The organism is Pseudomonas sp. JV245A, from assembly GCF_032424515.1.
Classification (GTDB): domain Bacteria; phylum Pseudomonadota; class Gammaproteobacteria; order Pseudomonadales; family Pseudomonadaceae; genus Aquipseudomonas; species Aquipseudomonas protegens.
On the sequence record NZ_VYKE01000037.1, the window covers coordinates 1 to 46187 of the forward strand.

43 protein-coding genes and 1 pseudogene are annotated in these 46187 nt (G+C 64.4%); 21 read left to right on the plus strand and 23 right to left on the minus strand.

From position 1 onward, the window contains the following. A pseudogene (locus F6S12_RS13090) lies at positions 1 to 166 on the plus strand (oxidoreductase); the annotation flags it as partial. A gap of 60 nt (positions 167 to 226) precedes the next feature. Here the strand turns inward: F6S12_RS13090 and F6S12_RS13095 are convergent. From F6S12_RS13095 to F6S12_RS13110, 4 genes are all read right to left on the minus strand, one after another. After that, complete coding sequence (locus F6S12_RS13095; RefSeq protein WP_011063683.1) at positions 227 to 514, minus strand: YceK/YidQ family lipoprotein; 288 nt, start codon at positions 512 to 514, stop codon at positions 227 to 229. Beyond that, on the minus strand, positions 507 to 1139 hold the full coding sequence (gene ubiX, locus F6S12_RS13100; protein ID WP_041120005.1) for a flavin prenyltransferase UbiX: 633 nt from the start codon (positions 1137 to 1139) through the stop codon (positions 507 to 509). The genes F6S12_RS13095 and ubiX overlap by 8 nt, the downstream gene beginning before the upstream one ends. Continuing rightward, positions 1136 to 2485: a UDP-N-acetylmuramate:L-alanyl-gamma-D-glutamyl-meso-diaminopimelate ligase gene (gene mpl / locus F6S12_RS13105; protein WP_011063685.1), complete on the minus strand. Its 1350-nt coding sequence runs from the start codon at positions 2483 to 2485 to the stop codon at positions 1136 to 1138. The genes ubiX and mpl overlap by 4 nt, the downstream gene beginning before the upstream one ends. Before the next feature lie 131 nt (positions 2486 to 2616). Further along, on the minus strand, positions 2617 to 4539 hold the full coding sequence (locus tag F6S12_RS13110; RefSeq protein WP_123431460.1) for a sigma-54-dependent Fis family transcriptional regulator: 1923 nt from the start codon (positions 4537 to 4539) through the stop codon (positions 2617 to 2619). Positions 4540 to 4914: 375 nt separating this feature from the next. On the opposite strand from F6S12_RS13110, the gene F6S12_RS13115 reads away from it, so the two are divergent. The 16 genes from F6S12_RS13115 (at position 4915) to F6S12_RS13190 (ending at position 20406) form a co-directional block, all read left to right on the plus strand. Then, on the plus strand, positions 4915 to 6435 hold the full coding sequence (locus F6S12_RS13115) for an aldehyde dehydrogenase family protein (protein WP_011063687.1): 1521 nt from the start codon (positions 4915 to 4917) through the stop codon (positions 6433 to 6435). 177 nt (positions 6436 to 6612) lie between these two features. Next, positions 6613 to 7893 carry an ethanolamine utilization protein EutH gene (eutH, locus tag F6S12_RS13120; RefSeq protein WP_011063688.1) on the plus strand — a complete coding sequence of 427 codons (1281 nt, stop codon included), beginning with the start codon at positions 6613 to 6615 and terminating at the stop codon, positions 7891 to 7893. Positions 7894 to 7918: 25 nt separating this feature from the next. Then, positions 7919 to 9355, plus strand: coding sequence for an ethanolamine ammonia-lyase reactivating factor EutA (locus tag F6S12_RS13125; protein ID WP_315868964.1), 1437 nt, complete (start codon positions 7919 to 7921; stop codon positions 9353 to 9355). Positions 9356 to 9384: 29 nt separating this feature from the next. Next, positions 9385 to 11580 carry an ethanolamine ammonia-lyase gene (locus tag F6S12_RS13130; RefSeq protein ID WP_315868965.1) on the plus strand — a complete coding sequence of 732 codons (2196 nt, stop codon included), beginning with the start codon at positions 9385 to 9387 and terminating at the stop codon, positions 11578 to 11580. A gap of 51 nt (positions 11581 to 11631) precedes the next feature. Continuing rightward, a complete protein-coding gene (locus F6S12_RS13135) occupies positions 11632 to 13026 on the plus strand; it encodes an ethanolamine ammonia-lyase subunit EutB (protein WP_011063691.1) in 1395 nt (464 codons plus the stop codon). Positions 13027 to 13037: 11 nt separating this feature from the next. Further along, complete coding sequence (eutC, locus tag F6S12_RS13140) at positions 13038 to 13862, plus strand: ethanolamine ammonia-lyase subunit EutC (RefSeq protein ID WP_041120010.1); 825 nt, start codon at positions 13038 to 13040, stop codon at positions 13860 to 13862. Between the two features lie 106 nt (positions 13863 to 13968). Then, positions 13969 to 14427, plus strand: coding sequence for a GNAT family N-acetyltransferase (locus tag F6S12_RS13145; RefSeq protein WP_011063693.1), 459 nt, complete (start codon positions 13969 to 13971; stop codon positions 14425 to 14427). 242 nt (positions 14428 to 14669) lie between these two features. Beyond that, complete coding sequence (locus F6S12_RS13150) at positions 14670 to 15326, plus strand: DedA family protein (RefSeq protein ID WP_011063694.1); 657 nt, start codon at positions 14670 to 14672, stop codon at positions 15324 to 15326. A gap of 5 nt (positions 15327 to 15331) precedes the next feature. Further along, the gene (locus tag F6S12_RS13155; RefSeq protein ID WP_053160168.1) at positions 15332 to 16144 is read left to right on the plus strand and encodes a zinc-dependent peptidase; all 813 of its coding nucleotides are present in this window, start codon (positions 15332 to 15334) and stop codon (positions 16142 to 16144) included. 217 nt (positions 16145 to 16361) lie between these two features. Further along, positions 16362 to 16889 (plus strand): inorganic diphosphatase, encoded by a 528-nt coding sequence (gene ppa, locus F6S12_RS13160; RefSeq protein WP_011063696.1) that lies wholly within the window; start codon positions 16362 to 16364, stop codon positions 16887 to 16889. A 15-nt stretch (positions 16890 to 16904) separates the two neighbouring features. Next, a complete protein-coding gene (locus F6S12_RS13165; RefSeq protein ID WP_169893382.1) occupies positions 16905 to 17294 on the plus strand; it encodes a hypothetical protein in 390 nt (129 codons plus the stop codon). A gap of 97 nt (positions 17295 to 17391) precedes the next feature. After that, positions 17392 to 17823: a hypothetical protein gene (locus F6S12_RS13170; RefSeq protein WP_019092768.1), complete on the plus strand. Its 432-nt coding sequence runs from the start codon at positions 17392 to 17394 to the stop codon at positions 17821 to 17823. A gap of 157 nt (positions 17824 to 17980) precedes the next feature. Further along, the gene (locus F6S12_RS13175; protein ID WP_315868966.1) at positions 17981 to 18289 is read left to right on the plus strand and encodes a GGDEF domain-containing protein; all 309 of its coding nucleotides are present in this window, start codon (positions 17981 to 17983) and stop codon (positions 18287 to 18289) included. Positions 18290 to 18365: 76 nt separating this feature from the next. Beyond that, complete coding sequence (locus tag F6S12_RS13180; protein ID WP_011063715.1) at positions 18366 to 18737, plus strand: hypothetical protein; 372 nt, start codon at positions 18366 to 18368, stop codon at positions 18735 to 18737. 10 nt (positions 18738 to 18747) lie between these two features. Beyond that, on the plus strand, positions 18748 to 19197 hold the full coding sequence (locus F6S12_RS13185) for a DUF3828 domain-containing protein (RefSeq protein WP_011063716.1): 450 nt from the start codon (positions 18748 to 18750) through the stop codon (positions 19195 to 19197). Positions 19198 to 19323: 126 nt separating this feature from the next. Continuing rightward, complete coding sequence (locus F6S12_RS13190) at positions 19324 to 20406, plus strand: dienelactone hydrolase family protein (protein WP_019092772.1); 1083 nt, start codon at positions 19324 to 19326, stop codon at positions 20404 to 20406. Positions 20407 to 20439: 33 nt separating this feature from the next. Here F6S12_RS13190 and nirK read toward each other — a convergent pair whose 3' ends face one another. The 7 genes from nirK to F6S12_RS13225 form a co-directional block, all read right to left on the minus strand. Next, positions 20440 to 21528 carry a copper-containing nitrite reductase gene (gene nirK, locus F6S12_RS13195; RefSeq protein ID WP_169893400.1) on the minus strand — a complete coding sequence of 363 codons (1089 nt, stop codon included), beginning with the start codon at positions 21526 to 21528 and terminating at the stop codon, positions 20440 to 20442. 113 nt (positions 21529 to 21641) lie between these two features. Further along, on the minus strand, positions 21642 to 22460 hold the full coding sequence (locus F6S12_RS13200; RefSeq protein ID WP_015637188.1) for a YfaP family protein: 819 nt from the start codon (positions 22458 to 22460) through the stop codon (positions 21642 to 21644). Between the two features lie 3 nt (positions 22461 to 22463). Continuing rightward, complete coding sequence (locus tag F6S12_RS13205; RefSeq protein ID WP_210693284.1) at positions 22464 to 24107, minus strand: DUF2300 domain-containing protein; 1644 nt, start codon at positions 24105 to 24107, stop codon at positions 22464 to 22466. A gap of 1 nt (position 24108) precedes the next feature. Further along, positions 24109 to 28686 carry an alpha-2-macroglobulin gene (locus F6S12_RS13210; RefSeq protein WP_315868967.1) on the minus strand — a complete coding sequence of 1526 codons (4578 nt, stop codon included), beginning with the start codon at positions 28684 to 28686 and terminating at the stop codon, positions 24109 to 24111. Then, positions 28683 to 29342: a DUF1175 domain-containing protein gene (locus F6S12_RS13215; RefSeq protein WP_015637191.1), complete on the minus strand. Its 660-nt coding sequence runs from the start codon at positions 29340 to 29342 to the stop codon at positions 28683 to 28685. Before F6S12_RS13215 ends, F6S12_RS13210 begins: the two co-directional genes overlap by 4 nt. Next, the gene (locus F6S12_RS13220) at positions 29327 to 31039 is read right to left on the minus strand and encodes a DUF2138 domain-containing protein (RefSeq protein WP_015637192.1); all 1713 of its coding nucleotides are present in this window, start codon (positions 31037 to 31039) and stop codon (positions 29327 to 29329) included. Before F6S12_RS13220 ends, F6S12_RS13215 begins: the two co-directional genes overlap by 16 nt. Positions 31040 to 31076: 37 nt before the next feature. After that, complete coding sequence (locus tag F6S12_RS13225; protein ID WP_019092777.1) at positions 31077 to 31868, minus strand: YfaP family protein; 792 nt, start codon at positions 31866 to 31868, stop codon at positions 31077 to 31079. A gap of 367 nt (positions 31869 to 32235) precedes the next feature. On the opposite strand from F6S12_RS13225, the gene F6S12_RS13230 reads away from it, so the two are divergent. From F6S12_RS13230 to F6S12_RS13245, 4 genes are all read left to right on the plus strand, one after another. Beyond that, on the plus strand, positions 32236 to 32478 hold the full coding sequence (locus F6S12_RS13230; protein ID WP_011063724.1) for an exodeoxyribonuclease VII small subunit: 243 nt from the start codon (positions 32236 to 32238) through the stop codon (positions 32476 to 32478). Beyond that, positions 32475 to 33362, plus strand: a complete 888-nt coding sequence (gene ispA, locus F6S12_RS13235) for a (2E,6E)-farnesyl diphosphate synthase (RefSeq protein ID WP_019092778.1) — start codon at positions 32475 to 32477, stop codon at positions 33360 to 33362. Before F6S12_RS13230 ends, ispA begins: the two co-directional genes overlap by 4 nt. Positions 33363 to 33474: 112 nt before the next feature. Beyond that, positions 33475 to 35376: a 1-deoxy-D-xylulose-5-phosphate synthase gene (gene dxs / locus F6S12_RS13240; RefSeq protein ID WP_315868968.1), complete on the plus strand. Its 1902-nt coding sequence runs from the start codon at positions 33475 to 33477 to the stop codon at positions 35374 to 35376. A gap of 120 nt (positions 35377 to 35496) precedes the next feature. Continuing rightward, a complete protein-coding gene (locus tag F6S12_RS13245; protein ID WP_315868969.1) occupies positions 35497 to 37389 on the plus strand; it encodes a TonB-dependent receptor plug domain-containing protein in 1893 nt (630 codons plus the stop codon). Between the two features lie 68 nt (positions 37390 to 37457). Here the strand turns inward: F6S12_RS13245 and F6S12_RS13250 are convergent, their stop codons facing one another. The 12 genes from F6S12_RS13250 to nrdR form a co-directional block, all read right to left on the minus strand. Further along, positions 37458 to 38255 (minus strand): cobalamin-binding protein, encoded by a 798-nt coding sequence (locus F6S12_RS13250; protein WP_011063728.1) that lies wholly within the window; start codon positions 38253 to 38255, stop codon positions 37458 to 37460. Continuing rightward, positions 38255 to 38674 (minus strand): hypothetical protein, encoded by a 420-nt coding sequence (locus F6S12_RS13255; RefSeq protein ID WP_011063729.1) that lies wholly within the window; start codon positions 38672 to 38674, stop codon positions 38255 to 38257. The genes F6S12_RS13250 and F6S12_RS13255 overlap by 1 nt, the downstream gene beginning before the upstream one ends. Continuing rightward, positions 38671 to 39288, minus strand: coding sequence for a GTP cyclohydrolase II (gene ribA, locus F6S12_RS13260; protein WP_011063730.1), 618 nt, complete (start codon positions 39286 to 39288; stop codon positions 38671 to 38673). The genes F6S12_RS13255 and ribA overlap by 4 nt, the downstream gene beginning before the upstream one ends. Before the next feature lie 128 nt (positions 39289 to 39416). Further along, positions 39417 to 40160 (minus strand): substrate-binding periplasmic protein, encoded by a 744-nt coding sequence (locus F6S12_RS13265; protein ID WP_015637198.1) that lies wholly within the window; start codon positions 40158 to 40160, stop codon positions 39417 to 39419. 10 nt (positions 40161 to 40170) lie between these two features. After that, positions 40171 to 40674, minus strand: coding sequence for a phosphatidylglycerophosphatase A (locus tag F6S12_RS13270; protein ID WP_011063732.1), 504 nt, complete (start codon positions 40672 to 40674; stop codon positions 40171 to 40173). Continuing rightward, entirely contained in the window at positions 40671 to 41636 is a 966-nt protein-coding gene (thiL, locus tag F6S12_RS13275) for a thiamine-phosphate kinase (RefSeq protein ID WP_015637199.1), read from the minus strand. The genes F6S12_RS13270 and thiL overlap by 4 nt, the downstream gene beginning before the upstream one ends. Positions 41637 to 41654: 18 nt before the next feature. After that, positions 41655 to 42155: a transcription antitermination factor NusB gene (gene nusB, locus F6S12_RS13280; RefSeq protein ID WP_315868970.1), complete on the minus strand. Its 501-nt coding sequence runs from the start codon at positions 42153 to 42155 to the stop codon at positions 41655 to 41657. Further along, entirely contained in the window at positions 42152 to 42628 is a 477-nt protein-coding gene (ribE, locus tag F6S12_RS13285) for a 6,7-dimethyl-8-ribityllumazine synthase (RefSeq protein WP_011063735.1), read from the minus strand. The genes nusB and ribE overlap by 4 nt, the downstream gene beginning before the upstream one ends. 91 nt (positions 42629 to 42719) lie before the next feature. Then, positions 42720 to 43811 carry a bifunctional 3,4-dihydroxy-2-butanone-4-phosphate synthase/GTP cyclohydrolase II gene (gene ribBA / locus F6S12_RS13290; RefSeq protein ID WP_011063736.1) on the minus strand — a complete coding sequence of 364 codons (1092 nt, stop codon included), beginning with the start codon at positions 43809 to 43811 and terminating at the stop codon, positions 42720 to 42722. A gap of 16 nt (positions 43812 to 43827) precedes the next feature. Beyond that, positions 43828 to 44490 carry a riboflavin synthase gene (locus F6S12_RS13295; protein ID WP_011063737.1) on the minus strand — a complete coding sequence of 221 codons (663 nt, stop codon included), beginning with the start codon at positions 44488 to 44490 and terminating at the stop codon, positions 43828 to 43830. A gap of 47 nt (positions 44491 to 44537) precedes the next feature. Then, positions 44538 to 45671 (minus strand): bifunctional diaminohydroxyphosphoribosylaminopyrimidine deaminase/5-amino-6-(5-phosphoribosylamino)uracil reductase RibD, encoded by a 1134-nt coding sequence (ribD, locus tag F6S12_RS13300; RefSeq protein ID WP_123431455.1) that lies wholly within the window; start codon positions 45669 to 45671, stop codon positions 44538 to 44540. Continuing rightward, positions 45668 to 46132, minus strand: a complete 465-nt coding sequence (gene nrdR / locus F6S12_RS13305) for a transcriptional regulator NrdR (protein ID WP_019095943.1) — start codon at positions 46130 to 46132, stop codon at positions 45668 to 45670. Before nrdR ends, ribD begins: the two co-directional genes overlap by 4 nt. Positions 46133 to 46187 lie beyond the last annotated feature (55 nt).

Genomic DNA, 46187 nt, shown 5'->3' on the forward strand with positions numbered 1-46187 from the left:
GCGCCTGGGCGAACAGCTGGCCGGACCACTGTCGCGGCTGATACCGGGCAAGTACCGCGGGATCGAAGCCTGCCAACTGGCCCGGGCCATGTGGCGCCTGGCCCTGGAAGAGCAGACCGGCACGCGCATCGTCGAGTCCGACGAACTACGCAAGCTGGGCAAATGAATCGCTCGCCCGCGAGCCACTCCTGCACACACCTGTAGGAGCCGGCTTGCCGGCGAAGCACTACAACCCGCCCGTTGCCTGAAACCCCACCCCCAATACCGTCAGCACCGATAGCGGCAGCAACAGGGTATCGAGCAGGGCACTGGCTGGCAGATCCACGCCAGGATAGCTCGGTGCCTCGGCGCCAAAGCGGTCCATGGCGCAGCACCCACCCTGCATCGCATACAAGTCCAGGCGCGTCCCCGAATACACCACCGGCGCCCCGGGCTGGGCGGCATTCAAGGTCCGGGCCGTGGCACAGCCGCCCAGTTGCAGGGCGGCCAACAGCACCAGTAGGGACTTACTCATCGCTGCTCAGATGATGCTCGCCCCAGCGCGGCAACATGTCCTGCGGGATGCTCAACAGATTGAGAATCCGCGCGACGACAAAATCCACCAGGTCATCGATGGTCTGCGGCTGGTGATAGAAGCCCGGCGAGGCCGGCAGAATGGTCACGCCCATGTTCGACAACTTGAGCATGTGCTCCAGGTGAATGCTGGAGTACGGCGCCTCGCGAGGCACCAGAATCAACTGCCGGCGCTCCTTGAGGGTCACGTCCGCGGCGCGCTCGATCAGGTTGTTGCAGGCACCGGTGGCAATCGCCGACAAGGTGCCGGTGGAGCACGGCACCACTACCATCGCCGCCGGCGAGCCGGAGCCCGAGGCCACCGGCGACATCCAGTCCTCCTTGCCATAAACGCGGATCTGCCCCGCCGACGCACCGGTGTATTCGGTGAGGAAGGCCTGCATGGTCTGCGGCTTGGGCGGCAGGGTCACATCGGTTTCCGTGGCCATGACCAATTGCGCAGCCTTGGAGATCAGAAAATGCACCTCTCGGTCCTCACGCACCAGGCAGTCCAGCAGGCGCAGGCCGTACTGGGCGCCCGAGGCACCGGTCATGGCCAGGGTGATGCGTTCCGGGCCGTTGTTCATCGCAGCGCCTCGGCCAGTTTGCCGTGCAGGCCGCCAAAGCCGCCGTTGCTCATGATCACCACCTGGGTGCCCGGCTTGGCCTGGCTCTTCACCCGCTCGATGATGCCTTCCAGAGAGTCGCTGACAATCGACGGCACCGTGCACAAGGCCGCCGTGGCGGCCAGATCCCAGCCCAGGTTGGCCGGGGCATACCAGATCACCTGATCGGCCTGGTTGACGCTTTCCGGCAGGCCATCACGGTGCGCGCCGAGCTTCATGGAGTTGGAGCGCGGCTCGATGATGGCGATCACCGGGGCATCGCCAACCCGCTTGCGCAAGCCATCCAGCGTAGTGGCGATGGCCGTCGGGTGATGGGCGAAATCATCGTAGATGGTCACGCCATGCACTTCGGCGACTTTCTCCATGCGCCGCTTCACGCTCTTGAACGCGCTCAGGCCGGCAATGCCCATCGACGGCACCACGCCCACATGGCGTGCCGCAGCCAGGGTGGCCAGGGCATTGGCAACGTTGTGCTGGCCGGTCAGCTCCCACTCCACCACGCCCTGGCTCACGCCTTCGAACATCACCTCGAAGGCCGAACCGTCGGCGCTCAGCAACTTGACCTGCCACTGGCCACCGGCGCCGGTAGTCTGCACCGGGGTCCAGCAGCCCATCTCGATCACCCGCTGCAAGGCAGGCTCGGTGGTGGGATGGATCACCAGGCCTTCGCTGGGAATGGTCCGTACCAGATGGTGGAACTGCCGCTCGATAGCCGGAAGATCAGGGAAGATGTCCGCATGATCGAATTCCAGGTTATTGAGGATCGCGGTCCGTGGGCGGTAGTGGACGAACTTCGAGCGCTTGTCGAAGAAGGCGCTGTCGTACTCATCAGCCTCGATCACGAAGAACGGCGTACCGCCCAAGCGCGCGGAGACGGCGAAATTCTGTGGCACGCCGCCGATCAGGAAGCCCGGGCTCATGCCCGCATGCTCCAGGACCCAGGCCAGCATGCTGCTGGTGGTGGTCTTGCCGTGGGTCCCGGCCACCGCCAGTACCCAACGCCCCTGCAGCACATGGTCGGCCAGCCATTGCGGGCCGGACACATAGGGCAGGCCCTTGTTCAGCACGTACTCCACCGCCGGGTTGCCGCGGGACATGGCATTGCCGATCACCACCAGGTCCGGCGCCGGGTCCAGCTGGGCAGGATCGTAGCCCTGGGTCAGCTCGATGCCCTGGGCCTGCAACTGGGTGCTCATCGGTGGATACACGTTAGCGTCGGAACCGGTGACGTGATGGCCCAGCTCTTTGGCCAGAACCGCCATCGACCCCATGAAAGTGCCGCAGATACCGAGAATATGGATGTGCATAGTCGACCTCGAAAAACATCGGCGCAGGTTAGCGTAGAGGGCTGCAAATCGCACCCATTAGCTGACCGGGAGGTTGCTGCTGGCCTGCGCCGGCGCAAGCCCGACGGGCCAGCAGCGGCCGGCAGCTCGGACTATCGCGCGATGCCGTGCTTGCGCAGCTTTCTATAGAGGGTGTTGCGGCTCACGCCCAACTGCTCGGCGGTATGGGTCATGTGCCAGCGCTGCTGCTCCAGGGCCGCCAGCAACGCCACCCGCTCGGCATCCTCCAGTGGCCGCTCCGGCACCTCTGCTTCCGCTTCGCCCAGCGGCGCCGGGCGGCTGTGGCGGATCAGCGGCGGCAGATCATCCAGGCCAATGCGGCCGTTTTCACACAAGGCCGCCAGGGTACGCAGCACGTTGCGCAATTGCCGCACGTTACCCGGCCAGGAATAACTCAACAGGCTCTGGCGCACCGCTTCCTCCAGCATCACCGGCTGGCCGCCCGCCTCTTCGGCCAGGAGGAAATCCAGCAACTGGGATTTGTCGCTGCGATCGCGCAAGGCCGGCAAGGCGATCTCCAGGCCATTGAGCCGGTAATACAGGTCCTCACGGAAGCTACCGTCGCGCACCCGCTCCAGCAGGTCACGGTGGGTCGCGCTGATGATGCGCACGTTGACCGGTTGCGGCTCGCCGCCGATCGGCACCACCAGCCGATCCTCCAGTACCCGCAGCAAACGGGTCTGCAGGGCCAGGGGCATATCGCCGATTTCATCGAGGAACAAGGTACCGCCATCAGCCTGCTGCAACTTGCCGCGCATGCCCTCCTTGCGCGCCCCGGTAAAGCTGCCGCCGCGATAACCGAACAGCTCGCTCTCGATCAGGCTTTCCGGGATAGCCGCGCAGTTGAGCGCGACAAAGGCCTTGCCCGCCCGCGCGCTGCCCTGGTGCACCGCCTTGGCGAAGGCCTCCTTGCCGGAGCCGGTCTCGCCATTGATCAGCAACGGCACATCGCGCTCGAACACTCGCGAGGCGCGGCGAAAATCGTTCTGCAGGCCGTCATCCCCCAGGCAGATCCCCGAGGGCCGCGCCGGCGCAATGGCCTGCGGTGCCCGCAGCACCGCTGGTTGTGCGGCCGGCTGTGGCTGGCCGCGCAACAAGGCGAACAGGCGTCGCCCGTCCCGGGTGCGCAATGGCCAACTGGCGCTGGCATTGATACTGGCGCGGCCGAGCAGTTCATCCAGGGAGCAGTCGAAAAAGCTTTCCACCGGCTTGCCCAGCAACCCGCCGCGAATATGCCCCAGCAGGTTCAGGGCGCTCTGGTTCACCGCACAGATCCGGCCATCGCCATCGAACGCCAGCAGGCCCTCGCTGAACAGCCCCACCGACTCCGCCTGCAGATGAAAGCGCAGCAGCCACTGGTTCTCGAAATAACGCAGGAAATAGCAGCTCTCGATCATCTTCGCCGACAGATTGACCAGGGCCATGGTGTGGAACTGGCTCTGCCGGGACACGTCCTGGCGCGCCGACGACACATCCAGCACCGCCAGCAACTCGCCATGGGGGTCGAACACCGGGCTCGCAGAGCAGGTCAGGCCGGTGTGCCGGCCGCGGAAATGCTCGCCCTGGTGAATGGTCAGCGGCTGGCGCTCCACCAGGCAGGTGCCGATGCCGTTGGTGCCCTCCCGGGCCTCGCTCCAATCGGCGCCCAGCCACAGTCCGGCATGCTCGAAGATCTTGCGTTCGCTGGGGGCGGTAATGCAGTTGAGGATCACGCCCCGGGCATCGGTCAGCAGCACCGCATGCCCGGCGCCGGACAGTTGTTGGTGCAGGTTGGCCATCTCGGTGCCGGCAATCTGCAAGACATCTTGCAGGCGCTCGCGGCTCTCCAACAGGCGGCCATGTTCAAGCACCGTAGGGGCCATGACCTGGGCCGGGTCGAGATGATAGTCCTCGAGGCAGCGCAGCCAGGAGCGGGCAATGGAAGGATCGCTGCCCGGGCCCTGCAAATGAGCCTTGCCCTGGGCCACGGTGAGCACCTGCTGGGCATGCCGGCTCAAGTAATTGCTAGTGTGCATTTCTTATTATTCTCCTGCTGCGCTGTCACGCTCAGACGAAATACTGTCGCCACTGCCGGGCTGCAATCGACTACGAAGGAGGAATGCTCATCAGACTTGTCCGACAAGATTCGACACGCGAACCAGCATCCTCCAGGCGCTGCTGCATTGCAATGCCGGCTTGACTCCCGAGTCACAGGTTGTGCCACTTAGGTTACAAACTGTCACTCAAGCCTGTACCGGATCCGTCACAGCGCCCCGTAGCGGTCCCCTCGAAACATCCGCAAACCCTTGATGCATATGGCCTGTAGCACGCTGGCCCGACCTTTGCTCTACGCTTGATATGCGCTACGGCGCGTCCTCCCCCATAAGCATAAAAGCCAGGAGATACCCACCATGCGTTACGCACACCCCGGTACTGAAGGCGCTATCGTTTCGTTCAAGAGCAAGTACGGTAACTACATCGGCGGCGAATTCGTCGCGCCTGTCAAAGGCCAGTACTTCACCAACACCTCGCCGGTCAACGGCCAGCCAATTGCCGAATTCCCCCGCTCCACCGCCGAAGACATCGACAAGGCGCTGGACGCTGCCCACGCCGCCGCCGACGCCTGGGGCGCCACCTCGGTGCAGGCGCGCTCGCTGATCCTGCTGAAGATTGCCGACCGCATCGAACAGAACCTCGAACTGCTGGCCATCACCGAAACCTGGGACAACGGCAAGGCCGTGCGCGAAACCCTGAACGCCGACATTCCCCTGGCCGCCGACCACTTCCGCTACTTCGCCGGTTGCCTGCGGGCCCAGGAAGGCAGCGCTGCGGAAATCGACGGCAACACCGTGGCCTATCACATCCATGAACCCCTGGGCGTGGTCGGGCAGATCATCCCGTGGAACTTCCCGATCCTGATGGCCGCCTGGAAACTCGCCCCGGCCCTGGCAGCGGGCAACTGCGTGGTACTCAAGCCCGCCGAGCAGACCCCGCTGGGCATCACCGTGCTCATGGAAGTGATCGGCGACCTGCTGCCACCCGGCGTACTCAACGTGGTGCAAGGTTTTGGCCGCGAAGCCGGCGAAGCCCTGGCCACCAGCAAGCGCATCGCCAAGATCGCCTTCACCGGCTCGACTCCGGTGGGCTCGCACATCATGAAGTGCGCCGCCGAGAACATCATTCCGTCCACCGTGGAACTGGGCGGCAAGTCGCCGAACATCTTCTTCGAAGACATCATGCAGGCCGAGCCCAAGTTCATCGAAAAGGCCGCCGAAGGCCTGGTGCTGGCATTCTTCAACCAGGGTGAAGTCTGCACCTGCCCATCCCGCGCCCTGGTGCAGGAATCGATCTACGACGAATTCATGCAAGTGGTGATGAAGAAGATCGAGCAGATCAAGCGTGGCGACCCACTGGACACCGACACCATGGTCGGCGCCCAGGCTTCCGAGCAGCAGTTCGACAAGATCCTCTCCTACCTCGACATCGCCAAGAACGAAGGTGCGCAGCTGCTCACCGGCGGCAAGGTGGAAAAACTCGAGGGCGACCTGTCCAGCGGCTACTACATCCAGCCGACCCTGCTCAAGGGCACCAACAAGATGCGCGTGTTCCAGGAGGAAATCTTCGGCCCGGTGGTCAGCGTCACCACCTTCAAGGACGAAGCCGAAGCCCTGGCGATCGCCAACGACACCGAGTTCGGCCTGGGTGCCGGGGTCTGGACCCGCGACATCAACCGCGCCTACCGCATGGGCCGCGGGATCAAGGCCGGCCGCGTCTGGACCAACTGCTACCACCTGTACCCGGCCCACGCCGCGTTCGGTGGCTACAAGAAATCCGGCGTGGGCCGCGAGACCCACAAGATGATGCTCGACCACTACCAGCAGACCAAGAACCTGCTGGTGAGCTACGACATCAACCCGCTGGGCTTCTTCTGATCGATCCTCCCGGCGGCACAGGCCGCCGGGAGGCCTTTTCGCGGCCCTGCCGCACAGGTTCACCTGCTCTGATCCGGTGCCGACGGCTTGCCGGACGGGACACTGCTGTCGGAAGTTCTGCGCCAAACCAGTCGTGCACAGACCCTGCTTGAAAAACAATAACAAGGGACAAACGCAATGGATCAGATCGGCAACTACGTGCTCTACCTCATCATGCTCTGCGCCGTACTTGGCGCCTTCGCCGCCATTTATGACAGCGAGCGAGGCCTGGGCAAGGAATTCATGGAAGGCATTCACGCCACCGGCTACATCTTCGTGCCGGCCGCGGGCATCATGGCCTCCATCCCCTATCTCACCGTGGTCATCGAAACCGTATTCGGACCGTTCTTCAATTCCCTGGGAGCCGATCCGGCCCTGGCGGCGACCATGATCATCGCCTCGGACATGGGCGGCTATCAGCTGGCCTCGGCCCTGGCCGCCAGCAAGGAAGCGCTGGTAATGGCGCTGATCACCGGCTTCATGGGTGGCGCCACCATCGTCTTCTCGATCCCCATGGGCCTGGCGATGCTCGACAAGCGCGACCACAAGTACATGGCCCTGGGGATCATGTCCGGGATCCTCACCATTCCCGTGGGCGTAATGATCGCCAGCCTGATCCTGGCCTTCAGCAACCCGCAGGTACGCGAACTGGTCAGCACCAGCGGCGAAGCCAGCTACCAACTGGCCCTGGGCCTGGGCAGCATCTTCGCCAACCTGCTGCCGATCCTGATCTTCGTCGTGGCCCTGGCCCTGGGCCTGCGCTTTTTGCCGGACATGATGATCAAGGGTTTCATCATCTTCGGCCGGGCCATGGACGCGGCGATCAAGCTGGTACTGGTGTTCTCCATCGTCGAGTACTTCACCGGGGCCTTCTCCGCGGTGTTTGGCGGCTGGGGCTTCCACCCGATCATCGCCGACGCCGAGGACCAGACCCGCGCCCTGGAAACCGCCGGCTACATCGGCATCATGCTGGCCGGCGCCTTCCCCATGGTCTACCTGCTGCGCAAGTACCTGGGCAAGCCCCTGGAAAACCTCGGCGGCAAGATCGGCCTCAGCGCGGTAGGCAGTGCCGGCATGCTGGCCACCATCGCCAACATCCTGGCCATGTTCCGCCTGGTGCGCTTCATGCCGCCCAAGGACAAGGTGGTGAACATCGCCTTCGGTGTCTGCGCCGCCTTCCTGCTGGGGGACCACCTGTCCTTCACCGCCAACTTCCAGCCGACCATCATCCTCCCGGTATTGATCGGCAAGATCAGCGCCGGCTTCGTCGCGGTGGGACTGGCCTATTGGCTGTCGGTGCCCAAGGCCCTGCAACTGGAAGCCCAGGACCGGGCTGCCGGAATCATCGGCGAAGGCGAGTACCTGGGCGGCACGGCCCTGGAAACCCCGGAACCGGCAGGCCAGAAGGCCACGGCCTGACTCCGGCGCGGCGAGGAACGCCTGCATGCAAGCCTTCACCGGCGGCGCCCAGGTCTTGCTGCTGGGGCTGGACTTCGGGTCCACCACCAGCAGCGTGCTGATTGCCCAGGCCAGCCTCAGCAGCCACTGCATCACCGGGCGCATGGCCCTCAACGAACCCCGGGTGCTGTTTCGCGGCGACCCGGTGTTCACGCCCTTCAAGGATGAGGTCATCGATGAAGCCGCGATCCGCGGCCTGATCGAAACCTGGCTTGAACAGGCGGACGTGCGCCCGCAGCAGTTGTTTTCCGGCGGGGTGATCATCACCGGGCTGGCGGCCCGGCGGCACAACGCCCAGGCCCTGGCGCAACTGGTGGGGCAACTGATCGGTAACGCACTGATCACCCGTGCCGACGATGGCGGCCTGGAGTCCTGGCTGGCGTTCATGGGCAGTTGCTCGGCCCTGAGCCGCTTTCACGCGCAGCAGCCCATGCTCAACCTGGATATCGGCGGTGGCACCACCAATGCCGCCTGGGGCCTGGAGGGCAATGTGCTGGCCAGCGGTTGCCATTTCATCGGTGCCCGGCACCTGCAATTCGAGCCGGGCAGCTATCGGCTCAGCGGAATGTCGGAGTTCGGCCGGGCCCTGCTCGATCACCTGGCGATTGGCAAAACATCCGGACAACTCCTCGACAGCTCACAACTGCAGGCCGTGCTGGATTGGTACATCGACGCCCTGCTGGCGCTCGTGTCGGGGGACCGAGCGTTCTTTGCCAGCCCGCTGGGCCGGTTGACGGAGCAACTGCCGCTGAACCTGCCGGCTCACGAACCTGATGTGGCGCTGACCTTTTCCGGTGGCGTTGGCGAGTTGCTGTATCAGCACTTGCAGGGTGAAACCCTGCCCGGCACCACCCACTACGGCGACCTGGGCATCGACCTGGCCCTGGCCATTGCCCGCCAGCCGCGGCTGGTGCGTGACGCCCGCCGCCTGGTCCCGGAAAACCGTGGCCGGGCCACGGTCTACGGGCTGACCCTGCACAACACCGAAATCTCCGGCAGCACCTTGTTCCTGCCCCGGCCCGAAGCACTGCCGCTCAAGGACCTGCCCATCGTTGCCCGTCTATCGGTGCGCGCCTCCCGGCAGCAACTGGAGGCGGCCCTGGAACTGGCCCTGAGCAGCCGCGACGGTGCCTGCCTGCAATTGCTCGATGGCGGCCAGGCGCCAGGCCTGGAAGAAATACGCCACCTCGGCGCCCTGCTGTGCCGGGCCCTGGGCACTGCCCGCCCGGCTGCCCAATGGCCGCTGGTGCTGCTGTTGGAGAGCAACGTCGGCAAGGTCCTGGGCAACTACACCACGGATTGGGGGCGCAGTTCTTGCAACCTGATCGTCATCGACGAAGTACGTGAACGCTCGGCGCACTTCATCAATCTGGGAACACCCCATCAGCACATAGTGCCCGTCGCCTTTTACGGTGTGCACTGATGCCGATGCCGGCCAAGGAGAGTCTTGCCATGTCACTCACCGAACTGCAGCACATCCGCCTTCCCGTCGTCCCGGCCGAACGTGGCTACAGCACCCGGGTGCTGGATCGCCAGATCGCCTTCGACAGCCTCAAGGCGGTGCTCGGCGCCGCCGACATCAGCAAGGCCGGGGACCGTGTGGCGGGGCTGGCCGCCGTGGATGAAATCACTCGCGAAGCAGCGCGCAAGGTGCTCTCGGAACTGACCCTGGATCACTATTTCCAGCACCCGCTGACCGACCGTCACGGCCATATCGACAGTGTCATGCAGGTCAACTACGACATCGACCACGAAGTGTTCGGGGAAATCGCCCCTCTTACCCTGGGCGCCCTGAAAGATCGCCTGCTGCGCAGCCACGGCACCGAAATACGCCGCATCGGCCGCGCCCTGACCGGGGTGATGGTGGCCGCCCTGGCCAAGCTGCTGGATGTGCATGAACTGATCCTGCTGTCGAAAAAGCTCAAGAGTGGCGCGGCCGCCAAGGCCCGAACCCTGGTGGGCCTGCCCGGCACCCTGTCGTCGCGCCTGCAGCCCAACCATCCCACCGACAACCTCAGCGGCATCACCCTGCTGGTCTACACCGGCCTGAGCATGGGCTCGGGGGACGCGTTGATCGGCCTCAACCCGGCCATCGACACCGTGGACAACATCAGCGCCACGCTCCACCACCTGGACAAGCTGCGCCGGGAAACCGGAGCACCCACCCAAATCTGCGTGCTGTCCCATATCAAGACCCAACTGGCCTGCCTCGACCAGGGCGCTCCAGTGGAGATCATGTTCCAGAGCCTGGCGGGCACCGAACGTACCCTGACCGACGAGTTCGACGTTACTGTGCAACTGCTGGACCAGGCCTGGCAGACCATGGCCGAGCGCGGCCCGCTGCGGGACGTGGCGGAAAACTTCATGTACTTCGAGACTGGCCAGGGCAGCGAGCTGACCTACGGCAAGCACGAAGGCATCGACATGACCACCTGCGAAGCCCTGTGCTACGGGCTTGCCCGGCGCTACCGGCCGTACATGGTGAACAACGTCACCGGCTTCATCGGCCCGGAAACCCACCTCGACAACTTCGAGATGACCTACTCCTGCCTGCAGGACCAGTTCATGGGCAAGTTGCTGGGCCTGCCCATGGGCATGGCCCCCTGCTACACCCTGCACTCGCAAGTAACCCTGGAAGGCCAGCAGATGGCCACCGAATTGCTGACTGCCGCAGGCGCCAACTTCTTCATGGACGTGTACCTGAGCACCGACCGCATGCTCGCCTACTTCGACACCAGCGCCCACGACAACCAGACCCTGCGCGAGGTGCACGACCTGGCACCGGCCCCGGAATACCTGCGCTGGGCCCTGGGCAAGGGGATTTTCCAGGAAGACGCCCACGGCAACGTGGAACGCGGGCCGAACTGGGGCAACCCGAGGATTTTCTGCCAGTCAGACATCGACTTCCAGCGCCTGCTGGAATCCACCCCGGCCACCTACGGCTTCGACAACGCCGGGCCGCGCCCGGCCAACAGCGTGTCGCGTACTGTACGCGCCAACCTGGCAGTGGCCCGCGAGGCAATCTACGTCGACTTGCGCCCCACCGAAATCGGCGCCATTGCCCTGCGTGAGTTGCGCACCGCCGCCCCGGACAAGCTGGCCCATCTGCAAGACCCGGAGCTGGGCGCGCGGCTGACCGAGGAAGTGCTGCGGCGCCTTAAACCGGAATACAACGACGTGCAGATCGTGATTTCCGACGGCCTCAGTGCCGAGGCCATCCACCACAACATTCCCGAGCTGCTGCCGGTGCTGCTGGACGGCTTGCACAGCCGCGAGCTGCGCATCGGCCAGCCGATCCTCGCGCCCTATGGCCGGGTCAAGCTGGCGGAGTCGGTGGGCGAGGCCCTGCAACCCCAGCTGATCATCGTGCTGATCGGCGAGCGGCCCGGCGGCGATGCCCTGGCCTCACGGAGCATGTCCGCCTACCTGGGCTACCGCCTGCCGGACGAGCAGGCGCGCCGCGCCGCCGCCCAGTTCAGCGGCAATGCCGACATTCGCTATGAATACACCGTGATCTCGAACATCTACAGCGGTGGCCTGCCGCCGCTGGAAGGCGGCAGCCTGGTGGCGGAAAAGGCCTTTGCCATCCTCCATCACCGGGCTGCCGGCAACCGTCTGGAAAACCTGCTGAAGAAGGTGGCATCCTGATGATCCGCCAGCACTCGGCAACGCCCCTACATCGTTGAAACGGAGACTGAGATGGCCCAATTTTCCCACAGCGTAGGTTCTCAGACCTATCGCTTCGACAGCCTCAAGGACGTCATGGCCAAGGCCAGCCCGGCCCGTTCCGGCGACTTTCTGGCCGGGGTTGCCGCCCTCAACGACGGCGAGCGGGTTGCCGCCCAGATGACCCTGGCGGATATCCCCCTCAAGCACTTTCTCGAAGAGGTGCTGATTCCCTATGAGTCCGACGAAGTCACCCGGCTGATCATCGACACCCATGACCGCGAGGCCTTCGCCACGGTCAGCCACCTGACCGTGGGCGGCTTTCGCGACTGGCTGCTCAGCGACGCCGCCGACGAACAGAGCCTGCGGGCCCTGGCGCCGGGCCTGACCCCGGAAATGGCCGCCGCGGTGTCGAAGATCATGCGCGTGCAGGACCTGATCCTGGTGGCGCAGAAGATCCGCGTGGTGACCAAGTTTCGCGGCACCCTGGGGCTGCGTGGACGCCTGTCCACCCGCCTGCAGCCCAACCACCCCACCGACGAGCCGGCGGGCATCGCCGCAAGCATTCTCGACGGCCTGCTGTACGGCAACGGCGACGCGATGATCGGCATCAACCCGGCCACCGACAGCATCGCCTCGATCTGCGCCATGCTGGAAATGCTCGATGCCATCATCCAGCGCTACGAGATCCCCACCCAGGCCTGCGTGCTGACCCACGTCACCACCTCCATCGAGGCGATCAATCGCGGCGTGCCCCTGGACCTGGTCTTTCAATCGATTGCCGGCACCGAAGCGGCCAATGCCAGCTTCGGCATCAACCTCAACGTGCTCCAGGAAGGCTACGAGGCGGGCCTGAGCCTGAACCGCGGCACCCTGGGGCAGAACCTGATGTACTTCGAGACCGGCCAGGGCAGCGCCCTGTCGGCCAACGCCCACTTCGGCATCGACCAGCAGACCTGCGAAACCCGCGCCTACGCCGTGGCCCGGCACTTCAAGCCGTTCCTGGTCAATACCGTGGTCGGCTTCATCGGCCCCGAGTACCTGTACAACGGCAAGCAGATCATCCGTGCCGGCCTGGAAGACCACTTCTGCGGCAAGCTGCTGGGCGTGCCCATGGGCTGTGACATCTGCTACACCAACCACGCCGAAGCCGATCAGGACGACATGGACAACCTGCTGACCCTGCTGGGCGTGGCCGGAATCAACTTCATCATGGGCATCCCCGGCTCCGACGACATCATGCTCAACTACCAGACCACGTCCTTCCACGACGCGCTCTATGCTCGCCAGACCCTGGGCCTGAAACCTGCCCCTGAGTTCGAGCAATGGCTGGCCAGGACCGGCATCTTCACCCAGGCCGACGGCAAGGTGCATTTCGGCAACAACCTGCCGCCGGCTTTCCGCCAGGCGCTGGCCCAGTTGGGATAAGGAACAGGCTCATGCAAAAACACCCGACCGATTCGCAGAACCCCTGGCTGGAACTGCGCCGTCTGACTCCGGCACGCATTGCCCTGGGCCGTACCGGCACCAGCCTGCCCACCGATGCTCAACTGGACTTCCAATACGCCCACGCCCAGGCCCGGGACGCCGTGCACCTGCCCTTCGACCACGCCGGCCTGAGCGCTCAATTGGCCGAGCGCGGACGTGACAGCCTGCTGCTGCACAGCGCCGCCACCGACCGCCACAGCTACCTGCAACGCCCCGACCTGGGACGCCGGCTCAGTGACGACTCGGCCCAGGCCCTGCGCGACTACGCCAGCGCCCATCCCGGCGGGTTCGATCTGGCAGTGGTGGTAGCCGACGGCCTGTCGGCCCTGGCGGTGCATCGCCATACCCTGCCATTTCTGGCACGCATGGAGGAACAGACCGCCGCCGAAGGCTGGTCGCTGTCGCCCGTGGTGCTGGTGGAACAGGGCCGGGTGGCGGTGGCCGACGAGGTCGGGCAACTGCTGGGGGCGAAGATGACGGTGATCCTGATCGGCGAACGCCCGGGGCTCAGTTCCCCCGACAGCCTGGGGCTTTACTTCACCTACCAGCCGAAAATCGGCCTCACCGACGCCTATCGCAACTGCATCTCCAATGTGCGCCTGGAGGGCCTGAGCTACGGCATGGCCGCTCACCGCCTGCTCTACCTGATGCGTGAAGCCTGCCGCCGCCAACTGTCGGGGGTGAACCTCAAAGACGAGGCGCAAGTGCAGACCCTGGACAGCGACGAGCCGGCAGATATGAAGGGCAACTTCCTCCTGGGCCCGCCCCAAGCGTGATTTTGCAAGACGATTGCGCTTTTTCGCCGCTTTGGGCAGCATCGCAACACGGCTGCCCGAGTCATCCAACCTGTGCCGTCACATCCACTTGAAGTTGAGAGCCACCATGCGGATTACTCAAGCAACCCTCGAGCACCTGGATCTGTTGACCCCCTTATTCGTCAAATACCGCGAATTCTATGGCGCACTGCCCTACCCGGATTCGTCCAGGGCCTTCCTGGAAAAACGCCTGCGGCGCAAGGAATCGGTGATCTACCTGGCCCTGGCCGACGACGACAGCAACAAATTGCTGGGCTTCTGCCAGCTGTACCCGAGCTTTTCCTCCCTCTCCCTCAAGCGTGTGTGGATTCTCAACGATATCTACGTTGCCGAAGACGCCCGACGCCAGCTGGTAGCGGACAACCTGATGCGCACCGCGAAGAAGATGGCCAAGGAAACCAACGCCGTGCGCCTACGGGTGTCCACCAGCAGCAACAACGAAGTGGCACGCAAAACCTACGAGTCCATGGGTTTTCGCGAAGATACCGAGTTCAAGAACTACGTCCTGCCCCTCAGCGACGACTGACTCTGCAGACAGCGGCCCCAGGGCCGCTTTGGCATTTCCGCCCCTGACGCGCGCCCTCCCGGCAACCTACCAAGCACCGGCCAAGCCGAAACGCCCCGCTACAATCTGAACACGCATTTCACTTGTCAGCCCTTATAATGCCGACCTTTTCGGATCGTAAGAAAAGCTACACACCCCTGTAGTCCCTTTCTCCGAGTCATCGCACAGGCCTGCCGAGCCAGGCTGTCATCACAGGTGCCCCAATGGATTTCAACCCGATCGACCTAATCCTTCATCTCGACGTTTATCTCGACATGCTGGTGACCAACTACGGGCCCTGGATCTACGCCATCCTGTTCCTGGTGATTTTCTGTGAGACGGGCCTGGTGGTAACCCCCTTCCTGCCCGGCGACTCCTTGCTGTTCATCGCCGGCGCGGTGGCCGCAGGCGGCGGCATGGACCCGGTGCTGCTGGGCGGCCTGCTGATGCTGGCGGCGATCCTTGGCGACAGCACCAACTATGTGATTGGACGAACGGCAGGGGAACGGCTGTTCAGCAACCCCAACTCGAAGATCTTCCGTCGCGACTACCTGCAGAAAACCCACGACTTCTATGAAAAGCACGGCGGCAAGACCGTGACCCTGGCGCGCTTCCTGCCGATCATCCGCACATTCGCGCCCTTCGTCGCCGGCGTGGCGCGCATGCCTTACCCACGGTTCTTCGCTTTCAGCGTGGCCGGCACCATCCTCTGGGTCGGCGGCCTGGTGACCCTGGGCTACTTCTTCGGCAACGTGCCCTTCATCAAGAAAAACCTCTCGCTGCTGGTGGTGGCCATCATCCTCCTGTCCCTGGTGCCGATGATCATTGGCGTACTGCGCAGCCGTTTTGGCCGCAGTACCGAAAAAGCCGAAACCCGCTAAGCACCATGTGGTCCCTCAGCGCCTGGCGCCGCAAGCGCCGGCTGGCCAGGCACCCGGTCAGCGATGAAACCTGGCAGCGGGTACGCCAGCACCTGCCCTTCCTCGACGGCATCAGTGCCGCCGAGGACCAGTGGCTGCGCGAGGCCAGCGTGCTGTTTCTCGACGACAAGCACCTCACCGCCCTGCCCGGGGTCGAGCTGCACCAGGAACAGCGCCTGCTACTGGCGGCCCAGGCACAGCTGCCGCTGCTGCACCTGGGGGACCTGAACTGGTATCAGGGCTTCCACGAAATCATCCTTTACCCCGACGACTTCCTCAGCCCGCAACGCCATCGCGACGCCAGCGGTATCGAGCACGAATGGGATGGCGAGCACAGTGGCGAAGCCTGGCAGCAGGGGCCGATCATCCTCGCCTGGCCCGGAGTCCTGGCCAGCGGTGGCTGGGAAGCCTACAACCTGGTGATCCACGAACTGGCCCACAAGCTGGACATGCTCAACGGCGACGCCAACGGCCTGCCGCCGCTGCACAGCGACATGCGGGTCAGCGAGTGGGCGCAAGTGATGCAAAGCGCCTACGACGACCTCAACCACCAGTTGGACCGCAATCCGGACGCAGAAACCGCCATCGACCCCTACGCCGCGGAAAACCCGGCGGAATTCTTCGCCGTCACCAGCGAATACTTCTTCAGCGCCCCGGACTTGCTGGTGGCGGCCTATCCGAAAGTCTATGCACAACTACAGCTGTTTTATCGGCAGAATCCACTGGCCCGGTTACAGCAACTTCAAGCAGAAGATCCGGTCTATCAAACGCACCACTAATGTCCTGTCGCGCTATTTAAGCTGTTCATCTGAAGACCGGTTACCTGACAACCAGGCCGCCGGTCGCTCGGCAAACCCGAACACGCCCGCAACACAGTACAACCAAGGTTCTACGACCCTTGGCACGTGGCATCGGTAGCGGAGTGTGTCTATAATCGCCGCCACTTTTTGGTCAATCCGGCCAAGTCATTTGGTCAACTAACGGGGGCAACGCCCAATGAGCTACAGCAAGATTCCGGCGGGCAAAGACCTGCCGAACGACATCTACGTCGCTATCGAAATCCCGGCCAACCACGCGCCGATCAAGTACGAAATCGACAAAGACAGCGACTGCCTGTTCGTTGACCGCTTCATGGCCACCCCGATGTTCTACCCGGCCAACTACGGCTTCATCCCCAACACCCTGGCTGACGACGGCGACCCCCTCGACGTACTGGTCGTGACCCCTTACCCAGTAGCGCCAGGCTCGGTGATCCGTGCCCGTCCAGTGGGCATCCTGAACATGACCGACGACGGCGGCGGCGATGCCAAAGTGATCGCGGTACCACACGACAAGCTGTCCCAGCTGTATGTCGACGTGAAGGAATACACCGACCTGCCAGCCCTGCTGCTGGAACAGATCAAGCACTTCTTCGAGAACTACAAAGATCTCGAAAAAGGCAAGTGGGTGAAGATCGACGGTTGGGGCAATGCCGATGCAGCCCGCGCCGAGATCCTGAAGTCGGTTGCTGCCTACAAAGGCTAAGAAGTAACTGCACGCTTGGAGCAACAAGCTTCAAGAAAGAGCCCCGGTCATCCGGGGCTTTTTTATGCCCGCACGCAGCACCAGTTGCCTGCTGGCGCCGGCTTGCCGGTGAACCGCTTCCTCGGCCGACCACGCATCCAGCAACATATTCTTCGCACTTTTTACTGCTTCAAGGCCTCTGGAACGCGCTTCGCACTGGGAATTCCCGGCGAATATGCGTATGCTGCGCCCCACATTTGCGCATCGACCCTTCAAGCGGTCAGAGCGCCTGACGAAGCGGATGACTTTCTCGCCCAGTCCCACAGCCAGCCGCAAGAGCTGGGTGTACGTTTTGAAGGCTGGTGCGGTTTACCAAAAATGAACCAAGCCAGTCCCCGAGAAGCCGGCCACAAGCCGGCTTTTTAATGCCTGGAACCCGGGCACGGGAAGGACCGGCCACTCCTACAGCAGGTGCAGGATGCACGACCTACGCAGCTTTGCAGCTCCTACAAGATCCCCTGCGGTGAATTTTCAGCCCCTGCGGCGAGCCATCAACGGTGCATTGCTGGCGGCGCTGACAGCCCTTGGCCTTTGCGGGTGCGTGGGTGCCTGGATGGATATGCCCGAAAGGCAAGTCACCAAGACCGACGCTCACCAAACGCTGGTGGGCCACTCCATGACCCCGGTCATCACCCGCACGCAGAAGAGCCCCGCCGAACGCCAGTGGTGCGGCACCACCGTTTTGCTCGTGATCCTGCCAATCCCGCTGAAACTGCCGGTTTGCGAGTCCTACAGCGCCACCTCGTACGGCAACGATATAAACGGCGCCGAAGCTGCGTTGCTGTATGTGAACCAGAAAGTCAGTTCGGACTTCTACGCCTGTGGCCCATTCATGTTCCTCGGGCCAATCGCGCACGGTTACCAGGGCAACGCGCTTTGCGGGAGGTTCCGCTAGGCCCTTCCCTCCTTGGCCCCCACACCAAGGCCCTCACGTTCTCGCTACAATCCCGCCCATTGATGGCAATTCGCCCGGTCTGCAGCGGCCGGCTTCGACTCCTGCCCCTTGAGCGCGACGTTAACGAGAAATCCGGACATGCAAACGCCGGGCGTTCATGGTCAATGGCGAGCGGATGCTGATCGAATGCCAGCGCCGGTGCTCACCAATGACCTTGCTGCTGTGCGACCTGGACCATTTCAAGCGCCTGAGCGACGCCTACGGTCATCAGACCGGCGACCAAGTGCTGGTCGCATTCAGCCAGGTGCTTGCAGAAACCCTGGGTACAAAAGACGTATTTGCCCGCATTGGCGGTGAACAGTTCACCTGCCTCCTGGCCGCGACCGATGAGCAGGCCGCCTGGCTCCTGCGTGATTTTGCCAATCAGCGGGATAACTGTGATACGCCCCCCAAAGGCGGCAAATAAGGCACTTAGCCAGTATTTCCGGCGCCCTTGGGCAAGAATAAACTCGCCGCTCTCCAGGACTCTCGGATGACAAGGAATGTGGAATAAAGAAGCCGCTATCAGTCACTTGAACGCTCACGCTCACGCCGGTAGTACGGGGCGCTGTGCGGCCTATACTCGCCAGGCGATCGAAGCCGGTGGCGGTGGGGTGATTCTGCACAGGAAGCACTCGGCCAAGGACTTCGGCTCATCATTGACTTCTGCCGGTTTCATCGAACAACCGGCCGGCCAGACGCCCGCAGCGGGCGATGTGGTGATCATCCAGCCCATTCCAGGGCACCCCCACGGTCACATGGCGATGTTCAACGGCACACTCTGGGTGTCAGACTTCAAGCAACTGCACGGTTTCTACCCGGGGCATTCCTACCGGGTGCAGAAACCTGCCTACAAAATCTATCGCCATCCGTAAGGGGTCCCCCATGAGAATGCTGTTCTGCTCGCTGCTGGCAGCGGTCGCGATGCATCAGTCGGTAGCCCTGGCCGACTGCGCCAGTTCGCCAAAGCCCGCAACCCAGGCGTTTTATAGCTGGTACCTGCAAACCTTCAGCGAAGACAAGGATCCGTTGACCGACAACGTGGCGGAAATGAAGAAGTACGTCTCCGACTCGCTGATCACCAAGATCAAGAAACAGATGGCCAGCCCCGACGGCCTGGAAGAGGACTACTTCCTCAAGGCCCAGGACTACATGGATGAGTGGCTGACCCAGATCAAGGTCAGCGAACCACAAGTCCAGGGCTCCAGCGCCAAGGAGCAAGTGACGTTGGGCAACACCCCGGACACCACCCAGATCGTCGATGTGCGGATGATCAAGGACAAGGGCTGCTGGAAGATCGATGAAGTGATTTCCACCGCCGACCAGAGCGATTGACCTACCGCTTCGGCGCTGACTCCGGCCACAGCGCGGGTCGTCCATCCGGGCGATCCGCCATGCTAAGCTGCGCGCCGTTTCGGGCAACGGCCCGGGACCTCCTTCACTGAAAAAGGACTCTCAGTCATGTCGTTGCCGGCCGCAGTACGCCTGCCCCTGTCATTTCTCTCGCTGTTCAGCGTTCTCAGCCTCAGCAGTTCCTGGGCCCATGCCGATGCGCAACAGGACGTCGCCAAGGGGCGTTGGCAAGGCCTGGCCGGCATGGCCAATCTGTACCTGGACGAAGCCACGCCAGCGGATTTCATCGAGGCCGGGGACAATGAGAAGAGCCAGCACGACAACTACGCCGGCGCCCTCGCCTATTACCTGACCGCTGCCCGCCTCGATCCGAAGAATGCCTACGCCTCCTACCAGGCCGCCGGCAGCCTGGCGGCCATGGACAAGAACAAGCGCGCCGCCGAATACCTCGACCAGGCCCGCGAGCGTGGCTTCTGGCAGCTGGTGCTGCTCAAGGAAGACGACGAACTGGAATCGTTGCAGCAGGACCCGGCCTACAAGAAGCTGTTGCAGGCCGCCGAGAAGAACTACCCGGCCAAGGCCAGGGATGCGGGCCTTGCGGCCTTCAGCATTCCCCAGGGCAAGGCCCCGAGCGAGGGCTGGCCGGTAGTGGTCTGGCTGTCGGGGTTCGGTACCGAAGGCAGCGACGGCATCGACATGCGCACGGACCTGGTGGGGGAAAAAGCCGTGCTGGTGGGCATCAACGGCACTCTCAAGCGCGATGAGCACCAGTTCATGTGGCAGCAGCATTCGGTAGCGCCGACCGAAGAGGCGGTCAGCGCAGCGCTGAAGAAACTGGAAAAGCAGACCCGTATCGATCGCTCGCGCATCGTCCTGATGGGTTTCTCCCAAGGTGCCGAGCACGCCTCGCACCTGATCGCCGAGTACCCGCAGCACTACAGCGGCGCGCTGCTGCTGTCACCCGGCGGCTACCGGATTCCCTTCGGCGAAACCAAGGCCCGGGACAAGCGCATCGTCATCGTCCATGGCGCCAAGGAGCACGAGAGCAACCAGAAGCTCACCGCCGCCACGCAACAGGCCCTAGAACCCGGCAACCAGGTCCAGAGCCATGAGCATGAGCAAGGCCATACCTTCCAGGACGACTGGCGCCAGGTGTATCCGGGCTACCTGAAGTTCGCCCTGAACCTCTGATGCCAGGTGCCGGGGCTTGAGCCCCGGCTGCTATCACTTGGCCGGAGTCATGGGCCCGGGGGCCTTTACCTGAGTCATCAGGTCATCGTCCCACTGCCCCTCGACCTTGACCTGAGCCAGGGCCCCCAACTCCATGGCCTCGATCAGGTTGTGGTTGAGGTACACGTAGGTGCCCGGCTGCTTGAAGGTGTAGAGCGCCGCCAGGGCCGAACCGCCGGGGATGAACCAGGTCTCCAGGTTGCGTTGCGGGGCGTTGGCGAACTTGCCGGTGGTCCAGACCCAGTCGCCATGGCCGCCGATCAGGTGCGGACGGCTGTCGCGGTTGGCCTGGGAGTGGATGAACAGCACGCTTTCGCCGACCTTGGCGGTCAGGGCGTTGGCTCCGGTCAAGGCGCCGACACGGCCGTTGAACACCACGTGGCTCGGGGTCAGGGTACGCATCACTTCACGGGTGTCCTGGTAGCTGGAGGCCAGGTCCGGGTAGCTCTTGTAATGCCCGTCCTTGTCCTTGGGGATGTACAGGTCGAACTCGCCGATGGTGTAGGCCCGGTCATAGTGCAAGGGCCTGCCGGCAGGGTCCTGCAAGCCTTCGCGCGGCAGCACCATCAAGGTCCCGCTCATGCCCGAAACCACGTGCCAGGGCACCATGCCCGGCGGCGCGCAGTGATAGACGAAGGTCCCGCTGCGGTCAGCCTTGAAACGCAGCACCACTTCCTGCCCCGGCAGCACCTGGGTCAGCGCCGCACCGCCCAGGGCACCGGTGGCCGCATGGAAGTCGATGTTGTGGGGCATGCTGTTGCTGGCCGGATTGCTCAGGGTCAGCTCGACGTAGTCGCCCTCGTGCACCACCAGGGTCGGCCCCGGCATGGAGCCGTTGAAGGTCATGGCCTGCAGGGTGGTGCCCTGATCGTCCACCACCATCTTTTTCTCTTCCACGTTCATGCGGAACTGCACGACCTTCGGCGGCCCGCTGACAGCCTGCTCATGAACATGCACCTGGGGCGGCGCCACCAGGTCCACCTTGACCCGCTGCAAACCGTCGGCGCCCGCAGCCAACACCAGGCTGGAGGCACAACTTCCGGCCACTACACAGCACTTCAACCACGATTGAAAAGCACCCATGTTCTGCATTTCCCTGCCAATGAATGGTGATTCATTGCAAGGCAAACACCGGGGGCCCGTATTGTCTCAGGGCAATGAACGGATGGCCGGGAAAGCGCATCCGTTGAGCCCGGTCATGGATAACTGAAACTGCGCACCAGGGTCAGTTCCCCGGGGGCGCGCATCGGCACCACAAAGGTCTCGCTCTTTTCATCCGGCGTGCCTTCCTCGGTAATCACTGTGACCTGGGCGGTGGTCAGGGGCTGCACGGCATTTTCCTGGCCGCCGTCTTCATCGTCGTCACTGCGATAACCGCCACCGTAGTAGTTCACATAGACCAGGTACTGGCCCTTGAGCGGCGCCGGCATGGAGAAGATCTCCGGGCCGTAGCCCGTGGTCACGTCCACATCCAGGGTCGCGCCGTTGGGAGCCACGCGGTCGCCGTACCAGATGTGCGCGCCGTCCGGGGTTACCAGGTGCAGGTCGAGGTCGGTGTTGTCGCTGTCCCAGGACAGCAGCACGCGCAACTTGGGCGGGGTCACGCCACCGCCGGTGTTGAGAAACTGCACGCGCTTGCGCTGCTGGCCATCCGGGCTGCGCACTTCGACGCTGTTGCTGCCGTTGGGGAAGGCGTACGGCCGGTCGAAGCTGCCTTGCTCATCGAACTTGAGCGGCATGCTGACGCCATTGACGATCAGCTTGCCGGGCTCTTTGTTCGCTTTGGGCGCACCCTTGATCTGCCCGCGAATACGCGCGGTATCGGCCTGGCCTTGGGGGGTATTCACCGAGGAGGCCGGGTAGTTGACCTCCTGAATGTACTGTTCACCATCCATGGCTCGAGTGCGCCAGCCGCCCTTGGGGGTGTCGAGCTGGATGCCGCTGTCGGCCAGGGCCATGGGCAGGCTGAACATTCCACAAAGGAACAGGAGGACCGGGGGAGCAGGAAGTTTCATGGCCTATTCCAATAAAAGATGACGGGCGAGCCCTTCGATGTAGGTTTCATCCTGGCCGTTGGGATGAGCTTCAAAGGCCAGGTGCAGGTATTCGTGAGTCAGGTCGAGGCGGTCTTGCAGCGAGAGCACGCCCCGCACATAAATGCGTTGCCGTTCACGGTCGACGTAGGGCCGGCCGAAACTCAGGCGGCACACGGCGAACTGGCTGATTTCGTTGTAGCCGATCTCTTGCTCCAGCGGTTGGCGCCAGCGCCGGCGCTGCTGCAGCAGCCACTCCTGGGCCGCCGGCAAGGGTTCGCAGGAGGCCACGGGGTTGTCCCAGCGGCTGAGGCTGGCCCGGGGATAGGCGTGCAGCAGGATGGCGTCGTAGCGTTGCCCGGCCCGGGCCTGCTCCACGGCCTGTTGCCAGGACAGTTTGTCCGGCGCCTTCAGGTCCGAGTGATAGGTGACTTGAGTGCCGGCCAGCACCAGGTCGCTGGTCCAGGCGGCAATGGCCCGGGCCTGGGCAGTGGCCGGGCGCGGCGCGACCCGCTGGCGGTTGCTGCTGTCGTCGATGCTCAGGCATTCGCCGCTGCGCCCGGCGTTCTGCAACAGGTAGGTACGGATGGCCACGGCCAGCGCCTTGGCGGCCTCCACTGGCTCACTGGTGGCTTCGCGCTGCAGTACCCGAGCGACATATTCCTCACGGTCCAGGCGCGCCACCAGTCGCTGGGCCGCAGGGTCTTGCTGCAGGAACAGCTCGCCGGCGCTGTGGATATCCAGCTGGTTGCCGTTGGCAAACTCCACCCGGTAATCCCCTTGCAAGGCACCCGGTTTAGCCGGCTGGCCGCCCTGGCTGACGCTTTTGAGCGGGTAGCGGGAAAACAGGCTGACCTCCACACAGCGGCCTTTATCCACAGGCGGGTTGTCCGGCAGTTCCTGGTTCAGGGCCTGGGCGTAGTCCTTCAACACCCGTTGGCTGGTGCCACGCCCGCCCACCCACAGCGGTGTGCCATCCACCAGCCAGCCGGCAAAACCACCCTGGCGCGACTGCGGGTCCTGATCCGCCAGCCAGCTCCAGGTCTTGACCCGCAAGCGCCCGCCCAAGGCGCCCACTACAGCGCCGTCGGCGGCATTGAGCACCACATCCAGCAGCACGCGCCGGGCCGTGTCCCGGGCCGGCAACAGCGCCAGCACCTGCAGCAGTTCCGCCACCGGGACCCGGGTCTGGGGCTGCAGCTGGTTGAGGTCCTGCAACCAGTCGGGAGCGTTGCGGGCCCGCCAGTAATGGCGCCAGTCAGCGGCGGACAGTTGCAAGCGCTGGGGCTCGAAATACAAACCGCAGGAACGTACCAGCGCCTGATCACGGGCGATGCTGGCGCCCACCGCACAGCAGTAGACCTCTTCCTTGGACTTGCCCTGGCAGGCATAGGCCGGCTCCTGGGCGCCGGTGTCCACCAGCCAGGCGTAGACAAAGAGTTTCCAGACACTGCCCAGGGGCGCTTGCAGATCCTTGGGCAACGGCTCGCGAGACAGAACCTGGGTCTTGCTCAGGCTCACCAGCTCACTGTCCGGGGCGGTTTTCCAGGCCAGGCGCAGAGGCTCGTCCTGGGCCGTCACCCACCCAGGAAGCAAACACAGACATAGCCAGGCCCAGCACCGCACCATGTTATTTGACCGTGACCTGACCCAGGGCCGGGGTGCGTTCCTGAGCCTGATGCTCCGGTGCGTACACCTGGTAGAAACGTGCCGGCGGCAGATTGAACTGGCCTTTCTGGGAGAAGCGAACCAGATGGCGCAGGCGCACTTCGCTGCCGTCGTTCAACGCATCCAGCGGCACCGCGTAGCTCATCTGCCCCGGTTCGGAGCGAGCCTTCTCCAGGGACGCCGCCTCCGTACCGGCCGGGCCGGCCAGCTTGATGCCCCAGGTGGTGCGCTCGACATCGGCGCCCGGCGGCAGCGGCACTTCCAGCATGCCGTACAGCAGCGGCCGGTTGCCTTCGTTGGCGATGATCACTTCGTCCAGGTACAGGCCGTCACTGGCGATCGGCTTGTTGCCCACCGGTTCCAGCTTGAAGGTGAAGGCTTCGTCCCCCGGCACCAGGCGCAACAGGCGGCGGGTGATGTTCACCGGCGACGGCGTGCCCATGTCCAGCTTGCTCAGGTAGCTCACCGACGCCCGCAACGGACGTTCCGGCACAGAGCCCAGGGCCAGTACCGTCGGCACCTGCGCCCCTTGCCACTGCCAGTAGCTTTCACCGCTGGCGCCCTGGCGCTGTTGCCAGCCCTGCCCCGGGTTCAAGGCCACCGCCGGGGTCGACTGGGCGATGCTGCGCTGCAGCCAGGTCAGGGCCAGGGCCCGTTCCAGGGTCGATTGCGACGGCAGCAGGCGTTGCAGCAAGGCACGCGCCGCGCCTTGGTCGAACGGTTTGAGCGACAGGCTCAGGGCCTGGGTGAACGGCTGGGAGCTGATATCCAATTGCTGCTGCGCCGCTTCCAGTTGGGCGACGAACGCCGCGGGTGGCGTGACCTTGGCATCCCGCGCCAGGGCCGCGGCCAGCACCCGGGCGCTGGCCAGGCCGAGGGCCGAATCCGGATCGTCCATCACCAGGCTGTCGCTGCCGTTGTCCTGCATGCTGGCTGCCGGGCCGCTACCGGCCTTGGCCAGGTCGTCCATCAGGCCGCTGACCAGGGTGTTGATCGGCAGTTTCATTTCACGGGCGAACGACAGGATCAGCGCCCGTTGCAGCAACGGCGTATTGCCAGCCTGCTTGGCGTAGACCTCCAGCACCCGCTGCCAGTGCTCCGGCGGCAGGTTCAGGTCCAGCACCTTGCTCGCATTCCAGTCGGCGTAATAGGCGTAGGCGGTGAGGAAGGCATCCGGCTCGGCATCTTCGCCCCACCAGGTGAATGCCGCTTCCGGCCCGGCCATGTGCACCAGGCGCAGACGGCTGTTCTGCATCATCAGCCGCAGCCGGTCGCGGATCTGCGGATTGCTGGCCAGCGCCGGGTAGGCAACGCTCAGCGGCAGCAACTGGCTGGCGGTCTGTTCGACGCCGCCATACGGGTATTCCAGCAGGTCATCCAGGGCCGAACGGAACAGCGCTTGCGGGCTGTCGTCCAGGCGCAGGCGAATGTCCGCAGCATCGGCCGGCAGGCCCAGCGGCGTGCTGATGGTGACCACGTCCAGGCTCTGGGTATGCACGCTCTGCCAGCCGGCCGCACTGCTCACCAGGCGCACCGCCAGGGCATCCACGGTCTTGCCGCCCTGCACAAGCTCGGCGCTCCACTCGCCATTGCCCGGGGCAATGGCCGGCAGCGCCACATAGTTGATCCCGCTGTTGAGGGTCAGCGGCAGGCGCTGGGACTCACCGGCGTAATGGATCACCAGTTCGGCCTTGGTGGGTTGTTCAGACTGGCTGAAGGCGAATACCCCCAGGTCCGGCTTGTCACCCGTGCGGAAGCGGGTCGGACCGCTCCACTTCAGGTACAGGGCCTTGTCGGAACGCACGAACTGCTTTTTCTGCCCCACTTGGCCATCATCGGCGATGGCCCGGGCAGTGATGCGCCAGCGGGTCAGGGAATCCGGCATGCGGAAGGTGAAACGCGCCTTGCCGCTGCCATCGGTGACCAGCTCCGGCTGCCAGGCAGCGGTGTCGACATCTTCGCGCCGCGGACGCTCCAGTACCTTGACCCCGCGTTCGCTGCGGTTGGCCTTGCCCGGGGCGGTGGGGCTGCCCGGCAGGGCCACGTCGTAGCTGATGAACGACAGGCTGGCGCTGGTGCGCACATTGTTGCGCCGCGGGTGGTAGAAGAACTGGTCGATGCTCGGCGCCACTTCCGGTTGCAGGGCGTAGACCATTTCGTCCACCACGCTGACCGTCAGGTGTGCGGGCACCGGCTTGCCGGCGAACTGGGTAGACAGGTCGACGGTGACCATGTCACCCGGCTGGTATTTGTCCTTGTCGGTATGGATGGCCACATCGATCTGCGGCGTCAGCACCTTGATCCCGGCGTTCTGGAAGCTGTACTCGCCGCCCTTGGTGTAGAGCACGGAAAAGGTCAGGTTCGGCGCAAAGCCGTCCTTCACCGGCACCCGGGCGCGGTATTGGGTGGGGCTGAGTTTTTCCACCTTGAGCCAATCGCCGCCCTTGGACAGCAGCGCCGTGGCCTCGACCTTGTCCCGCTCCAGGGACAGCAGGGCGTCGTTGATCGGCTCCGGGAAGGTGATCAGCGCCAAGGCTTCGTCACCAGCCTTGTACTCGGGCTTGTCGAGGACGATTTCCACGGTGCCCGGCACCGCTTTCACGCCCTCGCCAGTGACCGAGTGGCTGGTGCCGCCCAGTACACGATCGTGCTCGTCGCGCAGGGTCAGGTTGTAGGTACCGGGGCGCTCGAAGGCCAGGGCGAAACCGCTGTCGGCGGCAGCCAGCTTGCCCTCGCCGGTGGACTGGTCCTCCATGCGCACCCAGCCGTAGCGGCTCGGCTTGACGTTCTTGCTCTGCTCGCTGGTGTTCTGGTTGGCGTAGCTGAACTGCACCTTGTCGCCGGCCGCGCTGAAACGCTGCGGCGCGCTGAGGCTGAAGCTCGCCGCGCCACGCTCGATGAGGATTTCCTTGGTGGTCTTGACCCGATACGCAGCGCCATCACTGGCGAATACGGTGAGCATGTAGCGGCTGGGCTTGTCCGCCGCCGGCAGGTCGAGGGTCGCACTGCCCTTGGAATCGGTGGTCAGTTCGGCGCTGGTCAACTCCACCGGGAACTGGCCCATGTACTGCAGTTCGTTGTCCACCATGGACAGCTGCTGGGCCCGCAGGCTCAGTTGCAGGCGAGCGTTGGCCACCGGTTTGCCGTCGGGGTAGAGCAGTACCAGGTTGCCCTTCACCGGCTCGCCGGTCTTGAAGTCCGGCTTGGCCAGGGCCAGGGAAACCTCAAAGTGCGGCTTGATGTACTCGGCCACGCGGAAGGCGCTGCTGTAGACCTGGCCCTTGTAGCCAAAACGCAGTTCATAACCACCGGCCACGGCATTTTCCGGCAGTTGGAAGCGGCCCTGGGCGCCGGACTTGGAATCCAGGTTCAGGGTCATGTTCTGCAGGGCGGTGCCGGCGGCATCCAGCACGCTGACGTTCACCGTGCCGGCACCCGGCTGTACCGAGTCCCGGGCGTTCTTGAACTCGCGACCGACGATCTTCAGCGATACCCAGTCCCCCGGGCGATACAGCGGCCGGTCGGTGAAGGCATACAGTTTGGTGTCGTAGATTTCGCTGTCGTAATAGAAGTTCTCGGAGACGAACACCCCGCCTTCCTGGTCTTCGCCGATCACGTAGGAGCGCTCGGGGCTGACATGCTTGAGGCGCACCAGGCCCTGTTCGTCGGTGGCGCCGCTGTTCATCACGCCGAGGCCGTCGGTCCACAGCACATTGACCTTGGGCACCGAGTTGCCTTCATGCTTGCCCGCGGCCCAGACCAGCAGTTCGTCGCCGGCGATCTTGCTCACCGCCACGGTGTTGGAAACAAAAACCATGGTGGTGGCGCGGTACTTGCCCACCAGGGCCTCCACCAGGTACAGGCCGGGCTTGAGCTGCCCCAGCGGGATGTAGACGTTGCCCGGGGCGACGTTGATGAACTGGCTGGAGGAACCGGACAGGTTTACCCCGGCCGGCGGCTGGATCGGCTTGGCCTGCCACAGCGGATAACGGAACTGGGTCACCAGGGGCAGCCCCGGGATCAGGGCGAATTGCGGCTGGGCGTCATACGGCGTCGGCGCCAGCATGGAGTTGCCCACCTTCAGTTCCGGCACCTCTTCGGTGACCTGCTTGCGTGACTCGTAGGAGAAGGCGCGCTGCATCACCCGGCGGGATTTGCGGTACCAGTTGTCCCACAGGTAGGCCAGGGTGTTGGACAGGCCCTCGCCCTTGAACTGGCCGTCGCTGACCACCCGGTGCAGGTTCTTCTGGCGCTTGAGAAAGTCCAGCGGCTGGTCGATCCGGTACACCCGGATGTCCGCGCCGCCATAGGGCTCCATGCGAAAGCGCCGGTAGTCACGGCCCGGGGCTTCGAGGCGCACCATGGCCTGTTCGTCGCTGGCGAAACTGCTGTCGGCCAGGAGGAAGAAACTCTCGCCGGAGACCGCCGCATAGTCGCTGGGCGGCACCGAGTCTTCGGCGTTGACCAGGGCCACGGGGGTGAGCAGGGTCAAGGCCAGGGTCAGGCGAAACAGAAAACGGGACATACGGGATTCGCTCATTGGGTGAGGAAGTTCAGTCGATAGATGCCGATGAAGTTGGGGTTGGCTGAGTCGGGTATCCATCGAGTGTCCTTCCATGTCATCAGTTGCTGCACGCTAGCCGAGCGCATGCCGTTGTCGGTGGGAGTGGTGGTGCCGGTGTGATAGGCGATGTTGCGGCCCATCCAGATCATCAGGTGCTGGTCGTCGCCCTGGTCGAAGAACAACAGATCACCGGGGCGCGCCTGCCCCAGGTCACGGCTCACCAGATGGCTGTTGAACTGGATCAGCTTGATGGCATTGACGTAGGGCCCGGTCTGGCCGCCGCCCTGCTGCCACTGCTGGGCCAGGCCGCGCTGGCCTTCGCTCAGTTGCAGCTCCGGCGGCAGGTAGCGATTGGACATGCCGTTGGCCCGCAGCCATTTGTTGTCGTGGACCTTGAGCGCTTCGTTGGCGGCAAAGCGCACCAGGCCCGCGCAGTCCTGCTGGTACCAGCGCGGGCTCGGGCCCTGGCTCAACTGCTCCTGGGCGATGCGCACGAACCAGGCACGGAACACCTGGGACTGTTGCACGTCCAGGGGTGGAGCCTGGGTCGCGCCCACGGCGCTGCTCAGCAACAAGGCCAACAGGCCAAGGCTGCTCAGACCTTTGCGCAGTGCACTCACAGGGCACGCCATTGCAGAGGCAGCCATTGCCAGTGACCGTCGGGCTCGCTGCCTTCGGGCAGGGTCAGGGCGTACTTGCCATAACCGCCGAGGGTACGCAGCTTGGGCACCAGGTAGGTTTGCGCGGCGTTGTTGAACACCGGCTCCATGTCCTGGGGCAGGCTGTCGAAGGTTTCCTGCTGGATCAGCTGGGCCAGGGACTGCGGGCCCAGGTACACCGGCATCAGTGCATCCTTGGGCACCACGTCCGCCAGGGGCGGGAAGCGCTTGTCCAGGGTGCCCAGGGCCTTGCTCACAAGCTTGTCATCCAGGGAAAACACCAGGGTCGAGCCATGGCGGGCCAGGCTGACCTGCATGAAGGCGCGACCGGTGATGGTTTGCGGGTCCTTGGCTTCCTTGGCCGGGTACTGGCCGAAGTTGGAACTGACCTGGCGCTGCCACTGGTGCACGTCGCCGTTCTGCTGCTCGACCACCGGGAAGATGCGCTCCGCCACCTTGCTTTCCCGGGTGCCGACCATGGAGCCGAACAGCTTGCCCAGGTCCGCATCGAGCTTGGCATTGTCCTTGTCCTTGAGGCTGGCCACCAGCAGCGGTGTGTACAGCCGCGAGTCGGCGTACCAGCACAGGCCGGCTGTCCCGGCCATGTGCTCGGTCAGGGTGGTGGCCACCGCTTCTTCGGCGCCCAGCTTGACCAGCAACGGCTTCTGCTGCTCCGCCGCCAGGGGCAAGGCTACGCAGGCGCTGGCGCCCATGGGCATGGCCTGCCAGATCGGCTTGAAGTCGAACGCCGGCTGGTTGTCCTGCTCTTGCATGGCCAGGTAGCTGTGCCAGCCCTTGTCGTCCATGTCGAAGCGCAGGCCGGCGAAGTTGGGGATAAAGCGCTGGTAACCCATGGCCAAAACGCTGGAATTGACTGCCAGCCGCTGCTGCACTTCAGGCTTGCGCGCTTCCAGGCCAAAGGCCTCGGGGAACAGTTTGTCGCCGTTGAGCAGGGCCTCCAGGGCGGTGGTGGACACCGCACCATGCTCGTCGTCGGCGCCGGTGGCGGGGTCGTACAGCTTGGCGGGGTTGGACAGCACCACCAGCTTGTCGCCGTGGGAGGCGAATGCCAGGGACCGGCTGGCGTTGTAATTCAACTGGTACAGGGTCACCGCATCGCCACCGACCTTCAGGTCCGCCAGCTTGCTCAACTGGGTGTCATCCAGGGCCACCTTGGCCAGGGGCTCCAGCAGCTTGGCCAGGCCACCGCGGTCCATCACCAGCAGGAAGTCCTTGAGACGCCCGTCGGCGCCGCGCCACAGCGCCACGTCGGCCGGCTGATCGAACAACTGCTCGATCAGGTTGTCCTGCAGCTTCAGGTCATGCTCGTAGATGATCCGCCGCAGGCTGCCGATCAGGCCCAGGCGGTCGGCGTGGGTCTGATAATAGAAGACGAAATCCTCGGTCAGGGTTTCCTTGAGGAAAGGCACCGCCAGCAGGTCCTTGGGCAACTGCGCCAGGGAATGGGTTTCCAGCAGCCCATCGGGGCGGCTCAGGCCCAGCTTGTCGCCGGCCAGCTCCGCCACCGGAGTCTTGGGCTTGCAGCCCACGCCGGTGACCGCGGCCGCCACCAGGCACAGGCCCATGACCAGGACCGGCCAGCGCCGCTTGCTGGCGGGTTGTTCAGTACCGGGCACGCCGGCTGCCGGGGATGCTGTGTTTTCGCTCATGATTCACAAAGCCCAATTCATCCGTGGTGCGGGATGTTCAATAGTTGAAAGACTTGACCAGCAACAGGTCGCCGATGGCCCGCATGGGCACGATAAAGGTCTCGCGTTTCTCATCGACGGTGTTTTCGTTAAGGATCAGGTTGATCTGCGAGGTGATCACCTCGTTCTGATTGCTGCCTTCGTCGAAGTTGTATCCGCCGCTGCCGAAGTTGCCCCAGTAGTTCACGTAGATCAGGTAGGTGCCCCGCAGCGGTGCGGTCATGGTGAACATTTCCGGGCCCGGGCCATCGACGCCGTCCGGGTCCAGGCCGCCGCCATTGGTCAGGCCGGGGTGGCCGAAGAAGGCGTGCTGACCGTCCGGGGTAATGATGTGCATGTCCAGCTCGGCCTTGGGATCGTCCCAGCCCAGCACTACGCGAATGCGCGGTGGAGTCTTGTTCAGGTTGGCTTCATAGAACTGCACGCGCTTGAGGGACTTGCCCTCGGAGCTGCGCACTTCGACGCTGTTGGAGCCGGCACCGAACGCATAGGGCCGGGCAAAACGGCCCTGCTCGTCGGTGTAGAGATTCAACGGGTTACCGTTGACCGACAGGCTGTGGGGCTGGCGCAAATGGCCAATGGCCTTGAGCTGGCCTTCGATCAGGGTACGGTTGCGCTGGATGCCGCGGTCGATGGGCGGCGTCGGATAGGCCACGCGATCCTGCTCGGTGCGGTCCAGCAGGCCGGAATAACGCCAGCCGGCCAGGGGTTCCTGCAGCTCGGCAGAAGGCTCGGCGAATGCCGGCCCGGCCAGCAGCAAGGTCAGCAGAAGGGAGGATAGAGCGCGCATGTAATGCGTCCTGCCATGCATGGGAAAACCCTGGCGCCAGATCCTCGGCGCGGCTGCAAATATTCAGAAAGAGTGCCCGGCAACAAAGGGCGTTGGAAAGGCCGCAGATTAGCGACTTGGCGCCTGTTGCACAATTGCCGAAAAAGGAATTTGCGAGGGAATCGGCAATGCCCTGAAACCCCCGCAGCAAGTGCCATTACAGCGCCATCACCCCCTTCACTCCCGGGAGCAACGCGCGTCGTGAAAACCCCCGCCCCCCCTACCCCAACGCCCCCGCCCGAAGCCCGCCAGCGGGCGCTTCTCATTTGCCCGAAACCCCGCTGTCTGCTAGTGTCGCGCCGGTTTAACGTCAACCGGGATAGCCGCCATGGCCCGCAAAAAAGCTGCCTTAGATTTCGAACAATCCCTCGCCGACCTGCAAACCCTGGTCGAGCGTCTGGAGAACGGCGAGCTGTCGCTGGAAGACTCGTTGACCGCCTTCGAGCAAGGCATCGGCCTGACCCGCGATTGCCAGGCGGCCCTGGCCCAGGCCGAGCAGAAGGTGCAGATCCTCCTGGAGCGCGATGGCGAGCTGGCGGAACAGCCCTTCGATGCGGAACAGCCGGAATGATTACCGCCTATCAGGCCTCCAGCCAGGCCCGCGTCGACGCTGCAATGCACACCCTGTTCACCGCCCCTAGCCCCGAACTTGCCCGCCTCTATGAAGCCATGCGCTACAGCGTGATGAATGGCGGCAAGCGCGTGCGCCCGCTGCTGGCCTACGCCGCCTGCGAGGCCCTGGGCGGCAAGCCCGAGCAAGCCAACGGCGCCGCCTGCGCGGTGGAGCTGATCCACGCCTATTCCCTGGTGCACGACGACCTGCCGGCCATGGACGATGACGACCTGCGCCGCGGCCAGCCCACTACCCACAAGGCTTTCGATGAAGCCTGCGCGATCCTCGCCGGCGACGGCCTGCAGAGCCTGGCCTTCAGCGCCCTGCTGGACCCGGCCCTGAGCGACGCCAGCGCCGAGATCCGCCTGCGCATGGTCACCACCCTGGCCCAGGCCGCGGGCCCGGCGGGCATGGTCGGCGGCCAGGCCATCGACCTCGGCTCCGTGGGGCTCAAGCTGGACCAGCAGGCCCTGGAATACATGCATCGGCACAAGACCGGGGCACTGATCGAAGCCAGCGTGATCCTTGGCGCCCTGGCCAGCGGCCGGGCCGAAAAGGACGAGCTCAAGGCCCTGCAAACCTACGCTCAGGCCATTGGCCTGGCGTTCCAGGTGCAGGACGACATTCTCGATGTCGAAAGCGATACCGCCACCCTGGGCAAGCGCCAGGGCGCCGATATCGCCCGGGACAAGCCGACCTACCCGGCCTTGCTGGGCCTGGCCGCAGCCAAGGAGTACGCCCTGGAACTGCGCGACCAGGCGCTGCATGCCCTGCGTCCGTTTGACGCAGCGGCCGAGCCGCTGCGCGAGCTGGCGCGCTATATCGTCGAACGCCGCAGCTGATCGGCGGTCCGTAGCAGGACCGCATATCGGCCAAGTTCGGCGCTCTGCGTGGGCAGCTTGCGATGCATAAGGTAAACTGCCGCCTCTTTCTATACCTATAACGATTCGCCTGATGCCCACGACGTTTCATGAGATTCCCCGCAAACGCCCGACCACGCCGCTGCTCGACCGCGCCCAGACGCCGGACGGCCTGCGCCGGTTAGGCGAAGCCGAGCTGGAAACCCTGGCCGATGAGTTGCGCCTGGAATTGCTCTATACGGTCGGCCAGACCGGCGGGCACTTCGGTGCCGGCCTCGGGGTCATCGAGCTGACCATCGCGTTGCATTACGTGTTCGACACCCCGGACGACCGGCTGGTGTGGGACGTGGGTCACCAGGCGTATCCGCACAAGATCCTCACCGGGCGCCGTGAGCATATGGCCAGCCTGCGCCAGAAAGACGGCCTGGCCGCCTTCCCGCGGCGCTCCGAGAGCGAGTACGACACCTTCGGCGTCGGCCACTCCAGTACCTCCATCAGCGCTGCCCTGGGCATGGCCATCGCCGCACGCCTGCAGAACAGCGAGCGCAAGGCCATCGCCGTGATCGGCGACGGCGCCCTGACCGCGGGCATGGCCTTCGAGGCCCTGAACCACGCGCCGGAGGTGGACGCCAACATGCTGGTGATCCTCAACGACAACGACATGTCGATCTCGCGCAATGTCGGCGGGCTGTCCAACTACCTGGCCAAGATTCTCTCCAGCCGCACCTACGCCAGCATGCGCGAAGGCAGCAAGAAAGTGCTGTCGCGCCTGCCCGGGGCCTGGGAAATCGCTCGCCGCACCGAAGAATACGCCAAGGGCATGCTGGTCCCCGGCACCCTGTTCGAAGAACTGGGCTGGAACTACATCGGCCCCATCGACGGCCATGACCTGCCGACCCTGATCGCCACCCTGCGCAACATGCGCGACCTCAAGGGCCCGCAGTTCCTGCATGTGGTGACCAAGAAGGGCAAGGGCTTCGCCCCGGCGGAAGTCGACCCGATCGGCTACCACGCCATCACCAAGCTGGAACCCCTGGACGCCCCGGCGGCCGCGCCGAAAAAGGCCGGCGGGCCGAAGTACTCCGGTGTGTTCGGCGAATGGCTGTGCGACATGGCCGCCGCCGACCCGCGCCTGGTGGGCATCACCCCGGCGATGAAGGAAGGTTCGGACCTGGTGGCCTTCAGCGAGCGTTTCCCGCTGCGCTACTTCGACGTGGCAATTGCCGAGCAGCACGCCGTGACCCTGGCGGCCGGCATGGCCTGCGAGGGCGCCAAGCCGGTGGTGGCGATCTATTCGACCTTCCTCCAGCGCGGCTATGACCAGCTGATCCACGATGTGGCGGTACAGAACCTCGACGTGCTGTTCGCCATCGACCGCGCCGGCCTGGTGGGCGAAGACGGCCCGACCCACGCCGGCAGCTTCGACCTCTCCTACCTGCGTTGCATCCCCGGCATGCTGGTGATGACCCCGAGCGACGAGAACGAGCTGCGCATGATGCTCAGCACCGGGCACCTGTACAGCGGCCCTGCGGCCGTGCGCTACCCACGCGGCACCGGCCCCAACGCACCGATCGACAAGAGCCTGGAACCGATCGAGATCGGCAAGGGCGTGATCCGCCGCCAGGGCAGGCAAGTGGCCCTGCTGGTGTTCGGCGTGCAACTGGCCGAAGCCCTGCAAGTGGCCGAGAACCTCGACGCCACGGTGGTCGACATGCGCTTCGTCAAGCCACTGGATGAAGCCCTGGTACGCGAGATCGCCAGCAGCCACGAACTGCTGGTGACCATCGAGGAAAACGCCATCATGGGTGGCGCCGGCGGTGCGGTCAGCGAATACCTGGCACGGGAAAACATCCTCAAGCCGATCCTCCACCTGGGCTTGCCAGACGCCTACGTCGAGCACGCCAAACCGGCGCAGATGCTCGCCGAGTGCGGCCTCGACGAAGCCGGCATCGAGGTCTCGGTGCGCCAGCGCCTGGCGCTGCTGGGCCTGGCTTGATCCACAACGGCCAGCTGTAGCCGCTGTTGCACGCCCGCCATGCGGGCGTCGCTTTTTGGCCTTCACTGTGCAGCCTCTCCCACTCTGCGGCGAAGGCCGAGCCGCGCCAACGGAATAGCCATGAAACTCTCTCGCCTGGCCCTGCCGCTTTGCCTTTTGCCTTGCGCCGAACTCTTTGCCGACACCCCCGACCGCGATCAGGCCCTGAAACTGCCGGAGATGCTGATCAGCGCCAACCGCCAGGTGGAAGCACGCAACGACAGCAGCGCCGCCAACACCGTGTTCACCCGGGAAGACATTGACCGCCTGCAACCCACCAGCCTGACCGACCTGTTGCAACGGGTACCCGGGGTCCAGGTTGCCCAGAGCGGCGGCCGCGGCAACCTGCCGAACATTTTCATTCGCGGCACCAACTCGGCCCAGAGCCTGGTGCTGGTGGATGGCCAGCGCATCAGCAGTTCATCCTCCAGCGACAGCAACCTGCAGTTCATCAGCGTCGAGCAGATTGAACGGGTGGAAGTGCTGCGTGGCTCGCGCTCGGTGATCTACGGTAGCGACGCCATTGGCGGGGTGATCCAGATCTTCACCCGGCGCGGCGCCGACTCGGGGCTGCATGGGCGCATGCGTGTCGCCGCTGGCAGCAACCAGACCTGGGAGCGCAGCCTGGGCCTTTCCGGTGGCGACGCCCAGACCCGCTTCAGCCTCGGCGCCAACCTGGATGAAACCGCCGGGATCGACTGGACCCACGCCTCCTACCCCAGCGATACGGATCACGATGGCTACCGCAACCAATCCCTGAGCCTCACCCTCAGCCACGCCCTCAGCGACGACCTGGAAGTGGGCTTTAACCTGCTGGATAACCGAGGCCGCAGCCGTTATGACAACCCGTTCGGCCCGGAGCAGGACCCTTACACCGACTTCACCGTCAGCAGTGTCAGCGGCTTTATCGATGCAACGGTCAATGACCGCTGGCAGTCGCGACTGGAGCTGGGCCACAGCGAGAACCGCGACCTCAAGCTCGATAAGCTCAGCGACCAACGCAGCGTGTTCAACACCTACCGCGACTCGCTGGCCTGGCAGAACGATCTGCGCCTGAATGCCCAGCACAGCCTGATCCTTGGCGCCGACTGGTACCAGGACCGACTCAATACCGGTCCGACCTTTTTCATCGACAACACCCCGTTGTACTTCACCGAAGACCGCCGCTGGAATCGTGCAGCCTTTATCCAGCATCGGTTTCAAGGCGAGAGCTTCTCCACCGAACTGGGCCTGCGCCGTGACCAGAACCAGCAGTACGGCAGCCAGAACACCTGGAGCGGCACCCTGACCCTGCCGCTGAATCCGGACAACGACCTGCTGCTGTCCTACAGCGAAGGCTTCCGGGCACCGAACTTCAGCGACCTGTATTACCCGGGCTTCAGCAACCCGGATCTCAAGCCGGAGCACTCCAGAAGCTACGAACTGCAATGGCGTAGCCAACTGACGCCAAGCAGCCGCCTGGAAACGTCGGTGTACCGCACCGATATCAGGGACGCGATCATCTTCGACTTCGCCGCGCAGCGCCCGGAGAACATCGGCTCGGCGCGAATCAATGGCCTGGAAACGGCCCTGAAACAGGAGTGGTTCGGCTGGCAGAGCAGCCTTGGCGCGGCCATCATCGACCCGCGCAACCGTCAGAGCGGAGAGCAATTGCCTCGCCGGGCCAGGCGCACCCTGAACCTGGATCTGGACCGGCAGTTCGAGCAGTTGGGCCTGGGCGCCAGTTGGCAACTGGTCAGCGATAGCCGTGAAGATCAGTCCCCACAGAAGCAGGCGCGCCTGAGCGGCTATGGACTGGTTGGATTGCGCAGCAGCTGGGCCGTCAATCGCGAGATCAGACTGGACCTGAAGCTCGACAATCTTTTCGACCAATCCTACTCCCGAGCGCTCTACCGCTACGACGGCAACAACCATGGCTACCGCAGCGAAGGCCGTACCTGGATGCTCGGCGTGACCTGGACGCCTGAGCTGTAAGGTCCGTTGCCTTCGCCGGCAAGCCGGCTCCTACAGCCCCCTAGGGCAAGGCCTGCCGGTGAAGGGGCTCAGCGCTCAGGTGCGATCAAGGCACAGAGCCTGGCCGTCGCGGCAATCATCTGCCCGCTGGGCCGCTCCAGGCCCTTGTCCCTTACCAGCAGCAACCGCCCTTGCCGCACCGCCGCGACCTGCGGCCAGTCCTTCCAGGCATCCAGTTGTCCCTGGGCGGTGGCGAGGATCGCCTGCGGATTGCGCTGCAACACCGACTCGATACTGACCTGGGGCGCCGGCAGTTGCTGGTCGGCAAACACATTGCGCGCGCCGCAGACACTCAAGGCTTCGCTGATGATCTGCCCACCACCCACGGTGTACAGCGGCTGGTCCCAGACCTGATAGAACACCGGCAACGGCGGTTCGCGGTGATAGCGGACGCGCAATGCAGCCAGTTGCCCGTTCAACTCGGCGGCCAGCTCGCGGCCGGCCGCCGGGCGACCCAGGCGCTCGCCGATCTCGGCAATCTGCGCGGTCAGTTGCGGGAAGTCATGGGGTTCGGCAACCAGGGTGGGGATCCCCAGGCGCGCCAGTTGATCGCGCTGGGCCGGGCCGACACTGCCCGGCCAGAGCAACAGCAGATCAGGCTTGAGACTCAGCAAGCGCTCGATATCCAGCTGGCCGTAGCGCCCCACCGAAGGCAGGTCCTTGAGCGGCGCGGGCCGTTCACCGGCATCCAGCACGCCCACCAGCAGCTCGGCAGCCCCCAGCTCTACAACGATTTCCGAGAGCGATGGCGCAAGACTCACCACCCGCTGCGCCGCCAGCGCCGGAACACTGGCCAGCAGGCACAGGACCGCCAGCCAGCGCAGCATCAGCCCAGTTGACGCGGAATGCGATAGAGGTAGAACAGCACCGCCGTGGACACCGCCAGAAGCATCAGCGGCACCGCTTCCAGGCCGACGAACACCGCCAGGGTGCCGATCCAGGCCGGCAGCGACGCCGCCAGGAACGCCACCCGCCGGCTGGCCGCAAGGTTGATCCAGGCCGCCGGTTCCTCGGGAGTGTCCAGGGCTTTCTGGGTGGCGATCAGGGCGTGCTTGTAGCCGCCGAAGAAGCGCAGGCTGACGAACATCGATGCCACCCCGGCAATGAAGAACGGCATCGCCAGCACCGGCAGGATGGGCTCGCCCTGGCCGAACAGCGCGTTGATCACGAACAATGGCAACAGGCCCAGGGCCAGGTATTGCCACCAACTGACGGTCAGGCGCCGCTTGACTTGGCCCCGGGTCACGCGCGGTCGACCTCGCCCTGGTGCTCGTTGCCCATCATGTGGTCGAGCTTGCTGGCCTTGGTCGCCAGGTAGAGTTTGTTGTGCGGGTTGTGGCCGGTGTGCAGCGGTACGCGCTCGGCGACCTGGATCCCCATCTCGGTCAAGGCCTTGACCTTGCGCGGGTTGTTGGTCATCAGGCGCAGGGACTTGACCCCCAGGTGCTCCAGCATCGGCAGGCACATGGCGTAGTCGCGCTGGTCGGCGGCAAAGCCCAGGCGTTCGTTGGCCTCCACGGTGTCGGCGCCACCGTCCTGCAGTTCGTAGGCGCGGATCTTGTTCAAGAGGCCGATACCCCGGCCTTCCTGGCGCAAGTACAGCAACACCCCACGACCTTCGCGGGCGATGGCCTGCAGGGCGGCTTCCAGTTGCGAGCCGCAGTCGCAACGCTGGCTGAACAGTGCATCGCCGGTCAGGCACTCGGAGTGCAGGCGGCCGAGAACCGGAGCGCCGTCGGCGATATCGCCCAGGCTGAGCACCACATGCTCGCGGCCGGTAGCTTCATCGAGAAAACCATGCATGGTGAATTGCGCAAAAGGCGTAGGCAGCTTGCAAGCAGCAACAAAAACGACGGGCACTGTTGTGCTCCTGATCTGTATGAGGACTGGAGATTCGCAGAGGCGGCATTGTAACAGCAGCCTCCACTGGACGCTTAGGCTGAATTATCGGAGATAAAGATCGATAAGTTTGATCAACGCACCGCCGGCTAAGGGCTCCCGTCAAAGGGATAAGGCTGTTTCCAGCGCTCGAAGATCGGCCGCAAACGCCCGGTGCTCACCAGCTGTGCCATGCGCTGGTCGTACAGTTCGCGCATTTCCCGCCCGCGCGGGTTGCTGGCGAACCCCAGGTACAGCGGCAGCTCGGTCAGGTGGGTACGCTTGAATTGGCTCGGATCGGAGGCCTGCCCCAGCACGTAGTCGATCTCGGTCTGGGCATCGATGTAATAGTCGGCGCGGCTGTACAGCAGCATCGGCAGGATGCCGATGCGCCGGCGGATCTCGTTGTAGCGACGGATATTGGGCAGGTAGTCCTGGTACTTGTAGCCGCGCACCCAGACCAGTCGGTAACTGGCGATAGTTGCCAGGCTCAACTCGGGGTTGCTGGCCAGTCCCAGGGCGTAGATGTGATCGGTGTCGTAGTTCCAGTGGGGGTAAAGCACACCCGGCGACTCATCGCGGTAGGCACCCATGTGGGCGTCCACTTCGCCGCGCTGTACCAGCCCGACCGAACGGGTATAGGGCACGCTGCAACGTTCGATGGTCACACCCAGCGGCTCGAAGACTTCGCGCAGGATGTCCCAGCCCAGCCCCTCGCCGTTGGCTTCGGTGTAATCGCTCCAGACCTCGCTGGCGATGCGAATGTGCCTGGGCTGCGCCTGCGGCTCCGCGGCCCGGACGCTGCAACAGCTCAAGGCAACCAGCAATACCAGCAGCGCGCGGCACACACCCATGCCTATTTCCTCAGCTGAAGCACCACACCAGCCCTTGCATCGCCAGCCAGGCAAACACCCCGGCGAGGACGTCGTCGAGCATGATGCCGACGCCGCCATGCACATGCCGGTCGATCCAGCGAATCGGCCAGGGCTTGAGAATGTCGAAGAAGCGGAACATCAGGAAACCTGCCAGCAGCCAGTACCAGCCTTCGGGCACCAGCCACAGGGTGATCCACATGCCGACCATTTCATCCCAGACGATGCCTTCGTGGTCATGCACCCGCAGATCGTCGGCCACCTTGCCGCAGAGCCAGAAGCCGAACAGCATGGTGATGCCGAGCATCAGCCAGTAGCCCCAGTCCGGCAACATCTGCCACAGCGGGATAAAGGGTAGCGCAACCAGCGAACCCCAGGTGCCCGGCGCCTTGGGCAAGGTGCCGGAACCAAAGCCGAAGGCCAGGAAATGCCAGGGGTTGCGCCACACCGACGGCGGTACGAACTCCGCCGGGACCTGTTTGGGATGATCTGTCACTGTGTCTCCGGAAAGTGTTGATAACCCCGGGTGCCGGGGGTGATGTCCTGCCCATCGGCATCCAGCAGGGTCACCCCCTGCCCGGCCACCACTCGCCCGACCACCCGCACTGGCCAGCCGGCCGTCAGTAGCGGCGCCAGTTCGGCCGGTGGCAGGGTGAAGGCCAGGACGTAGTCGTCACCGCCACTCAGGGCCGCGGCGCGAGCGCCCTGCTGGCCGAGAAAGCCCAGCAGCGCCGGCGACAGCGGCACCTTCTCGACCTCGACCTGCAAACCAACCGCCGAGGCCGTGGCGATATGGCCGCAGTCGGCCAGCAAGCCATCGGAGATGTCCAGCGCCGCCGTGGCCTTGCCCCGCAGCGCCTGGCCCAGGGCCAGTTGCGGTTGCGGCGACCAGTAATGGGCCAGCAGTGGCTCAGCCAGCGCCGGCTCGGCGCTGCGCTGGCCCAGAACCAGCGGCAAGGCGCCGGCGGCGTTGCCCAGGTCACCGCCGACGCACAGCAGATCGCCTGCCCGAGCACCGCTGCGGGTCAGGGCCAGGCCGGCAGGTACCCGGCCGAATACCGTCAGGGTCAGGGTCAAGGGGCCGCGGGTGGTATCGCCACCGATCAGGCGCACCCCGCAGTTCTGCGCCATGGCATTCAAACCTTGGGCATAGGCCTGCAGCCAATCGGTGCTTACCGTCGGCAGGGTCAGGGCAAGGGTAAAGGCCAGTGGCGTGGCGCCCATGGCGGCCAGGTCGCTGACAGCCACCGCCAGGGAGCGTTGGCCAAGAAGAAAGGGCTCGCAGGGATCGGCGAAATGCACACCGGCCACCAGGGTGTCGGTGGAAATCGCCAACTGCTCGCCAGGGGCAACTGCCAGCAAGGCGCAGTCGTCGCCGATCCCCAGGGCAACACCCTCGCCGCCCTGCGCACAAGGCGCGGCAGCGAAGAAGTTGCGGATCAGCTCAAACTCGCCCATGGCAGCTGCAAGCGCGGTTCAGCGCTTGAACGCCTTCACTTCAGCTTCGCGCAGGCGTGGGGCCAGCTTGTCGAGTACGCCATTGACGAACTTGTGGCCATCGGTGGAACCGAAGACCTTGGCCAGTTCGATACCTTCGTTGATCACAACGCGGTACGGCACGTCGATGCGCTTGAGCAGTTCCCAGGTGGACAGGCGCAGAACCGCCAGTTCCACAGGGTCCAGCTCATCGATGGCCAGGTCCAGGCAAGGCACGAGCGCGGTGTCGATCTCGTTCTTGTTGGCCGGAACCCCGTGCAGGATCTCACGGAAGTAGGCGCCATCGATGTCAGTGAAATCGTTGTCGACCCGGAACTGCGCTTCGATCTCGTTCAGCGAATGCTTGGCCATGTGCCATTGATACAGCGCCTGGGTCGCGAGCTGACGGGCTTCGCGACGCTTGGCGCTCTTGGATGGCTTGCCGGCATTGGCAGGCTTGGGATCGCGCGGGTTGAAACGATCGCTATCGTCGCTAATCACTTGGCCTCCAACTGCGCCAGCAGGCTGACCATTTCCAGGGCGGACAGGGCAGCTTCAGCACCTTTGTTGCCGGCCTTGGTGCCGGAACGCTCGATGGCTTGTTCGATCGAGTCAACGGTCAGCACGCCGAAGGCCACTGGCACGCCGAACTCCATGGACACCTGGGCCAGGCCCTTGGTGCACTCGCCAGCCACGTATTCGAAGTGCGGAGTACCGCCACGAATGACCGCGCCCAGGGCGACGATTGCCGCGAACTCACCCTTTTGTGCCACTTTCTGTGCAACCAACGGAATTTCGAAGGCGCCAGGAGCACGGATGATGGTGATGTCGCTTTCGCTCACGCCGTGGCGAACCAGGGCGTCAACCGCGCCGCTGACCAGGCTTTCGACGACGAAGCTGTTGAAACGGCCGACCACCAGGGCATAGCGGCCTTTAGGGGCGATGAAGGTACCTTCGATGGTCTTCAGGGTCATTCGACAAATCTCTTAAAGAGCCAGAGCGTGTCTAGTACACGCTCTTCAGTGATATTTGAACCGCGAATAGGCTGCCGGAAACAGGCGGCTTTTATTCGGAGGGCACGTATTCTACAACTTCCAGGTCGAAACCGGATATCGCATTAAACTTCATCGGCGCACTCATCAGGCGCATTTTGCGTACGCCCAGGTCGCGCAGGATCTGCGAACCGGCACCGACGATGCTGTAGGTGGTGGGCTTCTTCGCCGGCTGGTGCTCCGCGGTTTCACGGATATGCGCCAGCAGCACGTCGCCATCCAGCGGGTGCCCGAGCAACAGCACCACGCCACTGCCGGCCTCGGCCACCGTGGCCATGGCCGCCCGCAGGCTCCAGCGGCCCGGTTGCTTGACCATCAGCAGGTCGCGCAGCGGATCCATGTTGTGCACCCGTACCAGGGTCGGCTCTTCAGCGCAGATCTCGCCCAGGGTCAGGGCCATGTGCACGTCGCCTTCCACGGAATCACGATAGGTCACCAGGTTGAACTGGCCCAGTTCGCTATCCAGCGGCTGCTCGGCAATCCGCTGAACGGTACGTTCGTGGATCATCCGGTAGTGGATCAGGTCGGCAATGGTGCCGATCTTGATGTTGTGCTCGGCGGCGAAGGCTTCCAGTTCGGTGCGACGGGACATGGTGCCGTCGTCGTTCATCACTTCGCAGATCACCCCGCTGGGCTCGAAACCGGCCATGCGCGCCAGGTCGCAGGCGGCCTCGGTGTGGCCAGCGCGGGCCAGGGTGCCGCCGGGCTGGGCCATCAGCGGGAAGATGTGGCCCGGGCTGACGATGTCCTCGGCCTTGGCGTCCTTGGCAGCGGCGGCCTGCACGGTACGGGCGCGGTCAGCGGCGGAGATGCCGGTGGTCACGCCTTCGGTGGCCTCGATGGAGACGGTGAACTTGGTGCCAAACCCCGAACCGTTGCGCGGCGCCATCAGCGGCAGCTTGAGCAGCTCGCAGCGCTCGCGGCTCATGGGCATGCAGATCAGGCCGCGGGCGTGCTTGGCCATGAAGTTGATGTGTTCGGCCTTGCAGCACTCGGCGGCCATGATCAGGTCGCCTTCGTTCTCGCGGTCTTCGTCATCCATGAGGATGACCATCTTGCCTTGGCGGATGTCTTCAACCAGTTCTTCGATGCTGTTGAGCGCCACTCGGCACCCCCTTGAGTCAGGATTTGAGATAGCCGTTAGCGGCCAGAAAACTTTCGGTAATGGTGCCGCCCGTGGCCTCGGCCGCCTTGTCGCCCAGCAGCAGGCGCTCCAGGTAGCGCGCCAGCAGGTCCACCTCAAGGTTGACCTGCCGACCCGGCCGGTAGTCGGCCATGATGGTTTCCGCCAGGGTGTGGGGAACGATGGTCAGCTCGAACTCGGCGCCATTGACCGCGTTGACCGTCAGGCTGGTGCCGTCGACGGTGATCGAGCCTTTATGGGCGATGTACTTGGCCAGCTCTTTCGGTGCGCGGATGCGGAACTGGATGGCCCGGGCATTTTCTTCCCGCGCCACCACTTCACCGACGCCGTCGACATGGCCACTGACCAGGTGACCGCCCAGGCGGGTGGTCGGGGTCAGGGCTTTCTCCAGGTTCACCCGGCTGCCGGCCTTCAACTGATGAAAAGCGGTGCAGTCCAGGGTTTCACGGCTGACATCGGCCCAGAAACCATCGCCAGGCAGTTCAACAGCGGTCAGGCAGACGCCGTTCACCGCGATGCTGTCGCCCAGTTTGACGTCGGCCAGATCAAGCTTGCCGGTTTCTACATAGACCCGCACATCTCCGCCTTTTGGGGTCAATGCGCGAATGCTGCCGATGGATTCGATGATGCCGGTGAACATGGAGTCCTCCTCGAGAACAGGGCCGCCGGGTAGGCGAAAGTCGGGAATTATACGCTCGCTGGCGGGGCCGGGATGGCAGTGACTCGCCAGTCATCGCCCACCGCACGCATTTCTATGATCTTCAGCAATGGCGCCTGGCTCATCTGCGCCAGCGGCCAGTCCAGCAACGGCCGCGCAGAGGAACCGAGGAACTTGCCGGCGACGAATATCTGGTACTCGTCCACCAGGCCCTGCTGGGCAAAGGCCCCGGCTAGGCGTGGGCCGGCTTCCACCAGCACTTCGTTGACCCCACGGGCCGCCAGCTCCAACAGCAGGAGACGCAGATCCACCTGGCCATCGGGGCCTGGAACAATCAGGCATTCCGGGCCGTTGGCGTATTGCTCTTCCACCGCCGCACAAGTGGCAACCAACGCTGGGCCGGCCTTGAAGAATGGCGCATCCAGAGGCACCCGCAGGCGGCCGTCGATCAGCACCCGCAGCGGCGGCCGGCTCATGGCCAGGGCGGTCTGCTCGGCATCCAGGCCCAGTTCGGCGGCGCGCACGGTCAGCCGCGCGTCGTCCGCCAGCACTGTGTCGGCGCCGGTCAGTACCACGCTGGACTCGGCCCGCAGGCGCTGCACTGCAGAGCGCGCCGCAGGGCCAGTGATCCACTGGCTCTCGCCACTGGCCATGGCGGTGCGGCCATCCAGGCTCATGGCCAGCTTGACCCGCACATAAGGCAAGCCGTGCTCCATGCGTTTCAGAAAGCCTTTATTGATCGCCCGCGCCTCGCCTTCCAGCACACCGCCATGGGTGTCGATGCCGGCCTGGGCCAGGCGATGCAAGCCACGGCCGGCCACTTCCGGGTTGGGGTCCTGCATGGCCGCGACCACCCGTGCCACACCGGCATTCACCAGGGCGTCGGCGCAGGGCGGCGTACGCCCGTGATGGCTGCAGGGTTCGAGGGTCACATAGGCGGTGGCGCCACGGGCCAGTTCACCGGCCGCGCGCAGGGCATGCACCTCGGCATGGGGCTCGCCGGCCCGCACGTGCCAGCCCTCGCCCACCACCTGGCCGTCGCGCACGATGACGCAGCCGACACGCGGGTTGGGATGGGTGGAGTAGCGACCCTTGCGCGCCAGTTCCAGAGCACGGGCCATGTAGTGGGCGTCGAGGACCGCTTGCTCGGCAGGCTGGCTCATTGCTTGGCCGGCTCACGGGCGAGACGGTCGATCTCTTCGCGGAATTCGTTGAGGTCCTGGAAACGGCGATAGACCGAGGCGAAGCGGATGTAGGCGACTTCATCGAGCTTCTGCAGCTCGGTCATCACCAGCTCACCCACGACCAGCGACTTGACCTCGCGCTCGCCGGTGGCCCGCAGCTTGTGCTTGATGTGCACCAGCGCCGCCTCCAGACGCTCGACACTCACCGGGCGTTTTTCCAGGGCGCGCTGCATACCGGCGCGCAGTTTTTCTTCGTCGAAGGGCTGACGGCTGCCGTCAGTCTTGATCAGGCGCGGCATCACCAGTTCGGCGGTTTCGAAGGTGGTGAAACGTTCACCACAGGCCAGGCATTCACGCCGGCGGCGCACCTGTTCGCCCTCGGCGACCAGACGCGAGTCGATGACCTTGGTGTCGTTGGCACCGCAGAAGGGACAGTGCATGGTGGCAGGCAACAAAAAAAGGGAGGGCCATGGTAGCGCATCCCACTGGCAAGAC

Bases quoted from the DNA above. Each gene is read 5' to 3' on its own strand.
- F6S12_RS13095 (WP_011063683.1), bottom strand. From the start codon at position 514: ATGAGTAAGTCCCTACTGGTGCTGTTGGCCGCCCTGCAACTGGGCGGC.
- ubiX (WP_041120005.1), bottom strand. From the start codon at position 1,139: ATGAACAACGGCCCGGAACGCATCACCCTGGCCATGACCGGTGCCTCG.
- mpl (WP_011063685.1), bottom strand. From the start codon at position 2,485: ATGCACATCCATATTCTCGGTATCTGCGGCACTTTCATGGGGTCGATG.
- F6S12_RS13110 (WP_123431460.1), bottom strand. From the start codon at position 4,539: ATGCACACTAGCAATTACTTGAGCCGGCATGCCCAGCAGGTGCTCACC.
- F6S12_RS13115 (WP_011063687.1), top strand. From the start codon at position 4,915: ATGCGTTACGCACACCCCGGTACTGAAGGCGCTATCGTTTCGTTCAAG.
- eutH (WP_011063688.1), top strand. From the start codon at position 6,613: ATGGATCAGATCGGCAACTACGTGCTCTACCTCATCATGCTCTGCGCC.
- F6S12_RS13125 (WP_315868964.1), top strand. From the start codon at position 7,919: ATGCAAGCCTTCACCGGCGGCGCCCAGGTCTTGCTGCTGGGGCTGGAC.
- F6S12_RS13130 (WP_315868965.1), top strand. From the start codon at position 9,385: ATGTCACTCACCGAACTGCAGCACATCCGCCTTCCCGTCGTCCCGGCC.
- F6S12_RS13135 (WP_011063691.1), top strand. From the start codon at position 11,632: ATGGCCCAATTTTCCCACAGCGTAGGTTCTCAGACCTATCGCTTCGAC.
- eutC (WP_041120010.1), top strand. From the start codon at position 13,038: ATGCAAAAACACCCGACCGATTCGCAGAACCCCTGGCTGGAACTGCGC.
- F6S12_RS13145 (WP_011063693.1), top strand. From the start codon at position 13,969: ATGCGGATTACTCAAGCAACCCTCGAGCACCTGGATCTGTTGACCCCC.
- F6S12_RS13150 (WP_011063694.1), top strand. From the start codon at position 14,670: ATGGATTTCAACCCGATCGACCTAATCCTTCATCTCGACGTTTATCTC.
- F6S12_RS13155 (WP_053160168.1), top strand. From the start codon at position 15,332: ATGTGGTCCCTCAGCGCCTGGCGCCGCAAGCGCCGGCTGGCCAGGCAC.
- ppa (WP_011063696.1), top strand. From the start codon at position 16,362: ATGAGCTACAGCAAGATTCCGGCGGGCAAAGACCTGCCGAACGACATC.
- F6S12_RS13175 (WP_315868966.1), top strand. From the start codon at position 17,981: ATGGTCAATGGCGAGCGGATGCTGATCGAATGCCAGCGCCGGTGCTCA.
- F6S12_RS13180 (WP_011063715.1), top strand. From the start codon at position 18,366: ATGTGGAATAAAGAAGCCGCTATCAGTCACTTGAACGCTCACGCTCAC.
- F6S12_RS13185 (WP_011063716.1), top strand. From the start codon at position 18,748: ATGAGAATGCTGTTCTGCTCGCTGCTGGCAGCGGTCGCGATGCATCAG.
- F6S12_RS13190 (WP_019092772.1), top strand. From the start codon at position 19,324: ATGTCGTTGCCGGCCGCAGTACGCCTGCCCCTGTCATTTCTCTCGCTG.
- nirK (WP_169893400.1), bottom strand. From the start codon at position 21,528: ATGGGTGCTTTTCAATCGTGGTTGAAGTGCTGTGTAGTGGCCGGAAGT.
- F6S12_RS13200 (WP_015637188.1), bottom strand. From the start codon at position 22,460: ATGAAACTTCCTGCTCCCCCGGTCCTCCTGTTCCTTTGTGGAATGTTC.
- F6S12_RS13205 (WP_210693284.1), bottom strand. From the start codon at position 24,107: ATGGTGCGGTGCTGGGCCTGGCTATGTCTGTGTTTGCTTCCTGGGTGG.
- F6S12_RS13210 (WP_315868967.1), bottom strand. From the start codon at position 28,686: ATGAGCGAATCCCGTATGTCCCGTTTTCTGTTTCGCCTGACCCTGGCC.
- F6S12_RS13215 (WP_015637191.1), bottom strand. From the start codon at position 29,342: ATGGCGTGCCCTGTGAGTGCACTGCGCAAAGGTCTGAGCAGCCTTGGC.
- F6S12_RS13220 (WP_015637192.1), bottom strand. From the start codon at position 31,039: ATGAGCGAAAACACAGCATCCCCGGCAGCCGGCGTGCCCGGTACTGAA.
- F6S12_RS13225 (WP_019092777.1), bottom strand. From the start codon at position 31,868: ATGCGCGCTCTATCCTCCCTTCTGCTGACCTTGCTGCTGGCCGGGCCG.
- F6S12_RS13230 (WP_011063724.1), top strand. From the start codon at position 32,236: ATGGCCCGCAAAAAAGCTGCCTTAGATTTCGAACAATCCCTCGCCGAC.
- ispA (WP_019092778.1), top strand. From the start codon at position 32,475: ATGATTACCGCCTATCAGGCCTCCAGCCAGGCCCGCGTCGACGCTGCA.
- dxs (WP_315868968.1), top strand. From the start codon at position 33,475: ATGCCCACGACGTTTCATGAGATTCCCCGCAAACGCCCGACCACGCCG.
- F6S12_RS13245 (WP_315868969.1), top strand. From the start codon at position 35,497: ATGAAACTCTCTCGCCTGGCCCTGCCGCTTTGCCTTTTGCCTTGCGCC.
- F6S12_RS13250 (WP_011063728.1), bottom strand. From the start codon at position 38,255: ATGCTGCGCTGGCTGGCGGTCCTGTGCCTGCTGGCCAGTGTTCCGGCG.
- F6S12_RS13265 (WP_015637198.1), bottom strand. From the start codon at position 40,160: ATGGGTGTGTGCCGCGCGCTGCTGGTATTGCTGGTTGCCTTGAGCTGT.
- thiL (WP_015637199.1), bottom strand. From the start codon at position 41,636: ATGGGCGAGTTTGAGCTGATCCGCAACTTCTTCGCTGCCGCGCCTTGT.
- ribE (WP_011063735.1), bottom strand. From the start codon at position 42,628: ATGACCCTGAAGACCATCGAAGGTACCTTCATCGCCCCTAAAGGCCGC.
- F6S12_RS13295 (WP_011063737.1), bottom strand. From the start codon at position 44,490: ATGTTCACCGGCATCATCGAATCCATCGGCAGCATTCGCGCATTGACC.
- ribD (WP_123431455.1), bottom strand. From the start codon at position 45,671: ATGAGCCAGCCTGCCGAGCAAGCGGTCCTCGACGCCCACTACATGGCC.
- nrdR (WP_019095943.1), bottom strand. From the start codon at position 46,132: ATGCACTGTCCCTTCTGCGGTGCCAACGACACCAAGGTCATCGACTCG.